Origin of the sequence: Kitasatospora sp. NPDC127121 (genome assembly GCF_042677305.1) — a bacterium.
Taxonomy (GTDB): domain Bacteria; phylum Actinomycetota; class Actinomycetes; order Streptomycetales; family Streptomycetaceae; genus Kitasatospora.
In genome coordinates, this window is record NZ_JBHXTQ010000043.1 from 1 (window position 1) to 57,671 (window position 57,671).

The 57,671-nt window shown below is 74.3% G+C and carries 43 protein-coding genes and 1 riboswitch (1 of these 44 running past the window's edge); of the genes, 18 read left to right on the top strand and 25 right to left on the bottom strand.

What is annotated here, in order from left to right:
• Window positions 1-164: 164 nt before the first annotated feature.
• Both ACFVHI_RS21510 and ACFVHI_RS21515 read right to left on the bottom strand, forming a co-directional pair.
• Window positions 165-1,694, bottom strand: coding sequence for a UDP-N-acetylglucosamine 1-carboxyvinyltransferase (locus tag ACFVHI_RS21510; protein ID WP_380341716.1), 1,530 nt, complete (start codon window positions 1,692-1,694; stop codon window positions 165-167).
• A gap of 137 nt (window positions 1,695-1,831) precedes the next feature.
• The gene (locus ACFVHI_RS21515) at window positions 1,832-3,016 is read right to left on the bottom strand and encodes a cobalt-precorrin-5B (C(1))-methyltransferase (RefSeq protein ID WP_380341800.1); all 1,185 of its coding nucleotides are present in this window, start codon (window positions 3,014-3,016) and stop codon (window positions 1,832-1,834) included.
• Window positions 3,017-3,417: 401 nt separating this feature from the next.
• Between ACFVHI_RS21515 and ACFVHI_RS21520 the strand changes: the two genes are divergently transcribed.
• The gene (locus ACFVHI_RS21520) at window positions 3,418-5,157 is read left to right on the top strand and encodes a TIGR03767 family metallophosphoesterase (RefSeq protein ID WP_079136030.1); all 1,740 of its coding nucleotides are present in this window, start codon (window positions 3,418-3,420) and stop codon (window positions 5,155-5,157) included.
• A 100-nt stretch (window positions 5,158-5,257) separates the two neighbouring features.
• Here the strand turns inward: ACFVHI_RS21520 and ACFVHI_RS21525 are convergent, their stop codons facing one another.
• The 3 genes from ACFVHI_RS21525 to ACFVHI_RS21535 are packed head-to-tail and all read right to left on the bottom strand — an operon-like array spanning window position 5,258 to window position 8,738.
• Window positions 5,258-6,778, bottom strand: coding sequence for a precorrin-2 C(20)-methyltransferase (locus ACFVHI_RS21525; protein ID WP_380341719.1), 1,521 nt, complete (start codon window positions 6,776-6,778; stop codon window positions 5,258-5,260).
• The gene (locus ACFVHI_RS21530) at window positions 6,775-7,401 is read right to left on the bottom strand and encodes a precorrin-8X methylmutase (protein ID WP_063350072.1); all 627 of its coding nucleotides are present in this window, start codon (window positions 7,399-7,401) and stop codon (window positions 6,775-6,777) included. Before ACFVHI_RS21530 ends, ACFVHI_RS21525 begins: the two co-directional genes overlap by 4 nt.
• Window positions 7,398-8,738 carry a hypothetical protein gene (locus ACFVHI_RS21535; protein WP_380341721.1) on the bottom strand — a complete coding sequence of 447 codons (1,341 nt, stop codon included), beginning with the start codon at window positions 8,736-8,738 and terminating at the stop codon, window positions 7,398-7,400. Before ACFVHI_RS21535 ends, ACFVHI_RS21530 begins: the two co-directional genes overlap by 4 nt.
• 167 nt (window positions 8,739-8,905) lie before the next feature.
• Window positions 8,906-8,991: riboswitch (cobalamin riboswitch) on the top strand.
• A gap of 301 nt (window positions 8,992-9,292) precedes the next feature.
• Here ACFVHI_RS21535 and cobN point away from each other — a divergent pair.
• The gene (cobN, locus tag ACFVHI_RS21540; protein ID WP_380341724.1) at window positions 9,293-12,943 is read left to right on the top strand and encodes a cobaltochelatase subunit CobN; all 3,651 of its coding nucleotides are present in this window, start codon (window positions 9,293-9,295) and stop codon (window positions 12,941-12,943) included.
• 89 nt (window positions 12,944-13,032) lie between these two features.
• On the top strand, window positions 13,033-14,703 hold the full coding sequence (gene lnt / locus ACFVHI_RS21545) for an apolipoprotein N-acyltransferase (RefSeq protein ID WP_380341727.1): 1,671 nt from the start codon (window positions 13,033-13,035) through the stop codon (window positions 14,701-14,703).
• Between the two features lie 87 nt (window positions 14,704-14,790).
• Here lnt and ACFVHI_RS21550 read toward each other — a convergent pair whose 3' ends face one another.
• From ACFVHI_RS21550 to gdhA, 4 genes are all read right to left on the bottom strand, one after another.
• Complete coding sequence (locus ACFVHI_RS21550; protein WP_063350068.1) at window positions 14,791-15,555, bottom strand: VOC family protein; 765 nt, start codon at window positions 15,553-15,555, stop codon at window positions 14,791-14,793.
• A 76-nt stretch (window positions 15,556-15,631) separates the two neighbouring features.
• The gene (locus ACFVHI_RS21555) at window positions 15,632-16,540 is read right to left on the bottom strand and encodes an NADP-dependent oxidoreductase (protein WP_380341730.1); all 909 of its coding nucleotides are present in this window, start codon (window positions 16,538-16,540) and stop codon (window positions 15,632-15,634) included.
• A gap of 239 nt (window positions 16,541-16,779) precedes the next feature.
• The gene (locus ACFVHI_RS21560) at window positions 16,780-17,649 is read right to left on the bottom strand and encodes an AraC family transcriptional regulator (RefSeq protein ID WP_363367245.1); all 870 of its coding nucleotides are present in this window, start codon (window positions 17,647-17,649) and stop codon (window positions 16,780-16,782) included.
• Window positions 17,650-17,829: 180 nt separating this feature from the next.
• Window positions 17,830-19,218, bottom strand: coding sequence for an NADP-specific glutamate dehydrogenase (gene gdhA / locus ACFVHI_RS21565; RefSeq protein ID WP_063350065.1), 1,389 nt, complete (start codon window positions 19,216-19,218; stop codon window positions 17,830-17,832).
• Window positions 19,219-19,566: 348 nt separating this feature from the next.
• Here gdhA and ribA point away from each other — a divergent pair, with 348 nt between their 5' ends.
• On the top strand, window positions 19,567-20,196 hold the full coding sequence (gene ribA / locus ACFVHI_RS21570; protein WP_380341735.1) for a GTP cyclohydrolase II: 630 nt from the start codon (window positions 19,567-19,569) through the stop codon (window positions 20,194-20,196).
• A gap of 131 nt (window positions 20,197-20,327) precedes the next feature.
• Here ribA and ACFVHI_RS21575 read toward each other — a convergent pair whose 3' ends face one another.
• The 3 genes from ACFVHI_RS21575 to ACFVHI_RS21585 all read right to left on the bottom strand — a co-directional run bounded on the left by ACFVHI_RS21575 (window position 20,328) and on the right by ACFVHI_RS21585 (window position 27,081).
• Window positions 20,328-23,759, bottom strand: coding sequence for a hypothetical protein (locus ACFVHI_RS21575; RefSeq protein WP_380341738.1), 3,432 nt, complete (start codon window positions 23,757-23,759; stop codon window positions 20,328-20,330).
• A 219-nt stretch (window positions 23,760-23,978) separates the two neighbouring features.
• Window positions 23,979-26,093, bottom strand: a complete 2,115-nt coding sequence (locus ACFVHI_RS21580) for a bifunctional diguanylate cyclase/phosphodiesterase (RefSeq protein ID WP_079136028.1) — start codon at window positions 26,091-26,093, stop codon at window positions 23,979-23,981.
• Window positions 26,094-26,274: 181 nt separating this feature from the next.
• On the bottom strand, window positions 26,275-27,081 hold the full coding sequence (locus ACFVHI_RS21585) for an SAM-dependent methyltransferase (protein ID WP_063350062.1): 807 nt from the start codon (window positions 27,079-27,081) through the stop codon (window positions 26,275-26,277).
• Window positions 27,082-27,357: 276 nt separating this feature from the next.
• On the opposite strand from ACFVHI_RS21585, the gene ACFVHI_RS21590 reads away from it, so the two are divergent.
• The 8 genes from ACFVHI_RS21590 (at window position 27,358) to ACFVHI_RS21625 (ending at window position 36,664) form a co-directional block, all read left to right on the top strand.
• Window positions 27,358-27,822: an SRPBCC family protein gene (locus ACFVHI_RS21590; RefSeq protein WP_063351550.1), complete on the top strand. Its 465-nt coding sequence runs from the start codon at window positions 27,358-27,360 to the stop codon at window positions 27,820-27,822.
• A 73-nt stretch (window positions 27,823-27,895) separates the two neighbouring features.
• The gene (locus tag ACFVHI_RS21595) at window positions 27,896-29,041 is read left to right on the top strand and encodes an aminotransferase class I/II-fold pyridoxal phosphate-dependent enzyme (protein WP_380341743.1); all 1,146 of its coding nucleotides are present in this window, start codon (window positions 27,896-27,898) and stop codon (window positions 29,039-29,041) included.
• A 312-nt stretch (window positions 29,042-29,353) separates the two neighbouring features.
• Entirely contained in the window at window positions 29,354-30,643 is a 1,290-nt protein-coding gene (gene egtA, locus ACFVHI_RS21600; RefSeq protein ID WP_063350060.1) for an ergothioneine biosynthesis glutamate--cysteine ligase EgtA, read from the top strand.
• Complete coding sequence (egtB, locus tag ACFVHI_RS21605) at window positions 30,640-31,983, top strand: ergothioneine biosynthesis protein EgtB (RefSeq protein WP_380341746.1); 1,344 nt, start codon at window positions 30,640-30,642, stop codon at window positions 31,981-31,983. Before egtA ends, egtB begins: the two co-directional genes overlap by 4 nt.
• Entirely contained in the window at window positions 31,983-32,732 is a 750-nt protein-coding gene (egtC, locus tag ACFVHI_RS21610) for an ergothioneine biosynthesis protein EgtC (RefSeq protein ID WP_380341749.1), read from the top strand. The genes egtB and egtC overlap by 1 nt, the downstream gene beginning before the upstream one ends.
• 45 nt (window positions 32,733-32,777) lie before the next feature.
• Complete coding sequence (gene egtD, locus ACFVHI_RS21615; protein ID WP_380341752.1) at window positions 32,778-33,749, top strand: L-histidine N(alpha)-methyltransferase; 972 nt, start codon at window positions 32,778-32,780, stop codon at window positions 33,747-33,749.
• A gap of 143 nt (window positions 33,750-33,892) precedes the next feature.
• A complete protein-coding gene (locus tag ACFVHI_RS21620; protein WP_244293502.1) occupies window positions 33,893-35,317 on the top strand; it encodes a sugar porter family MFS transporter in 1,425 nt (474 codons plus the stop codon).
• A 129-nt stretch (window positions 35,318-35,446) separates the two neighbouring features.
• Window positions 35,447-36,664, top strand: coding sequence for a nitric oxide synthase oxygenase (locus tag ACFVHI_RS21625; protein WP_380341803.1), 1,218 nt, complete (start codon window positions 35,447-35,449; stop codon window positions 36,662-36,664).
• A gap of 87 nt (window positions 36,665-36,751) precedes the next feature.
• Here the strand turns inward: ACFVHI_RS21625 and ACFVHI_RS21630 are convergent, their stop codons facing one another.
• Window positions 36,752-37,489, bottom strand: coding sequence for a TetR/AcrR family transcriptional regulator (locus tag ACFVHI_RS21630; protein WP_380341756.1), 738 nt, complete (start codon window positions 37,487-37,489; stop codon window positions 36,752-36,754).
• Between the two features lie 138 nt (window positions 37,490-37,627).
• Between ACFVHI_RS21630 and ACFVHI_RS21635 the strand changes: the two genes are divergently transcribed.
• From ACFVHI_RS21635 to ACFVHI_RS21650, 4 genes are all read left to right on the top strand, one after another.
• On the top strand, window positions 37,628-38,791 hold the full coding sequence (locus ACFVHI_RS21635) for an acyl-CoA dehydrogenase family protein (protein ID WP_380341759.1): 1,164 nt from the start codon (window positions 37,628-37,630) through the stop codon (window positions 38,789-38,791).
• A 205-nt stretch (window positions 38,792-38,996) separates the two neighbouring features.
• Complete coding sequence (locus tag ACFVHI_RS21640; protein ID WP_063350054.1) at window positions 38,997-40,199, top strand: acetyl-CoA C-acyltransferase; 1,203 nt, start codon at window positions 38,997-38,999, stop codon at window positions 40,197-40,199.
• Window positions 40,200-40,323: 124 nt separating this feature from the next.
• The gene (fabG, locus tag ACFVHI_RS21645; RefSeq protein WP_380341806.1) at window positions 40,324-41,094 is read left to right on the top strand and encodes a 3-oxoacyl-ACP reductase FabG; all 771 of its coding nucleotides are present in this window, start codon (window positions 40,324-40,326) and stop codon (window positions 41,092-41,094) included.
• A 253-nt stretch (window positions 41,095-41,347) separates the two neighbouring features.
• The gene (locus ACFVHI_RS21650; protein WP_063350053.1) at window positions 41,348-42,718 is read left to right on the top strand and encodes a S8 family serine peptidase; all 1,371 of its coding nucleotides are present in this window, start codon (window positions 41,348-41,350) and stop codon (window positions 42,716-42,718) included.
• Between the two features lie 158 nt (window positions 42,719-42,876).
• On the opposite strand, the gene ACFVHI_RS21655 is transcribed toward ACFVHI_RS21650, so the two are convergent.
• On the bottom strand, window positions 42,877-44,835 hold the full coding sequence (locus ACFVHI_RS21655) for a hypothetical protein (RefSeq protein ID WP_380341762.1): 1,959 nt from the start codon (window positions 44,833-44,835) through the stop codon (window positions 42,877-42,879).
• Between the two features lie 404 nt (window positions 44,836-45,239).
• Between ACFVHI_RS21655 and ACFVHI_RS21660 the strand changes: the two genes are divergently transcribed.
• Both ACFVHI_RS21660 and ACFVHI_RS21665 read left to right on the top strand, forming a co-directional pair.
• Window positions 45,240-45,764, top strand: coding sequence for an HAD domain-containing protein (locus ACFVHI_RS21660; RefSeq protein WP_380341765.1), 525 nt, complete (start codon window positions 45,240-45,242; stop codon window positions 45,762-45,764).
• 28 nt (window positions 45,765-45,792) lie between these two features.
• Window positions 45,793-46,080 carry a hypothetical protein gene (locus ACFVHI_RS21665; RefSeq protein ID WP_380341768.1) on the top strand — a complete coding sequence of 96 codons (288 nt, stop codon included), beginning with the start codon at window positions 45,793-45,795 and terminating at the stop codon, window positions 46,078-46,080.
• A 217-nt stretch (window positions 46,081-46,297) separates the two neighbouring features.
• Here the strand turns inward: ACFVHI_RS21665 and ACFVHI_RS21670 are convergent, their stop codons facing one another.
• The 11 genes from ACFVHI_RS21670 to ACFVHI_RS21720 all read right to left on the bottom strand — a co-directional run.
• On the bottom strand, window positions 46,298-46,618 hold the full coding sequence (locus ACFVHI_RS21670) for a GntR family transcriptional regulator (protein WP_363367217.1): 321 nt from the start codon (window positions 46,616-46,618) through the stop codon (window positions 46,298-46,300).
• A 184-nt stretch (window positions 46,619-46,802) separates the two neighbouring features.
• A complete protein-coding gene (locus ACFVHI_RS21675) occupies window positions 46,803-50,861 on the bottom strand; it encodes a BTAD domain-containing putative transcriptional regulator (protein WP_380341771.1) in 4,059 nt (1,352 codons plus the stop codon).
• Window positions 50,861-51,307 carry a hypothetical protein gene (locus ACFVHI_RS21680; RefSeq protein WP_063350047.1) on the bottom strand — a complete coding sequence of 149 codons (447 nt, stop codon included), beginning with the start codon at window positions 51,305-51,307 and terminating at the stop codon, window positions 50,861-50,863. Before ACFVHI_RS21680 ends, ACFVHI_RS21675 begins: the two co-directional genes overlap by 1 nt.
• 164 nt (window positions 51,308-51,471) lie before the next feature.
• Window positions 51,472-52,014 (bottom strand): TadE/TadG family type IV pilus assembly protein, encoded by a 543-nt coding sequence (locus ACFVHI_RS21685; protein WP_380341775.1) that lies wholly within the window; start codon window positions 52,012-52,014, stop codon window positions 51,472-51,474.
• Window positions 52,011-52,427 (bottom strand): TadE/TadG family type IV pilus assembly protein, encoded by a 417-nt coding sequence (locus ACFVHI_RS21690; protein WP_380341778.1) that lies wholly within the window; start codon window positions 52,425-52,427, stop codon window positions 52,011-52,013. Before ACFVHI_RS21690 ends, ACFVHI_RS21685 begins: the two co-directional genes overlap by 4 nt.
• Window positions 52,424-52,711 carry a hypothetical protein gene (locus ACFVHI_RS21695; RefSeq protein ID WP_063350045.1) on the bottom strand — a complete coding sequence of 96 codons (288 nt, stop codon included), beginning with the start codon at window positions 52,709-52,711 and terminating at the stop codon, window positions 52,424-52,426. Before ACFVHI_RS21695 ends, ACFVHI_RS21690 begins: the two co-directional genes overlap by 4 nt.
• Before the next feature lie 53 nt (window positions 52,712-52,764).
• Window positions 52,765-53,643 carry a hypothetical protein gene (locus tag ACFVHI_RS21700; protein WP_063350044.1) on the bottom strand — a complete coding sequence of 293 codons (879 nt, stop codon included), beginning with the start codon at window positions 53,641-53,643 and terminating at the stop codon, window positions 52,765-52,767.
• Window positions 53,640-54,602 (bottom strand): type II secretion system F family protein, encoded by a 963-nt coding sequence (locus tag ACFVHI_RS21705; RefSeq protein WP_380341782.1) that lies wholly within the window; start codon window positions 54,600-54,602, stop codon window positions 53,640-53,642. Before ACFVHI_RS21705 ends, ACFVHI_RS21700 begins: the two co-directional genes overlap by 4 nt.
• Complete coding sequence (locus ACFVHI_RS21710; RefSeq protein ID WP_380341784.1) at window positions 54,599-56,239, bottom strand: CpaF family protein; 1,641 nt, start codon at window positions 56,237-56,239, stop codon at window positions 54,599-54,601. The genes ACFVHI_RS21705 and ACFVHI_RS21710 overlap by 4 nt, the downstream gene beginning before the upstream one ends.
• Entirely contained in the window at window positions 56,229-57,560 is a 1,332-nt protein-coding gene (locus tag ACFVHI_RS21715) for a hypothetical protein (protein ID WP_380341787.1), read from the bottom strand. The genes ACFVHI_RS21710 and ACFVHI_RS21715 overlap by 11 nt, the downstream gene beginning before the upstream one ends.
• Window positions 57,560-57,671, bottom strand: partial view of an SAF domain-containing protein gene (locus ACFVHI_RS21720; RefSeq protein WP_380341790.1) — the 3' end only. Its footprint extends 704 nt past the window's final position; the window shows 112 of its 816 coding nt (coding positions 705-816); its start codon lies off the right edge, out of view — the gene reads right to left on this strand; its stop codon occupies window positions 57,560-57,562. The genes ACFVHI_RS21715 and ACFVHI_RS21720 overlap by 1 nt, the downstream gene beginning before the upstream one ends.

Here is a 57,671-nt window from a genome sequence, read left to right on the forward strand (position 1 = left end):
AGTCCATGCGGAGTATCGGCGACCGACGACAACGCGGCGAGGTGCGTGCTCCGGCGTCGCGCGCCCGGCGTGATCCGAAAGAGAGCCCCTAGCCCGCAATGGCCGACCGGCCGCAACGCGTGCGGCCAGTCGGCCATCTGATCGTGCTTCAGATCCGGATCGGATCAGATGTCGCGGAAGGTCTCGATCTGCGCGCCGATGGAGTTGAGGCGCTCGGCGAGGTCCTCGTAGCCGCGGTTGATGACGTAGACGTTGCGCAGGACGGAGGTGCCCTGGGCGGCGAGCATCGCGAGGAGGATGACGACCGCGGGGCGCAGGGCCGGCGGGCACACCATCTCGGCGGCGCGCCAGCGGGTGGGGCCCTGGACCAGGACGCGGTGCGGGTCGAGGAGCTTGACGTCGGCGCCGAGGCGGGTCAGCTCGGTGAGGTAGATCGCACGGTTGTCGTAGACCCAGTCGTGGATCATCGTGGTGCCGTGGGCGGCCGCGGCGATGGCCGCGAAGAACGGCACGTTGTCGATGTTGATGCCGGGGAACGGCATCGGGTGGATGGTGTCGATCGGCGCGGTCAGCTTGGACGGGCGCACGGTGAGGTCGACCAGGCGGGTGTGGCCGTTGTGGGCCCGGTACTCGGGGGTCCGGTCGTAGTCGAGGCCCATCCCCTCCAGCACCGCGAGTTCGATCTCCAGGAACTCGATCGGCACCCGGCGGATCGTCAGCTCGGAGGAGGTGACGACGGCGGCGGCGAGCAGGCTCATCGCCTCCACCGGGTCCTCGGCCGGGGTGTAGTCGACGTCGCAGGTGATCTCCGGGACGCCGTGGACGGTGAGGGTGGTGGTGCCGACGCCCTCGATCCGCACGCCCAGCTTCTCCAGGAAGAAGCACAGGTCCTGGACCATGTAGTTGGGCGAGGCGTTGCGGATGACGCTGACGCCGTCGTGCCGGGCGGCGGCCAGCAGGGCGTTCTCGGTGACGGTGTCCCCGCGCTCGGTCAGCACGATCGGACGGTCCAGCGGGGTGCCCGGCTCGACCGAGGCGTGGTAGGCGCCGCCGGTGGTGGCGACCTCCAGCCCGAAGCGGCGCAGCGCGGTCAGGTGCGGCTCGACGGTGCGGGTGCCGAGGTCGCAGCCACCCGCGTACGGGATGGCGAAGCGGCTGGCGCGGTGCATCAGCGGGCCGAGGAACATCAGCACGCTGCGGGTGCGGCGGGCCGCCTCGACGTCCATCGCCGCGAGGTCGAGCTCGGCGGGCGGGGTGAGTTCGAGGTCGCGGCCGTCGTTGGTCCAGCGGCTCTTGACGCCGATGCTGGTGAGCACCTCGAGGATGCGGTAGACCTCTTCGATCCGGGCGACGCTGCGCAGCGTGGTGCGTCCGGTGGTCAGCAGCGAGGCGCAGAGGATCGCGACGCAGGCGTTCTTGCTGCTGCGGACGTCGATGGCGCCGGAGAGTCGGGTGCCGCCGGCGACCCTCAGGTGCATCGGGCCGGAGTAGCCGAGGGAGACGATCTCGCTGTCGAGGGCTTCGCCGATGCGCGCGATCATCTCAAGGCTGACGTTCTGCTTGCCCTGCTCGATGCGGTTGACCGCGCTCTGGCTGGTGCCGAGGGCCTCGCCGAGCTGTGCCTGGGACCAGCCGCGGTGCTGGCGGGCGGTACGGATGAGGGTGCCGATACGGGTGAGGTAGTCGCCTGTCACTCGCCAGACCATATCTCATGGTTGAGATGGCGACAGAACCAGGGGCGGGCGTGACACTCCTTTTGTCCGTTTCTCGCCCCGTATGAACGTCAGATCTTCACATCACCAGGCGGTATTGCCGCGATTCTGTGAGAGTGTCACGGCCCGAGCGGCTCCACCCGGCCGACGACAGTGCCCGCGCGGTCGATGCAGATGACGTCCACCGCCACCGGCGAGCCGACCAGCACGCCGAGCGCCGTCGCCCGCGCCGCCTCGGCGACCAGATCGCCCAGCGGCACCCCGGCCGCCCGGCACAACTGCACCGCCTCCAACCCGGTGTTGGCGGCGGCCACCGCCTCGGCCAGCGCCCCGTCGGCCCCGCCCCGCCGCGCCAGTTCGGCCAGGTACCCCTTGTCCACCTGGGAGCGCGCCGAATGCAGGTCGAGGTGGCCGGCGGCGAGCTTGGACAGCTTGGCGAAGCCGCCCGCGATCGTCAGCCGGGGCACCGGGTGGCGCTTGAGGTACTTGAGGACGGCGCCCGCGAAGTCGCCCATGTCGAGCAGTGCGTCCTCAGGCAGTCCGTGCACGGCGACGGCGACCTTCTCGGAGGTCGAACCGGTACAGCCGGCCACGTGGGTGCGGCCCGCCGCCCGGGCCACGTCCACGCCGCGGCGGATGGAGTCGATCCAGGCGGAGCAGGAGTAGGGGACGACGATGCCGGTGGTCCCGAGGATGGACAGGCCCCCGAGGATGCCCAGCCGTGGATTCCAGGTGGAACGGGCGATCTCCTCGCCGTGGTCCACGGAGATCTCGACCACCACGTCCCCGCTGCCGCCGTGCGCGGCGGCCACCTCCGCCACGGCGTCGCGGATCATCTGCCGGGGCACCGGGTTGATCGCGGGCTCGCCGACGGGCAGCGGCAGGCCCGCCTTGGTGACCGTCCCCACCCCCGGGCCGGCCCGGAAGACCACGCCGGCGCCGGGCTCGCCGGCCCGCACCGTCGAGCGGATCAGCGCGCCGTGGGTGACGTCGGGATCGTCGCCGGCGTCCTTGACCACGGCGGCCATGGCGCTCGCCGGCATGGGCGGGACGGCGGCTCGGCCCCCGGCGGCCCGCTCCCCGGTGGCCAGTTCGCCGGTGGCCAGTCCCCCGGCCCTGGGGGCAAGTTCCGCGGCGACGAGTTCCTCGGCGGCGAGGGCGAAGGCCGGCTGCTGGCCCTTGGGGAGGGTGATGGCCACCGGGTCCGGGAACTCACCGGTGAGCAGCGCGGTGTACGCGGCCTTGGTGGCGGCGGTGGCGCAGGCGCCCGTGGTCCAGCCGTGCCGCAGGCCGCTGCTCTTCAGCTGGCCGGCCCGGCCCCCGGCTTCGACTCCAGCCTTGGCCGCCGCTTCGGCCCCAGCTTCGGCCCCCGCCTCGGCTCCCGCTTCGGCTCCCGCTTTGGCCACCTGCGTCTCGCTTCCGGCTCCGTTGAGGTGCGGCCGCACCGGCCGTCGGTACCGATTTTCCCCCATTCGCCTGGCCGCGCCCCGACCGGGGGCGGTGGAGCGGGGCCCCGCGGGCCCGGTGTCCGAGTCGGGGAGCGGCCGCTGCCCCGCGTTCCCGAAGAGTTCTCCGCACGGGCCTCGCACCCCGCTCCTACCAGTGAGTAATCTGGCGGTCCGCCAGAGGGCGGGTTCATGACACGGGGTCCGGCGGCCGGGTTGTCCGGCCGGGCCATCAGCATGTGGGGGTTTTTGTGGCAGGGATGAGTCGGCGTACGTTCCTCACCGGTACGTCGGTGGCCGCCGCCTGGTCGGCCTTGTCGCTGGGCGGCGGGCAGTTCGCCTCGGCGGCGGAGCGCGAGCGCGCACTGACGGCCACCGCCGCGCGGGCGGTCAAGACGACGGGCACCACGCTCGACCAGGTGGCCACGCCCGTCGGCACCGGCGGGTACAAGCGGCTGACGGCCGGGCCGGGCTGGCCGCTGGTGGTGCGCGGCGACCTGGCGGCGCCGGGCACCGGGCGGGACGACCGACGGACCGGGCTGGCCAGCTTCGTCCAGTTCAGCGACCTGCACCTGGTGGACACCGAGTCCCCGGTGCGATTCGAGTACCTGGCCCGGTTCACCGGCAGCGCGTACCGGCCGCAGGAGGCCCTGAACGCCCGCGGCGTCTCGGCCCTCGTCGAGCGGGTCAACGCGCTCGACGGCGGCCCCTACACCGGGATGCCGTTCAGCATGGTGATGGCCACCGGCGACAACACCGACAACCACGAGCAGGCCGAACTCGACTGGTACCTCACCGTCATGGGCGGCGGCCGGCTCGCCCAGAACACCGGTGACCCGAACCGCTACGAAGGCGTGCAGAACTCGGGCAACGCCGCCTACTGGAACCCCGAACTCGCCTACAACGACGGCTACAAGGCGAAGGGCTTCCCGCAGATACCGGGCTTCCTCGACGCCGCCGGCCGGCCGTTCGACGCGCCGGGCCTGCGTACGCCCTGGTACACGACGGTCGGCAACCACGATGACAGCCTTGAGGGTTCGCTGCCGGACCTCGGGCTGCTGAACGACCTCTACACCGGCCAGTACAAGCTGGAGGGCTGCAACGACGCGGACGCGGCCCGGCTGATGGACTCGCTGCGCCGCGACCCGGCCGGCGCCGCGCTCCTGCTCGCGAAGCTGCTCGCGAGCGGCGACGCGGTGCGCCGGATCACCCCGGACGAGCGCCGACGGCCGTTCACGCTCAAGGAGTTCGCCAAGGCCCACCTGAACCCGGCGCACACCGGCGCCGGCCCGTACGGGCACGGTTTCACCTCGGACATGGTGGGCAGCGGCAAGCTCTACTACACCTTCCGCATCTCGGAGAAGGTGCTCGGCATCAGCCTGGACACCACCAACCAGGCCGGGTTCGCGGACGGTTCACTGGGCACCGCGCAACTGCGCTGGCTGGAGCAGCAGTTGAAGGCGCACAGCGGGCACTGGTACGACACCGACGGACGCAAGGTGACGGGCGGCAGCACGGACGAGGTGATCCTCCTGTTCAGCCACCACACGAGCACCACCATGGGCAACCTGCTGCCCGACCCGCGCAACATCTTCGAGAAGCGGCACGACGGCAACGAGCTGGTGGCGCTGCTCCAGCGCTACCCGAACGTGATCGCGTGGGTGAACGGCCACACCCACATGAACAAGGTCACGGCGCACGGCCACGCGGTGCCGGAGCGGGCGTTCTGGGAGATCAACACCGCCTCGCACATCGACTACCCGCAGCACGGGCGCATCATCGAGATCGCGGACAACGGGGACGGCACGCTCTCCCTGTTCACGACGCTGATCGAGTCCTCCGCACCGTACGGCACGGACTTCGGCAGCACCTCGGACGCCAACCTCGCCGCGCTGTACCGCGAGCTGTCGTACAACGACCCGAACGGCCGGCCGGCGGCGCTGCTGGGCGCGGGCGAGGACCACAACACGGAGCTGGTGATCGCCAAGCCAACCCGGTGACGGGGAGGCGGGGACGCCGGGCGGCGAACAAGTAACAGAAAACAGATGACAGCTAACAGATGATGAAATCTGTTAGCTGTCATCTGTCAGTCTTCGCCCGTTACTCCTCCGGGTACCGCCGCGGCGTCCAGACGACCTTCACGCCGCCGCCCCGCTCGACCGCCTGGGTCTGCGAGGAGCCGATCAGCAGGATCGTCCGCATGTCGACCAGCGCCGGATCCAGCTCGCCCAACCGGACGATCCGCACGCGCTCGGTCGGCCCGCCGACGTCACGCGCCATCACCACCGGCGTCTCGGGCGCGCGGTACTCCAGCAGCAGGTCCCGGGCGAGGGCGACCTGCGTGGTGCGCGACTTCGAGCCCGGGTTGTAGAGCGCGAGCACCAGGTCCGCCTCGGCCGCCGCGCGCAGCCTGCGGGCCACCACGTCCCAGGGCTTGAGCCGGTCCGACAGCGACACCACCGCGTAGTCGTGCCCGAGCGGGGCGCCGGCCCGGGAGGCGGCCGCGTGCGCCGCGGTCATCCCCGGGACGATCCGCACCGGGACGTCCCGGTAGGCCTCCTCGCAGGCGACCTCCAGGACGGCGGTGGCCATCGCGAAGACGCCCGGGTCACCCGAGGACACCACCGCGACCTTGTGCCCGCGGCGGGCCAGTTCGAGGGCGTACTCGGCGCGCTCCGACTCGACCTTGTTGTCCGAGCCGTGCCGCCGCTGCCCCGGCCGCTCGGGCACCCGGTCCAGGTAGGTGGTGTAGCCGACCAGGTCGGTCGCCTCGGCGAGGACGCCGCGCGCCTCGGGGGTGAGCCAGAGCGGCCCGGCCGGACCGGTGCCGATGACGGCCACCGCGCCCGCGCCGTCCGTCCGCCGCTCCACCGGCTCCAGCGGCGCGACCTTGCTCGGCAGCACCGCGACCGAGAAGTACGGGACGGTCTCGCCCTCGACCTCCGCGAGCGGCAGGATGCGCTCCCCGTCCATGAACGCGCGCTCGACGTACTGCGCGTCGTCGAGCCGGCCGGCCCGCTCCAGCGCCCGCCGGACGGCCGGGAAGGTGCGCCCCAGCTTCATGATCACGGCGGAGTCGGCGGCGGCGATCCGCGCCGTCAGCTCCTCCTCGGGCAGCGTGCCCGGGATGACGGTGAGCGTCTCCTCGGCCTCGGTCAGCGGCTGGCCGAGCCGGGCGGCCGCGGCGCTGACAGAGGTCACGCCCGGCACCACCTCGGTCGGGTAGCGGTGCGCGAGCCGCTTGTGCATGTGCTGGTACGAGCCGTAGAACAGCGGGTCGCCCTCGGCGAGGACCACGACGTCGCGGCCGGCGTCCAGGTGGGCGGCCAGCCGGGCGGCGGCCTCCTCGTAGAAGTCGTCCAACGCACCCCGGTAGCCGCCCGGGTGGTCGGTGGTCTCGACCGTGATCGGGTAGACCAGCTTCTCCTCGATCTGACCATCCGCCAGATAGCGTTCGGCGATCGAGCGCGCGATGGACCGGCCGTGCCGGGCGCTGTGGTAGGCCACCACGTCGGCCTTGCCGATGAGTTCGGCCGCCCGGACGGTCACCAGCGACGGGTCGCCGGGGCCGAGCCCGACCCCGTAGAGCCGGCCGACACCAGAGGTCTGACGATCCGTCACTCTTCTTCGCTCGCAATCGCGTTGACGGCGGCGGCGGCGATCGCGCTGCCACCGCGCCGGCCCCGCACCACCAGGTGCTCCAGGCCGGACGGGTGCTCGGCCAGGGCCTGCTTGGACTCGGCGGCGCCGATGAAGCCGACCGGGACGCCGATCACCGCGGCCGGGCGCGGCGCGCCGGCCTCGATCATCTCCAGCAGCCGGAACAGCGAGGTCGGCGCATTGCCGACGGCCACCACCGCGCCTTCCAGCCGGGGCAGCCACAGCTCCATGGCGGCGGCGCTGCGGGTGTTGCCCATCTTCCGGGCGAGCTCCGGCACGGACGGGTCGGTGAGGGTGCACACGACCTCGTTGTCGGCGGGCAGCCGCTTGCGGGTGACGCCGCTCGCCACCATGTTCACGTCGCACAGGATCGGCGCCCCGGCCCGCAGCGCCGCGCGCGCGGAGGCGACCACGCCCGGCGAGTACACCAGGTCCTCGACCAGGTCGACCATCCCGCAGGCATGGATCATCCGCACCGCGACCTGGGAGACGTCCGCCGGGAGGGCGGCCAGGTCGGCCTCCGCACGGATGGTGGCAAAGGACTGGCGGTAGATGGACGCGCCGTCCTTCTCGTACTCGATCACTTCGTGGTCCTCCTGGCCTCGGCGACCGCCTCGGCCATCTCCTCGTTCGTCACGTCCACGGCCGCCCCGGCGGCCGCCGGACCGTTCACCGTCACCCGGTAGCCCTGCCCGGTGGCGAGCACGTCCACCCACCGCCCGGCCGGATGACCGCAGCGTCGTTCACACCCCGACCAGTGCACCGGGAGACCGGCGGTCGGAAGGCCGGCCATCGGAAGGCCCGCGGCCGGAAAGCCGGTAACCGGAAAGCCGGTAGCCGGAAGGCCGCCGACCGGCGGGCTCCCGGTGGCGGCCGCCGCATCGAGCGCCCGCGCCGCGTCGGCCCGGACGTCGGCCCGCGACTTGGCGCACCCCGGCAGTCCGGTGCAGGCGGTGGCCCGCTCCCAGGGCGAGCCGGGCACGGTCCGGAACCCGGCCGCCGCCAGCGCGGGCAGCCGGTCGGCCGGCGCCCCCGGCAGCACCGCGCCGCGCCAGGGCGTCAGCCGGATCTCCCCGGCGCAGGCGCCCGCGAGTTCCCGCCACTGCGCGGCGCCGGCCCGGCCGAAGCGCATGCCCACCGACAGGCCGCCCGCCACCTCGGGGAACGAGCCGGCCGTGCGGACCACGCCGACCGCGGGCGCGGCCCCGGCGAGGGCGGGCACCGGCACGGGCCCGGCCGGCAGCAGTTCGGGGACCTCGCGCAGGTGCCAGGCCTTGCGCCCGCTCTCGCGCAGCACGTCCAGGAAGGTCCGGGCCGCGTCGAGCACGGCCGTCACCTCCTGCCCCGCCGGCACCGGCCGCCCGTGGGAGGCCCGTCCGAGGCGCAGCAGCGCCGACCCGTCCGGGCCTGCGATCAATGTCACATCGGCGTCGAACGCGGCGACGTCGCCCCGCCCGTCGTCCAGCGCGAACAGGAACTTGCCGGAGAGCCCGGCCGCCCAGTCGCTCGCGCACAGCCGCGCGTCCAGCTCCCGCACCCAGGCCTGCACGTCGGCGGAGCCGTGTCCGTCGAGCCCGGCGAGCGGGGAGGCCACGATGTTGCGGACCCGTTCGTGCGTGTCCGAGGGCAGTAGGCCGACGGCGCGCAGCCGTTCGGCGAGTTCGGCCCCGCAGTGCGAAGCCAGGCCGCGGAGTTGGACGTTGCCGCGGGAGGTGGTCTCCAGTTCGCCGTCGCCGAGCGCCTCGGCGGCGTCGGCCAGCGCCAGTGCCTGACGGACCGTCAGCAGACCGCCGGGCAGCCGGACCCGGGCCAGGGCGCCGTCGTCGGCCGGATGTAGACGAAGGGCCCCTGGGCAGGCGTCCGCGCGCCCCCGGTCGGGCACCGCGGCGCCCGGCGCGGTGGCGTCGGGTGTCGGTGGCATGGCCGCGAGCATACAGATGATCCGATCGGTTGCCTTTGTCCGTCGCCTCACACCCCGGGCGCTCCGGGCGGCCTCCCCGGGATCGCCCTCCCCCAGGTCAGCCGCACCCCGTACGATGCTGGCGGACGGTCCCCGCGGACCGTCCGCACGCCAGCGACGGCGCAGGGGAGGAAACCGGTGCAAGCCCGGTGCGGTCCCGCCACTGTGACCGCGGTTCACCGGGAGACCGGACGGCCGCGGGAGCCAGGAACTCCTGCCGTCCTCCACCGGCCCGGGGCGCGGACCCCGAGGAAGGCTCGAAGAGCAATGCGCTGCCGCATGCCCGCGCCCGGGTCCCCGGGCACCTCACGCCCGCCCGACTCCGGGCGCTTCGCCGACGCCTCGGCGCTCCTTCGGTCGCCGGTCACGCGCCGTCGCTCGCTTTCGTCCGCCGCATGCCACGCGCCTTCGTCCGTCGCATGCCACGCGCTTTCGTCCGTCGCTCGTCACTCGTCACTTTCCACGCCGGCGCGCCCTTCGGCTCGGGGCGGCTCCGAGGCCGGGAGGGCCTTCGCATGATCCTGCTGCTGTCGACGTCCGACACCGACCTGCTCAGTGCCCGCGCCGCCGAGGGCCCGGTCCGCTACCGGCTCGGCAACCCGGCCCGGCTCACCCCCGAGGACCTGCCCGCGCTGCTGGAGGGCACCGACCTCGTCGTGGTCCGCCTGCTCGGTGGTCGCCGCGCCTGGCAGGAGGGCCTGGACACGCTGTTGGCCGGCCCCCGCCCGGTGATCGTGCTGACCGGTGAACAGGCCCCCGACGCCCAGCTGATGGAGCTGTCCACCGTCCCGGCCGGCATCGCCGCAGAGGCGCACGCCTACCTCGCGCACGGCGGCGCCGCCAACCTCGCCGAGCTGGCCGCCTTCCTCTCCGACACCGTGCTGCTGACCGGCCACGGCTTCGCCCCGCCCGCCTCCGCCCCGGCCTGGGGGCCGCTGGAGCGCGAAGCCCGTACGCAGGACGGCCCGACGGTCGCGGTGCTCTACTACCGCGCCCACCACATGAGCGGCAACACCGCCTTCGTCGAGACGCTCTGCCAGGCGATCGAGGACCAGGGTGCGCAGGCCAGGGCCTACTACTGCGCCTCGCTGCGCGGCGCCGAGCCCGAGCTGCTGGCCGCGCTCGGCGAGGCCGACACGCTCGTCACCACCGTGCTCGCCGCCGGCGGCACCCGCCCGGCCGACGCGCAGGCCGGCGGCGACGAGGAGGCCTGGGACGCGGGCGCGCTCGCCGCCCTGGACCGGCCGATCCTCCAGGCGCTCTGCCTCACCTGGTCGCGCGCCCAGTGGGAGGCCAGCGACGACGGCCTGTCCCCGCTGGACACCGCCACCCAGATCGCGGTGCCGGAGTTCGACGGCCGGCTGATCAGCGTCCCGTTCTCCTTCAAGGAGCTGGACGAGGACGGCCTCACCGTCTACGCCGCCGACCCGGAGCGCGCCGCCCGGGTGGCCGGCACCGCCGTCAAGCACGCCCGGCTGCGGCACATCCCGGCCGCCGAGCGCCGCCTGGCGCTCGTGCTGTCCGCCTACCCGACCAAGCACGCCCGGGTCGGCAACGCCGTCGGCCTGGACACCCCGGCCAGCGCGATCCGCCTGCTGAACCGGCTGCGCGCGGAGGGCATGGACCTGGGTTCGGACCTCCCCGGGCTGGACGGAACGAACGACGGCTCCTCCGATGCGTCCCAGGACTCCTCCCTCGACGCCTCCCACGAGGGCGACGCCCTGATCCACGCCCTGATCGCGGCCGGCGGCTACGACCAGGACTGGCTCACCGAGGACCAGCTGGCCCGCAACCCGGTGCGCATCCCCGCCGCCGGCTACCGCCGCTGGTACGCCACGCTCCCCCAGGGGCTGCGCGAGCACGTCGAGGAGCACTGGGGCCCGGCCCCCGGCGAGCTGTACGTCGACCGCTCGCAGAACCCGGACGGCGACATCGTGCTGGCCGCGATCCGCTCCGGGAACCTGCTCGTCCTGATCCAGCCGCCGCGCGGCTTCGGCGAGAACCCCGTCGCCATCTACCACGACCCCGACCTGCCGCCGAGCCACCACTACCTGGCCGCCTACCGCTGGATCGAGGCCGCGCAGGCCGACGGCGGCTTCGGCGCGCACGCCGTCATCCACCTCGGCAAGCACGGCAACCTGGAGTGGCTGCCCGGCAAGACCGCCGCGCTGTCCGCCGAGTGCGGCCCCGACGCCGTCCTGGGCGACCTGCCGCTGATCTACCCGTTCCTGGTCAACGACCCGGGCGAGGGCACCCAGGCCAAGCGCCGCGCCCACGCCACCCTGGTCGACCACCTCGTCCCGCCGATGGCCCGCGCCGACTCCTACGGCGACATCGCCCGCCTGGAGCAGCTGCTGGACGAGCACTCCAACATCGCCGCGATGGACCCGGCCAAGCTGCCCGCGATCCGCGCGCAGATCTGGACCCTCATCCAGGCCGCCAAGCTGGACCACGACCTCGGTCTGGACGAGCGTCCCGAGGACGACGGCTTCGACGACTTCCTGCTGCACGTCGACGGCTGGCTGTGCGAGATCAAGGACGCCCAGATCCGCGACGGCCTGCACGTCCTCGGACAGGCGCCGGCCGGCACCGACCGGGTCAACATCGTGCTCGCCATCCTGCGCGCCCGCCAGATCTGGGGCGGCGTCAGCGCGCTGCCGGGCCTGCGCGAGGCGCTCGGGCTGGACGAGGCCGCGCTCACCCTCGGGGCCACCGACGCCGCCGAGGCCCAGGCCCGCGCCCTGGTCGAGGCCATGGAGGCGCAGGACTGGGCGGTCGAGGCGGTGGGGAAGGTCGCCGCCGGGCTGCCGGAGGCCGTCCACGAGGTGCTGACCTTCGCCGCCACCCAGGTGGTGCCGCGGCTGGCCGCCACCACCGACGAGCTGGACGCCGTGCTGCACGCGCTGCGCGGCGGCTTCGTCCCGGCCGGGCCGTCCGGCTCGCCGCTGCGCGGCCTGGTCAACGTGCTGCCGACCGGCCGCAACTTCTACTCCGTCGACCCGAAGGCCGTCCCGAGCAAGCTCGCCTGGGAGACCGGCCAGGCGCTCGCCGCCTCGCTGGTCGAGCGGTACACCGCCGACAACGACGGCGCCTACCCGCCCTCGGTCGGGCTGTCGCTGTGGGGCACCAGCGCGATGCGCACCGCCGGCGACGACATCGCCGAGGCCTTCGCCCTGCTCGGCGTCCGCCCGGTCTGGGACGACGCCTCGCGCCGGGTCACCGGCCTGGAGCCGATCGCCCTCGCCGAGCTGGGCCGCCCGCGCATCGACGTGACGCTGCGCATCTCCGGCTTCTTCCGCGACGCCTTCCCGCACGTGGTCGCCCTGCTGGACGACGCGGTGCGCCTGGCCGCCGCCCAGGAGGAGCCCGCGGAGCAGAACTTCGTGCGCGCCCACGTCCAGGCCGACCTCGCGGTGCACGGCGACGAGCGCAAGGCCACCGTCCGCGTCTTCGGCTCCCGCCCGGGCACCTACGGCGCGGGCCTGCTCCAGCTGATCGACAGCCGGGACTGGCGCACCGACGCCGACCTGGCCGAGGTGTACACGGTCTGGGGCGGCTACGCCTACGGGCGCGGACTGGACGGGCGGCCGGCCCGCGAGGAGATGGAGACCGCGTACAAGCGGATCACCGTCGCCGCGAAGAACACCGACACCCGCGAGCACGACATCGCCGACTCGGACGACTACTTCCAGTACCACGGCGGCATGGTGGCCACCGTCCGGGCGCTCACCGGCAAGGCGCCGACCGCCTACATCGGCGACTCGACCCGCCCGGAGACGGTCCGCACCCGGACGCTGACCGAGGAGGCCGCCCGCGTCTTCCGCGCCCGGGTGGTCAACCCGCGCTGGATCGAGGCGATGCGCCGGCACGGGTACAAGGGCGCGTTCGAGATGGCCGCGACGGTGGACTACCTGTTCGGCTACGACGCCACGACGGGCGTGGTCGCGGACTGGATGTACGAGAAGCTCACCCAGGAGTACGTGCTCGACCCGGTCAACCGGGAGTTCCTGACCGGCGCCAACCCGTGGGCGCTGCACGGGATCAGCGAGCGGCTGCTGGAGGCGGCCAGCCGCGGGCTCTGGGAGCAGCCCGACCCGGAGCTGATCGCGCAGTTGCAGGCCGCGTTCCTGGAGACCGAGGGGGACCTGGAGGGCGACGAGGGCTGAGCCACGGGGGTGGCCACCAGTGTTCCCGTAGTCCATTCGGGTGACAGGAACACTGGTGGCGCAGTCCGTCCGAGCGGACAATACGGGGCATGCCCCGCCGCCTCGCCCTCACCAGCCCCGCCCGGCGCACGCCGCACCGGGAGCACTCCGAGCACCGCGAGCACCCTGAGTACTCCCCGCATCCCGGGCACCCCCGGCGCCCTGAACCTCCCGGGCACTCCGAACACGGCGGGCAGTCCGGACACGGCGGCCACCCGCAGGCGCGCCCGCACCGCTACCGCGCGCGGTTCGGCGCCCTGGCGGCCGGGGCGGTACCGGTGCTCGCCTTCCCGGCGCCGGGGCAGGCCTGGCTGGCGTGGGTCGCGCTCGTCCCCGGGATGCTGCTGATGCAGCGCGCGCCCGGCGGGCGGGAGGCGGCGGTGCGCGGGTGGTGGTTCGGGGCGGGCTTCATCCTGACCGCGATGTACTGGCTGGTCCCGTCCATCGGGCCGGGGCTACCGGTGCTCGCCGTGCTGTTCGGGGCGCTCCAGGGCGGCTTCGGGTACGCCGTCCACCGGCTGCTGCACCCGCCGCTGACCGACCGTCGGGCGCTGCTCGCGCTGCTCGTCGTCCCGGCGGTCTGGGTGGCCACCGAGTACGCGCGCTCCTGGGACGCCCTCGGCGGGCCGTGGGCACTGCTCGGCGCCACCCAGTGGCAGCACCCGACGATCCTCGGGCTCGCCTCGACCGGCGGGATCTGGCTGGTCAGCGCGGCCGTCGCGGCCGCCAACACCGGGGTGCTGATCGTCCTGACCGCCGCGCACCGGCGGCCGCGCGCCCTCGCGGCGCTGACCACCGTCCTGGTCCTGGCCGCCGGACCGCTGCTGTTCGCCCTGCGCGACGCCCCCGCCCCGGCCGGGGCGGTCACCGTCGCGCTGGTCCAGCCCGGCATCGTGGACGACCCGCAGGCCCGGTTCGAGGCCAGCGCCCAGGCCACCGCCGCGCTCGGCGGGCAGCCGGTGGACCTGGTCGTCTGGGGCGAGAGCAGCACCACCGCCGACCTCGACCGCGACCCGGCCGCGCTCGACCGGCTGCGCCAACTCTCCACCGCCACCGGGGCGCAGATCATCGCCGGGGAGGACGCCCGCAAGGCGGACGGGCGGATCTCCAAGGACGCGGTACTGGTCTCCCCCGCGGGCGTGCTGGACCGCTACCGCAAGATCCGGCTGGTGCCCTTCGGCGAGTACATCCCGCTGCGGCCGGTGCTCGGCTGGATCGCCGGCGTCAGCCGGGCGGCCGGCGAGAACCGGGCGCCCGGCACCGCCTTCCACGTCCTGCCGGCCACCGACCGGGCGGGCGGACCGCTGCCGGTCGGCGCGCTGATCTGCTTCGAGTCGGCCTTCCCCGACCTGGCCCGCACCGCCGCGCGGGACGGCGCCCGGGTGCTGGTCTACCAGTCCTCCACCTCGACCTTCCAGCACACCTGGGCACCCGAGCAGCACGTCTCGCTGGCGGCGATCCGGGCCGCCGAGACCGGCCGGCCGGCCGTGCAGGCCTCGCTGACCGGGGTGTCGGCGGCCTTCGACGCGCAGGGCCGCGAGCTCGCCCGGCTCGGTACCGACGGCACCGGCGCACTGACCGTCCGGCTGCCGCTCACCGAGCCCGGGGCGCTGACCTGGTACGACCGGATCGGCGACGTGGTGCCGATCGGCGCGCTGCTCGTCACGGCGGGCGCGACGGCGGCGGCGTGGCGTTCCAGCCGCAGTCGGCGCCCGGTGTGAGGGCGGAGACTGCGCCCGACGGGAGGACGGCGGGTCCTCGGCAGGGGCGTCGACAGGGGCGCGGGCAGGGGCGTGGCCTCCGGGGGGTCAGCCCTCGGTGCCGGCCAAGTAGACGCCGAACGACGCGCCCTGCGGGTCGCGCAGCACGGCGATCCGGGGGCCGTCCGGCACGTCGGTGGCCCCCATCAGCACGTCCGCGCCGAGGCCGCTCGCCCGGGCGACGGTGTTGTCGACGTCCGCGACCGAGAAGTACGGCAGCCAGTGCGGCGGCACCTGCGGCGGGAAGCGGTCGTCCATCACCAGCATGCCGCCGAAGTCGGCGCCGTCCAGGCCCCACTGGGTGTACTGCTCGGACGGGCTGACGGACCAGCCGAAGACCGCCGGGTAGAAGGCGGTCGCACCGGCCGGGTCGCGGGTGAGCAGTTCCACCCAGCCGAGCGAGCCCGGCTCGTTGAACACCTCGGCGCCCGCGAACGCGCGGGCCTGCCAGAGCAGGAACACCGCGCCGGAACTATCCCCGACCACCGCGAAGCGGCCGAGGTCGGACACGTCGGTGGGCTCCTTCAGGACCTTGCCGCCGGCGTTCTCGACCTTCGCGACGGTGGCGTCGGTGTCGGTGACCGCGAAGCAGGTCGACCAGGCGATGGGCTGCTGCGGCGCGAACCGCGGGCTGACGGCGGCCGCCGTGGCGTCGCCGAGGAACATCTGGGTGTAGCCGCTGGCCTCGGGGCGCACATCGGCCTCGGCCCGCCAGCCGAACAACTCGCCGTAGAAGGTGCTGGCGGCGGCCGGGTCGGAGGTGCCCAGCTCGACCCAGCAGGGGCCGCCGATGGTCACGGAGTTCTGCTTCATGGCTTCTTCTCTCGACTTCTTCTCTCGGTTCTCGATCTCTCGGTCCTTGTTGACTGATCGTCACTCTTGCTTTGTGTCACGCGACTTCGAGCACCACCTTGCCGCGGGCATGGCCGGATTCGACGAAGGCGAGCGCCTCGGCGGCCCGGGCCAGCGGGTAGCGGCCGGTGATGTTCGGGTCCAGCTCACCGGCGGCGACCAGGGCCGCCAGCGCGGACAGGGTCTCGGACGTCGTCGAGCGGGTGATGTAGCGGCCGCCGAGTTCGGCCACGGTGGCCGGGTCGGCGGTGCTGACCAGCTCCGTACGGTCCTTGCGCACGGGGACGGCGGCCCGCAGGGCGTCGCCTCCGACCAGGTCGAGGATGCCGTCGACGCCGTCGGGCGCCGCGGCCGCGATCCGTTCGGCGACGCCGTCGCCGTAGCGGACCGGCACCGCGCCGAGGGACTCGACGTACGCACGGTTGGCGTCGCTCGCGGTGCCGAGGACGATCAGGCCACGACTGCGGGCGATCTGGGCGGCCGCGCTGCCGACACCGCCGGCGATGCCGAGGATCAGCAGCGTCCGGCCGGCGCCGAGGCCGAGGTCACGGACGGCGTCGTCCGCGGTGGCCGCCGACACGGGCAGGACGGCCGCCTGGTCGAAGCCGACGCCCTCGGGCTTGAGCGCGCTCAACTCGGCGCGCATCAGCGTCTGTTCGGCGTAGGCACCGGCGGCCGCGAGGCCGAACACCTCATCGCCCGGGGTGAATCCGGTGACCCCGGGGCCGACTTGCAGGACCACGCCCGAGGCCTCCTGGCCCATGACGGCGGGGAGTTCGCGCTCCCGGCCGAGCATGCCCGTGCGGATCTTCCAGTCCACCGGGTTCACCCCGGCCGCGCCGACCGCGATCGCCAGCTGCCCGGGGCCGGGCTCCAGCACCGGGCGGTCCAGGAACTCCTGTGTCTCCGGCCCGCCGTAGTCGACGAAGCCGAATGCCTTGGCCATCGGTGATCCCACTCCTCGGGTAGCGGTTGCGATCCCCCGTTCTCCCCCGCCCCAGCATGCGGGCGGGGGAGAACGGGTGCGGGCGCTGCTGGGCCGAACGGGGGCGGGCGGGGCGGCGGGCGGCGGCAGTGGGCGCTGTGGGCGAACAAAAAACAGATGACAGATAACAGATTTCGAAATCTGTTATCTGTCATCTGTTACTTGTCGGCTGTCACCTGTCAGCTGTCAGCGGCCGTCCGTCAGCGCAGCGCCCGCGCCACCGGAATCCACAGCTGGGCCTCCGCCTGGCCGTCCGACAGGAACCGGGTGCGCAGGATCTCCGGCCCCGGCCGGAACTCGTACGGGTTGGACGGGAACCACTGCGTGAAGACGTCCCGCCACATCTCCTGGAGGGCCTTCGGGAAAGTCCCGGTGTTGGAGAAGGCCGCCCAGGTGCCCGCCGGCACCTCCCGAACGTCCAGGCCGTCCGGGACGACGGTGCCCGCGTCCGCCACCACCGCGTGGTAGTAGTCGAGTTCGACACCCTCTTCACGGCTCTCCGAGAAGAACTCGGTGACCGAGAGGATGCCTTCCGGCTCGCGGCCCGAGAGCGCCGAGATCCGGTCGACGGTCTCCTGGCCGAGCCCCTTGATGAACGAGGCGATGGCCGGGTTCACGCCCTCGTGCACCAGCGGGACCCGCGCCCGCCGACCGATGATCCGGAAGTCCGGCTGCTCGATGATCCGGTATTCCATACTGCTGCTTCCCTCCACGACGAGTCGGAAGGACATCCGGGGCTGGGACTTGAGCACCGCGCCCTCGCGCCGGGCCTCACCGGGCCCGACCCCGTGCATCGCCCGGAACGCCCGGGCGAACGCCTCCCCCGAGGTGTAGCCGTACCGGATCGCGACCTCCAGCAACGTCCGCTCCCCGCCGAGGACTTCGGCCCCGGCGACGGTCAACCGCCGGCGACGGACGTAGTCCGACAGCGGCATCCCGGAGAGCATCGAGAACAACCGTCGGAAGTGGTACTCCGACGTCATCGCGATCCGGGCCAGCTCGGCGACCTCGACCTCCTGGTCCAGGTTCCGTTCGATGTGCTCCATCGCCCGGTTCAGGTGTTCCAGCACTCCGACCCCGTCCTTCCCTTGCTGATCACCACCGTAGGAAGGACCCACCCTGCCGCACCCGACAATCGGTGCCCGCTCCGGTCGGGTACCGATCGCCGGGTGCCGGCGAGTGGCGCCGTCGGCGCCAAGCGAAGGGCCGCGGGCGCCGGGCGGAGGGGCGTCGGCGCCGGGCGGCAGGGCTCAGATCAGGCCCTGGGCCAGCATCGCGTCCCCGACCAGCTCGAAGCCGGCGATGTTCGCGCCCACCACGTAGTCGCCCGGGTGTCCGTAGCGCTCGGCGGTGGTGAAGCAGGAGTCGTGGATGTGCTTCATGATCCCGGCCAGCCGCTCCTCGGTGCGGGCGAAGGTCCAGGAGTCGCGCGAGGCGTTCTGCTGCATCTCCAGGGCGCTGGTGGCCACGCCACCCGCGTTCGCCGCCTTGCCCGGGCCGAAGGCCACCCCGGCTTCCTGGAACACCCGGACCGCCTCCGGGGTGGTGGGCATGTTGGCCCCCTCGGCGACCGCCAGCACCCCGCCCCGCACCAGGGCCAGCGCGTCCGTCTCGGTCAGCTCGTTCTGGGTGGCGCAGGGCAGCGCGACATCGCAGGGCACGCTCCACACGCCAGGGCCCTCGACGAACCGGACGTGGCTGCCGCGCAGTTCGGCGTAGTCGGCGACCCGGCCGCGCCGGACCTCCTTGACCTCCTTGAGGAGCGCGAGGTCGATGCCCTTCTCGTCCACCACGTAGCCGGTGGAGTCGGAGCAGGTGAGCACGGTCGCGCCGAGCTGCTGCGCCTTCTCGATCGCGTAGATGGCGACGTTGCCGGATCCGGAGACGACGACCCGGCGCCCGTCCAGGCTCTCGCCGCGGCTGTGCAGCATCTCGGCGGTGAACAGCACGCAGCCGTAGCCGGTCGCCTCCGTCCTGGCCTGCGCGCCGCCCCAGCCGAGGCCCTTGCCGGTGAGCACGCCGCTCTCGTAGCGGTTGGTGATCCGCTTGTACTGGCCGAACAGGTAGCCGATCTCCCGGCCGCCGACGCCGATGTCCCCGGCGGGGACATCGGTGTGCTCGCCGAGGTGGCGGTACAGCTCGGTCATGAAGGACTGGCAGAAGCGCATGACCTCGGCGTCCGAGCGGCCCTTGGGGTCGAAGTCGGAGCCGCCCTTGCCGCCGCCGATCGACAGCCCGGTGAGCGCGTTCTTGAAGATCTGCTCGAAGCCGAGGAACTTGACGATGCCGAGGTTCACCGAGGGGTGGAAGCGCAGCCCGCCCTTGTACGGGCCGAGGACGCTGCTGAACTCCACCCGGAAGCCGCGGTTCACGTGGATGTCGCCGGAGTCGTCCGTCCACGGCACCCGGAACATGAGCTGCCGCTCGGGCTCGCAGATCCGCTCGATGATCCGGGCGTCGACGAACTCGGGGCGGCGGGCGAGCACCGGCCCGAGGGTCTCCAGGACCTCGCGGACCGCCTGGTGGAACTCCGTCTCACCCCTGTTCCGGCGGACCACGTCCGCGTAGAGCGCCTCGATCACGCGCTGCTCGGCGTCGAAGGAGGTCGGGGAGGTGGCGGCGGGAGGGGTTGTGGGCATCTGATCAGGACCTTCCGTGGTCGTCGGTGCTCGTACGCGAGGCATTCCCGTGCCCAGGAAACGGGGAAATCCTCGCAGTGTCCACGGTCCGGCTCCCGACGCATCCACATGCTGAAACCCCCACGCCTCGCGGACCGTACGATCCACCAGCGCCCTCGCGTCCGCACGGAGCCCGACTGAACCACAGTCCGTAGTCGAATCGGGCACGGACAGTATTTAGTTGTTCAAATTGGAACTACCGAGTACGGTCATCGACATCCGATCCACCCCGGGCCGGCCGGCCCGCCCCTCTCGACCCATCGGTTCGTCGGTTCGCCGACCCATCTCCTCATCGACGGAGGCCCACCCATGCCGCAGCCCGGCCCCGCCACGGTGCGCTCGCGTGTGCGCATCCCGCTGACCTTCCACGACGGCTACCGCGCCGAGGCGGAGGCCTTCACCTTCCACGACCTCGCCGACGGCGCGGAGCACCTGGCGCTCGCGTTCGGCGAGGTGCCGGAGGGCGGGACGCCGCTGGTGCGCCTGCACTCGGAGTGCCTGACCGGCGACGTCTTCGGCTCGGACCGCTGCGACTGCGGCCCGCAGCTGCGCGAGTCGGTCGAGCGGATCACCGAGGCCGGCGGCTACCTGCTGTACCTGCGACAGGAGGGCCGGGGCATCGGGCTCTACAACAAGCTGGAGGCCTACTCCTTGCAGGACTCCGGATTGGACACGTACGACGCCAACACGGCGCTCGGCCTGCCCGAGGACGGCCGGGACTACACCGCCGCCGCCCAGATGCTCGCCACCCTCGGCGCCACCGGCATCGACCTGCTGAGCAACAACCCGGACAAGGCGCAGCAGTTGGCCGACCTCGGGATCACCGTGCGGCGGCGGGTGCCGACCGGCGTGCACCTGTCCGCGAGCAACGTGCGCTACCTGCGGGCGAAGGTGGAACGGACCGGGCACTCGATCGAACTGTCCCGGCTGGTCGGCTGAGCCGGATGGCGGCTGGATCGCCGGCGGCGGGCGGCTGACAACTAACAGCTGACAGATAACAGCCGACAGATAACAGATAACAGATAACAGATTTCAAAATCTGAAAGCTGAACTCTGTCATCTGTTATCTGTCAGCCGCCCGCCCCCGTACCCGCCCCCCGCGCCCGGGCCGTGCGCAGCACCCCGTACGCCGCGAGCGGGAGCGCGACCAGCAACGAGGCCCAGAACGCGCCGTGCCCCCAGAACTCCGCGACGGCCGTGAACTGCCCCTGGAGCACCGGGATCCGCAGCGCCTCGACCGGGCCGAGCGGTCCGGGCCAGGCGCCGAGCACCAGCGTGACGGGGATCCAGCAGCCGAGGAGCGCCCGGGCGGTGACCGGCGTCCCCAGGGTGCTCGCGAGGGAGACGACGGCCAGCAGGACGACGAACCCGGACTGGTAGGCCGCACCGGTCTGGCCGGTCCCCCAGGAGGCCGGCGTCGGGTGGTGCCCGGTGGCCGCCAGCCGCACCTCGACCGCCGCCCACAGCAGCAGGGCGAGCACACAGGTGCTCCCGAGCGCGAACAGCGCGCGGTCGCGGGCGCCCACGGGGCCCGTCCGCCACTGCTTGCCGTCCCACCGTGCCGCAGCGCCCCGCCCGGCGAGCCGCCGCCAGGCCTCCCGCACCTGCCGCCGGGCCTCGTGCGCGGGCTTCAGCAGCCGGTTCGCCGCGCGCTCGATCAGCACGAACGACGCCACGATCGCCGCCACCGCCGCGAGGCCGGCCCAACTGCCCATCCCGCCCTCGAACAGCACCACCCGCTCGGCCACCGGTTTCGGCATCTCCAGGCCCGTCATCGGCGGTCCGAGCCGCAGGTAGCCGATGGCGAAGGCCCCGACGCCGGTCAGGGCCGCCGTGCCGAGGCCGACCCGGGCGGGGAAGAAGGCGAGGACGGCGGCGGCGACCAGCGCCGCCCCCAGTTGGCCGACCACCTGCTGGGCCGCGTGCTCGCCGGCCTTCTTCAACGGCCCGCCGAAGGCACCGTCGGGCGAGATCTTGAGCTGGACCCCGGCCTCGACGGGGTAGCGGAACACCGCCCCCGCCCACAGCAGCAACCCGAGGGCGAGGAACAGCAGCAGCACGGCGCCCGCCCGACGCGGCAGACCGGTCCGGGCGTGCGGCCACCACTCCCGCAGCCGGGCCGGCCAATCGACCGGCGTCCGTTCACGCCCGCCCTGCCACAGCCGCCCCAGCCACCGGTCCCGGCCGGCCCGGTTCTCCCGGCCTTCCCCGCCCTCCCGGCCCTCCGCGCCGTCGGGCCGCTCGCCCCGGCCCCGGCCGCGCGGGCGCAGCGTCTCGGCGGCGACCAGGGCCGCGCGCCCGGCGTCGTCCCCCGGGTCGGCGCCCACCGCCCGCCGCCGCAGCGCCGACCAGCGGCGCCGGACCGCCTCCGGCGCGGCGGTCGGGTCCGGCGCGGGCCGGCGCACTGTGGCGCGTACGGCCGTGCGGAGCCCGGAGCCGGCGGCCAGGGCCGCGTCCACCACCACCGCCGCGACCAGGGCGGCGAGCTCCGCCGCCCGTTCGGGCAGCGGCAGCCGGTGCAGGGCGGTGGGCAGCGGCGAGAGCCGGCCGAGCAGCCGGTCGCGTTCCTCGGGGCGCACGCTCAGCCACACCACCAGCCGGTGTGCCTCCTCGCGCTCCTGCGGGCTGAGCCCGTCGCCGCCCCGCCGGCCGCCGCCGACGGTGCGGGCGGCACGGTCCACTTCGGCCAGGACGTCCGGGAGTTGGGCGAGGGCGAGCAGTCGGGAGCAGTGTTCGCCGGAGCACTCGGGGTGGAAGCAGTCGTAGCGGGCGGCGACGGCCGGGGCGCCGACCCGGACCAGTGCGTCGATGAACGCGGCGCCGTCCGGTTCGGTGGCGATGCGTTCCAGCCCGGGGGTGTCGATCGGGCGGTCGAGGTAGTAGGGGGTGGCGGAGGGGGCGAAGGCGGCGCCGAAGGCGAGCACCGCGAGGGCGGCCACGGCGTCGCGGCGGGAGCCGGGAGCCCGGGCGACGTCGGTCAGGTGGTGCAGGTCGAAGACGTTGTCCTGGACGTCGTCGCGCAACCAGTCGCGCAGCCGCTCCGCTCCCCCGGCGGAGAGCCAGCGGGCCGCGTCGCCGGAGCGCCGGAGCAGGACCTCGGCGAGCTTGGCCGGGTCGGTGAAGGGGGAGCCGAAGAAGGTGATCGGCCGGTGGGTGCGGCCGGTGTCGGCCCGGGTCTGTCGCCGGACCACCGCGGGGCTGCCGCCGGCCAGCCAGCTGCGGACCTGCGGGGCGGTCCAGCGGTCCTCCGGGTTCTTGGTGAACAGCCCTTGAAGGAGCAGCAGTTGGCGGGGGTCGGCGAGGGCCGAGAGGTCGACCTCGTCCCCCAGGACCAGTTCCAGTTGCAGCACCTCGTCGCTGATCAGCAGGCCGTCCGCGCCGAGGAAGCGGGGGCGGCCGGTGAACAGCTCGTACAGGACGTTGCCGAGCGCCCACCAGGGCCCGGCCTCGTGGTTGCGGCCGGCCAGGAGTTCGGGGGCCATGTACGGGATGGTGACGATCGTCTCGGGCGTGAAGCGGCGGCTGGCGGTGAGCCGGGCGACGCCACCGAAGTCGGCTATCACGAACTCCCCGGGCTCGCGGCCGGGGCGGACCAGGACGTTGGCCGGCTTGAAGTCCAGCGGGTTGCGCTCGATCCGCCGTTGCCAGAAGTCGAGCAGGGCGACGAGCTCGTAGACGATCCGCTCGGCCTCCCGCCGGTCGGTGTGCCGGCCGCGCTTGCGAAGTTCGGCGAAGTGGTCGGCGAGGGTGACCGGCAGGTACTCCATGGCCACCCAGTCGAGTTCGGCGCCGTGGTGGCCGACCCGGCCGAAGTCGACGATGTGCGGGACGTGGCGGCGGTAGTCGTCGTTGCGCAGGTAGCCGAGCAGGTCGGCGTCCATGGCGTGGCCGGCGGCCGTCACCTTCACCGCGGCCTCGCCGCCGCCGTCGGTGCGCCGGACGTGCCAGACGGTGCCCTCGGTGCCGGAGCCGGCCACTCCGAGCGGGGCGAAGCGGCCGCGCAGGGCGTCGGGGAAGGCGCCCGCGAACCGTCCGCCGGTGGGCCCCGCACTCTCCGACGCCCCGCCCCCCGGTATCCCACCCTCCGACACCCCGCCCTTCGACACCCCGCCCACGGGGCCCTCGCCGCTCCGGCTGGGCCCGGGGCCGACGTTGTCGGCCCAGCCGGGGGCGGCGGCGCGCCCGGTGCCCGCGCGCCGCTGGACCTTGGTCGGGGCCTCCGGGTCGACCCGCTCCGGCGCGGCCCGCTGGACCCTGGTCGGGGCCTCCGGGTCGAAGCGGGCCCCGCCGTCCGGCTCCCGCCCGGTCGCGGCATCGGGGTCCGTCCGGGTGCGCGGGACGGCGCCGAGCCGGGACGGCCGGTCCGGTACGACACCGAGGCGCCGCCCCCACGGCCGCCGGTCCACCCTGGTCGAGGGCTCGGGCCGGGGCCCGGGGCCGCTCTCCGGCCAGGGGCCTCGTCGGTCGTCGTCGGCCGGGCCGGCATCCTCCGGTGTGGCCATGGCGGCGCTCTCCTCCCCGCTTCCCGGGGCCGACGCGGGGCCGTAGCCACGCACCACACGGCCCCGGGTGGTGATTTTGACGCGCCATCATCCCGCATGGTGGGCCGTGGTGTTGGCCGATTTTCCGGAACGCGACCGAGCGGTTGCACGACCGCCGCCGAACGCCACCGCGGGCCTTCCCCACCTGCTCGGCCCCTACCCCCTGACGGCCCCGACGCGTCAGCCCCCGACCGGGCGCCCCCGGGGCTCCTCGGCGATCCGGCGGGCGATCTCGGCCGGCCGCACCGGGCGGCCGAAGTGCCAGCCCTGCGCCCAGTCGCAGCCGATGGTCCGCAGCCGTTCGGCGTCCTTGCGGGTCTCCACACCCTCAGCGGTGACGGTCAGCCCGAGCGCGTGCGCCATCGACACCAGGCCGCTGACGATCCGCCACCCGGTGGACTCGTCCTTCTCCGGATCGTGCAGGTCGCCGACGAAGGAACCGGCGATCTTCAGCCCGGAGACCGGCAGGTCGCGCAGGTACGCGAGGTTGGACCAGCCGGTGCCGAAGTCGTCCACGGCCAGCGACACGCCGAGGTCCACCAGCCCGTGCAGGGTGCGCAGCGCCTCGTCCTCGGGCCCGACCACGGTCGACTCGGTGATCTCCAGCTGCAGCCGGGCCGGATCGAGTCCGGTCGCATCCAGGATCCGGCCGAGGTCGGTGACGAGCGCCGCACTGCGCGCCTGGCGGACCGCCAGGTTGACGTTCAGCTGCGGCGCGGCGTCGCCGAACCGCTTGACCCAGTCCGCGGCCTGGCCACAGGCCTGCTCCAGCACCCAGCGGCCGAGCGGCATGATCAGCCCGGTCTCCTCGGCGGTGGTCACGAACTCGTCCGGGCCGAGCACGCCGAGCTGCGGGTGGCGCCAGCGCACCAGCGCCTCCACCGCGGCCAGCCGGCCGTCCGCCAGCGCGTACAGCGGCTGGTAGTCGATGAAGAACTCGCCCCGGTCGAGGGCGGCCGGCATCCGCACCGACACCGCGTAACGGCTGACCGCGCGGGCGTTCTCCTTGGGGTCGAACAGTGTCCAGCGGCCGCGGCCGGCCTCCTTGGCCCGGTACAGCGTCAGGTCGGCGGCCCGGACGGCCGCGCCCGGGGTGGTGGTGGACACCCGCCGCTCCAGCACGCCGACGCTCGCGCCCACGGCCAGCTTGTGGTCGCCGATCAGCACCGGCCCGGCCAGCGCCTTGAGCACCGTCTTCGCCGCCGCGACGGCCTCCTGCTCGCCCCGGCAGTTCTCCAGCAGCACCACGAACTCGTCGCCGCCGAGCCGGGCCACCAGGTGGCCGAGCGGGTTGAGCGCGGCCTTCAGCCGGGCCGCCACGGCGGACAGCAGCTCGTCCCCGGTGTCGTGGCCGAGGCTGTCGTTGACCACCTTGAAGCCGTCGAGGTCGACGTAGCAGAGGCCGAACCTGGCGCCCGGATCCGGATCCTCGAACAGCTTCTCCAGCCGCTCGAAGAAGGCCGCCCGGTTCGGCAGGCCGGTCAGCGGGTCGTGGGTGGCCTGGTGGCGCAGCCGCTCCTGGAGCCGGTAGCGGTCGGTGACGTCCTCCAGCATCGCGACCTGGTACTGCGGGACGCCGTCGTCGTCGCGGATCAGCGAGACGGTCAGATGGGTCCAGACCACCTCGCCGTCCTGGCGGTAGTACGGCTTGTCGAACTGGAAGTAGTCCCGCTTGCCGCTGATCAGCTCCTCGTACGCCTCCCACACGCCCGGGGTGTCCTCGGGGTGGACGAGGTCGCCGACCCGGCGGCCGGTCATGTCCTCCGGGCTCGCGCCGAACAGCTCCTGGAGCGCCTTGTTGACCGCCAGGATGTTGCCGTCGGTGTCGCCGATGCCGATCCCGATGGCCGCGCTCTCGAACAGCGCCCGGAACCGGGCCTCGGAGTCGCGCAGCGCCCGCTCGGCCTCCTTGCGGGCGGTGTCGGCGGCGGTGCGGATCGCCTCCTGCTCCCGCAGCGTGCGCTCGCGCAGGGCGGCGGCCCAGCCGGCCGCGAAGGCGCCGGTCAGGGCCGGGCCGCGGTCGTCGCCGAGCGGCTGCACCTGGAGCAGTTCCACCGCCCGGGCCAGCACCACCGGGTCGGTGAAGTGCGCGTCGACCAGTTCCGCGCCGGCCTGCTCGGCCAGCCGGGGCTCGAACGGCTCGCCCAGCTGCGCGCGGTGGAGCAGGGCGGCGGTGCGGGCGGTGAGGCGGCCGAGCAGCCCGGGGTCGACGGCCGTGCCGTGGTCGGCGGAGAGCAGTCGCGCCCAGGCCTCGTGGAACCGCTCGGCGCTGGCGGCGACCGGGGCGGCGCTCATGCGTCCGCCCGGGTGCGTGCGGTTACCGCTGCGGGGTGGCCGCCGCAGACGGCGGCGGGCCGGGCGGGGGGCGCAGTGGTCCGGGCAGGGGGCGCAGTGGTCCACGCGGCGGGCACGGCGGGGTGACCGGCGGCCGCTTCGCGGAGCCCGCGGCCGTCGGTCACTCGCCCGATCCGTCCGCTCAAGGGCGGAACCCCACGCCCGCCACCCCGGTCATCCGCTCGGGGTGCTCGCCGACCGTCTCCGGCTGGTCCGGGCGCCACTGCGGCAGGTAGACCACGCCCGGTTCGACCAGCTCGAAGCCGGCGAACATCCCGCTGATCTGCTCGTGGGTGCGCATGGTCAGCGGGGTCGGCGTCCTGCGGTAGAGCTCCTGGTGCTCCTCCGCCTGGTCCGGTCGGCCCTCCAGGGAGGCGTGCGAGAGGACCAGCGCGCTGCCGGGCGGGAGCGCGTCACGGAGCGTGCCGATCAGCTTCCACGGGTCCTCGTCGTCGGTGACGAAGTGCGCGACGGCGACCAGCAGGACGGCCACCGGCTCGCCCTGCGCCAGCAGGGCGGCCACCTCGGGGCGGGCCAGCAGGTCGTGGATGTCGCGCAGATCGGCCTGGACGACCTCGCTGCCGGGGTCGTCCTCCAGCAGCAGGCGGCTGTGTGCGACGGCGACCGGGTCCCGGTCCACGTAGAGGACCGTCGCCTCGGGGCGGATCGCGCGGGCGATCTCGTGCACCGCGCCGAAGGTCGGGATGCCGGAGCCGATGTCCAGGAAGCGGGTGACGCCGCGCTCGGCCAGGAAGGACACGGCCCGCCGCAGGAAGGCCCGGTTGGAGCGCATGATCTGCGGCAGCTCCGGCCACAGGGCCATCGCCTTGCGCGCCATCTCCCGGTCGACCTCGAAGTTGTGCGAGCCCCCCAGGTAGTAGTCGTAGACCCGCGCGGCGTTCGGTTTGTCCAGGTCCGTGCCCTCCGGTACCCAGCTCGGTCGCCGCATGCCTGTGACTCCTTCACTCCGTTTTCCGGGGATGCAGTGCCTCGCGACAGCTGCTGTGACAGACGAGACTACAAGCACACAAGATCCTCCCCTGCACCCCGAACGGCCGCAAGCGGAACACCTCCCTCCTGGCATGCGACGTTTACGGAGCGTTCGCCGCCCGTCTCACCGGCACCGGTCGCGTCGACAGCCGGGCCACCGTAGGGCCCGGGTGTCGGCGAGGGAACCCGACCGAAACGGGCCGGCTCCGGACCAGGGCGCCCTAGGGTGGGGCCCGTGGACCCCAACCACTACCGTTTCCGGGGCACGTGGCGACTCGCGGCGCCGGCGCCCGACGTGTACGCGGCACTGGAGGACGTACGGAGTTACCCGCTGTGGTGGCCCGAGGTCCTCGAAGTCCGGCAGACCGGCGAGGAGTCCGGGGACCTCGTGGTGCGCGCGCTGCTGCCGTACCGGCTGGTGATCCGCTTGGAGACCCGACGGCGCGACCCGGCCGCCGGAGTGCTGGAGGCAGCCATGCGGGGCGATCTCACCGGGTGGTCACGGTTCACCGTCACCTCGGACGGGCCGGGCAGCCGCGTGCTCTTCGAGGAGGACACCCGCCCCGGCAAACCCCTGCTGCGCCGCCTCGCGCTGCCCCTGCACCCGCTGTTCCGGGCCAACCACGCGGTGATGATGCGCCGGGGGCGGCGGGGGCTGGCGGCCCACCTGGGCAGCGGGGGCGGGCCGGCGAAGAGGTGACCACACGGCCGGTGGCGGCCAGGACCCGTCCGGCTCTAGCGTGGCGGCGCACCCCCGACCACCGGAGGCCGTCATGCCCACCACCGCACCGGACGCGTTCGGCTTCGCGGCGCCCTTCGACCGGACCGGGACGGGCAGCAGCAAGTGGGGCCGCGCGGGGGCGCCCGGGGTGATCGCGATGGGCCTGGCGGACATGGACCTGCCCGGGCCCCCGGCCGTGGCCGCCGCGCTGGAGCGCCGGGCCCGCCACCGCGCGTACGGGTACACGGTGTGCGACCCGGCCGGGCGGGCGCTGGTGGCCCGCTGGTACCGCTCGCGGCACGGCGTCGAGGTGGATCCGGACTGGGTGCTGCTGCTGCCCTGCGGCCCGCGCACCGCCCTGCGCCTGCTGCTGGAGACCGTGCGCCCGCAGGCGCCGGTGCTGTTCCCGACGCCGGAGTGGGGCGGCTTCGCCCAACTGTGCCGGGCGGCCGGCCTCCCGTACCGGGAACTGCCCCTGGCCGTCGGCCCGGACGGCTACCGGCTCCCGGACGGCCTGCTCCCCCACCCGGCCGGAGCCGTCCTGCTGAGCAGCCCGCACAACCCCTCCGCCCGGGTCTGGCCGGCCGCCGAACTGCGGGCCCTCGCCGAGCGGGCGGCGGAGGCCGGCGCGCTGCTGGTCTCGGACGAGGTGCACGGCGACCTCACCCACCCCGGGTACGTCCACCCGGTGGCGGTGGCCACCGTCGACGCGGCGCTCCGGCCCCGGGTGGTCACCCTGAACTCGGTCGGCAAGACCTTCAACTGCTCCGGCCTGCCGAGCAGTTTCGCGCTCGTCCCCGATCCGGGCCTGCGCGCCCGGTTCACCGAGGTGCTGGCCGGCTTCGGCCTCTGGGAGGGCGGCCTGCTGGAGCAGACCGTCCAGCGGGCGGCGCTGGCCGAGGGCGGGCCGTGGCTGGACGCGCTGCTCGCCCACCTCGCCGCCGCCCGCGCCCCGCTCACCGGCCGGCTGGGGCCCGCCGTCCGCTCCGCGCCGCAGTCCTCGTACCTGCTCTGGCTGGACGCCGCCGCCCTGGGGCTGCCGCCGGACGGGGCCCGCCGGGCGCTGCTGGAGCGCTGCGGCCTGGAGGCCTCGGACGGCGCCGAGTTCGGCCCCGGCGGCCGGGGCGGGCTGCGGCTGAACTACGCCCTGCCGGGCCCGGTGCTGGACGCCGTCCTGGAGCGCCTCGACCGACGGTGACCGAACCGCCGGGGCACCCCGCCCGACGCCCGCGCGCCATCTGCTCACCGACGTCCCTCGACGCTCCCGCCCGGCACCCCGCGCACGCCCGGAAAGCCGCCCCGGATCCCCGGATTCACCCGATCGCGCCACCCCTGACCTGCAGAAACGAACGTTCACACGATATTTGCGAAGCGCCCCCGCATGCTCCGTAGCAGACTGGGCAGGGTAGTTCGGGCCGCAATCCTGACCCCGAGGATGGTAAGTCCGGTGATACCGACATCCCGCACCACTCCGCCCGACCGGCAGAGCCCCCCAGCGCCCCCGCCGGGGGTGACCCCGCTGACCGAGTCGGGGGCGCTCAGCCACGTGTCGGGCGTCTGCTTCAAGATCGGACCGCCCCGGCTGGTGGGCGTCGAGGTCGAGTGGTTCGTCCACGACGACCGATGTCCCGGTAAGCCCGTCCGACCGGAACTGGTCCACGCCGCACTGGAGTCGCTGCCACTCGGCGGCCCGGACGGGGCCTCGCTCCCCTCCGGCTCGCGGCTCACGCTCGAACCCGGCGGGCAGGTCGAGCTCAGCTCCCCGCCCGCCACCGGCCTCCTGGCCTGCGTCGAGGACACCCGACGCGATCTGACCGCCCTGCGGGCCGCCTTCGCGGCGCAGGGCCTGCGCCTCACCGGCACCGGGACGGACCCGCTGGCCCGCCCCCGCCTGATGGTCCTGGACCACCCCCGCTACCTCGCGATGGAGCGGTTCTTCGACTCCGCCGGCCCCTGGGGCCGGATCATGATGACCGGCACGGCCTCGGTGCAGGTGTGCCTGGACGCCGGCGACGCGGGCGGCCCGCACGCGGTGGAGCGCCGCTGGCGGCTGACCCACCTGCTCGGCCCGGTCCTGGTCGCCGCCTTCGCCAACTCCCCGCTGCTGGACGGCAGGCCGACCGGTCACCGGTCCACCCGGCAGACCGTCTGGTCCCGGATGGACCCGACCCGCACGCTCGCCCCGGAGCCGGACCACGGCGACCCGCGCGAGGCCTGGGCGCAGTACGTGCTGGACGCCGAGGTGCTGTGCGTGCGCCGCCCGGAGGGGCTGCCATGGACGGCCCCGCCCGGCCTGACCTTCCGCGACTGGGTCCGCGGCGGCGGTGAACGCCCGCCCACGCTGGCCGACTTGGACTACCACCGGACCACCCTGTTCCCGCCGGTGCGCCCGCGCGGCCACCTGGAGCTGCGCATGATCGACGCCCAGCCCGGGGACGGCTGGGTGGTGCCCACCGCCCTGGTCACCGCGCTGCTGGACGACCCGCTGGCCGCCGAGGCCGCGCTCGCCGCGCTGGAGCCGCTGGACCGCCCGGACGGTCCGCGCCCGCCGCGCAGCGACGTCTGGCGCCGGGCCGCGACGCTGGCCGTCGCCGATCCCGAGCTGCGCCGCGCCGCCCTGACCTGCTTCGCCGCCGCCGACGCCGCGCTGGGCCGCCTACCCGGCGCCGGACGGCTGCGCGCCGCCGTCGCCGAGTTCGCCGAGCGCTACCCCGCGCGCGGCCGCTGCCCGGCCGACGACCAGCTGGACGCCCTGCGCTCCGGCACCCGACGCACTCCTCCGGAGGAGGCCGCACCATGACCGACGTCCGCCCCCCTGCCGCCCCGGCGGCGGGCACCGAGGAGTTGCGCGAGACCATCGCGGCCGAGCTGCTGGCCGCCCGCGCCCGCACCGCCGCGCTCACCGACTGCGTCGAGGACGGCGACCTCACCGCCCAGCACTCGCCGTTGATGTCCCCGCTGGTCTGGGACCTGGCGCACATCGGCAACCAGGAGGAACTCTGGCTGCTGCGCAACGTCGGCGGCCGCGACCCGATGCACCCGGAGATCGACCCGCTGTACGACGCCTTCCAGCACCCCCGGGCCGAGCGGCCTAGCCTGCCGCTGCTGGCGCCCGCCGAGGCCCGGGCGTACGCGCACGAGGTACGCGGCCGAGTGCTGGACCTGCTGGCGGCCAGTCCGCTGGAGGGGGCGCCGCTGCTGGACGCGGGGTTCGCGTTCGGGATGATCGCCCAGCACGAGCAGCAGCACGACGAGACGATGCTGATCACCCACCAGCTCCGCACGGGGGAGCCGGCGCTGGCCGCTCCCCCGCCGCCGCCCGCCCCGGCGGACGCGGCCGCGCTGCCCGCCGAAGTGCTCGTCCCCGCAGGGCCGTTCACCATGGGCACCGACACCGAGCCGTGGGCGCTGGACAACGAGCGCCCCGCGCACGTGGTCGAGCTGCCCGCCTTCCTGCTGGACACCACGCCCGTCACCAACGCCGCGTACCAGCGGTTCATCGCGGACGGCGGCTACGACGAGCCGCGCTGGTGGACGCCCGAGGGCTGGGAGCACCGGCGGCGGGCCGACCTGACCGCCCCGCTGTTCTGGCGCCTGGACGGCGGCCAGTGGCTGCGGCGCCGGTTCGGCGCGGTGGAGCCCGTCCCGGCGGACGAGCCCGTCCTGCACGTCAGCTGGTACGAGGCGGACGCCTACGCCCGGTGGGCCGGACGGCGGCTGCCGACCGAGGCGGAGTGGGAGAAGGCGGCCCGGCACGACCCGGCGAGCGGCCGCTCCCGCCGCTACCCGTGGGGCGACCAGGCCCCCGGAGCCGAGCACGCCAACCTCGGGCAGCGGCACCTGCGCCCGGCCCCGGCCGGCGGCTACCCGGCGGGCGAGTCCCCGTACGGCGTACGGCAGTTGATCGGCGACGTGTGGGAGTGGACGGCCAGCGACTTCCGCCCCTACCCGGGGTTCCGGGCCTGGCCGTACCAGGAGTACTCGGAGGTCTTCTTCGGGCCGGAGTACAAGGTGCTGCGCGGCGGCTGCTTCGCGGTGGCACCGGTCGCCTGCCGGGGCACCTTCCGCAACTGGGACTACCCCGTCCGGCGGCAGATCTTCGCCGGGTTCCGCACCGCCCGCGACCTGGAGGTGGCCTGATGTGCCGCCACCTCGCCTACCTGGGTGAGCCGGTGGCGCCGCAGGAGCTGCTGGTGCACCCGCCGCACGGCCTGTACCGGCAGTCCTGGGCGCCCCGGGCGCAGCAGTACGGCACGGTCAACGCGGACGGCTTCGGCCTCGGCTGGTACGCGGACGGCGACGAGGTGCCGGCCCGCTACCGCCGGGACGGGCCGATCTGGGCGGACGCCGCGTTCGCCGACCTCGCCCGGGTGATCCGCACCCGGGCGCTGCTGGCGGCGGTGCGCTCCGCCACCGAGGGCTGCGCGGCGGGCGAGAGCGCGGCGGCGCCGTTCGCGGCCGGGCACTGGCTGTTCAGCCACAACGGCGCGGTGGCGGGCTGGCCGGGCAAGCTGGACGCGCTGGCCGCCCTGCTCCCGCCGGCCGAGCTGCTGGAGCTGGAGGCGCGCTCCGACTCGGCGCTGCTGTGGGCCCTGGTCCTGCACCGGCTGCGGGCGGGGGCCGGGCTCGGCGAGGCGCTGGCAGGCACCGTCGCGGACGTCACCGCGCACACCGCCGGCCGGCTCAACCTGCTGCTCACCGACGGCCGCACGCTCGCCGCGACCGCCTGGGGCGACACCCTGCACCACCGCGACCTGCCCGGGCTCGGCACGGTGGTGGCCTCCGAGCCGTACGACGACGCCCCCGGCTGGACGGCCGTTCCGGACGGCTCGCTGGTGGTGGTCGACGAGCGCGGCGTCACCGTCCGTCAGCTCCTCGGCCGCTACTGATCCTCCATCGCCCCTTCATCTTCTGAACAGAGGACCCACCCTGTCATGGACACATTTGATCTCACCCGGCTGCTGCCCGCCGACCACTTCAGCACCGCGCTGCGCCACGACGTGCAGCACGGGCTGACCTCCGAACCCAAGTGGCTGCCGCCGAAGTGGTTCTACGACGCGCGGGGCAGCGAGCTGTTCGAGGAGATCACCCGGCTGCCGGAGTACTACCCGACCCGCGCCGAGCGGGCCATCCTGACCGCCCGGGCCGGCGAGATCGCCGCCGCCACCGGGGCCCGCACGCTGGTCGAGCTGGGCTCCGGATCCTCCGAGAAGACCCGGCTGCTGCTGGACGCGCTGCGCGCGCTCGGCACCCTGGAGACGTACGTCCCGGTGGACGTCAGCGAGAGCGCGCTGACCGCCGCCGGCGTCGCGCTCGCCGCCGAGTACCCCGGGCTCGCCGTGCACGGCGTGCTGGCCGACTTCACCGCCCGGCTCGGCCTGCCCCCGGAGGGCGGCCCCCGGCTGGTCGCCTTCCTCGGCGGCACCCTGGGCAACCTGCTGCCCGAGGAGCGGGCGGCCTTCCTGCGCGGGCTGCGCGCGGCCCTCGACCCGGGCGACTTCCTGCTGCTCGGCACCGACCTGGTCAAGGACCCGTCGATGCTGGTCGCCGCCTACGACGACGCGGCCGGGGTGACCGCCGAGTTCAACCTCAACGTGCTCAACGTGCTCAACCGCGAGCTGGGCGCCGACTTCGACCCGACCGCGTTCGCGCACGTCGCGCGGTGGGACCCGGACCAGGAGTGGATCGAGATGCGGCTGCGCTCGCTGCGCGCGCAGACCGTGAAGATCCCGGCGCTGAACCTGCCGGTGCACTTCGACCGGGGCGAGGAGCTGCGCACCGAGGTGTCCGCCAAGTTCCGCCGGGAGCGGGTGTCCGCCGAGCTGGCGGCGGCCGGGCTGCGGCTGAGCCACTGGTGGACGGACGAGGAGGGCCGGTTCGGGCTGTCCCTGTCCGCCCCGGCGTAGGGAGGTTCGGCGCAGCCTAATTTGCTTGTTCACCTTACGAATCCTCAGAGCAAAAATTGAGGTTTCTGGTGTACAAGACTTAAACGAATAGGGGTTACGATCTCGGCTACCGAGCTCAGCGTTGAGTACCAGGAGTCAAGATCGTGAGCGTCACCAAGCAGCCCTCCGGGGCGGTCGAGGCCTCCGCGCCCGGCCGCCTCGGCTTCGTCGTCTTCATCACCGCCGCCGCAGCCCTCGGCGGGTTCCTGTTCGGCTACGACAGTTCCGTGATCAACGGCGCCGTCTCCGGAATCCAGGAGAAGTTCGGCGTCGGCGACGGCGTGACCGGTCTGATCGTCTCCTCCGCCCTGCTGGGCTCGGCGATCGGCGCCGCACTGGCCGGCCGGTTCGCCGACCGCTACGGCCGCATCAAGGTCATGAAGGCGGGCGCGCTGCTGTTCGCGGTCAGCGCGATCGGCTCGATGCTCCCCTTCGCCGCCTGGGACCTCGCCTTCTGGCGCGTGCTCGGCGGCGCGGCCATCGGCATCGCCTCGGTGATCGCCCCGACCTACATCGCCGAGGTCGCGCCCACCAAGTACCGGGGCCGCCTGGCCTCCTTCCAGCAGGCCGCGATCGTGCTCGGCATCGCGATCTCCCAGCTGGTCAACTGGCTGCTGGCGAACGCGGCCGGCGGCGACACCCGCGGCCAGCTGCTCGGCCTGGAGGCCTGGCAGTGGATGCTCGGCATCTGCGTCGTCCCGGCCGCGGTCTACTTCACCCTCGCCTCGGTGATCCCCGAGTCCCCGCGCTACCTGATCCAGGCCGGCCGGCTGGACGACGCCCGCGCCGTGCTCGCCCAGGTCGAGGGCCAGGACATCGACACCGACGCCCGGATCGCCGAGGTCCAGGGGCTGATCGCCTCCGACCACCGCCCGCGCTTCGGGGACCTGCTCGGCGGGCGCTTCGGCCTGCTGCCGATCGTCTGGGTCGGCATCGGACTGTCGGTCTTCCAGCAGCTGGTCGGCATCAACGTGATCTTCTACTACTCGTCGATCCTGTGGCAGTCGGTCGGCATCGACCAGAGCAACTCGCTGCTGATCAGCTTCGTCGGCTCGGTCATCAACATCCTCGGCACCGTCGTCGCGATCCTGCTGGTGGACCGGATCGGCCGCAAGCCGCTCGCCCTGATCGGCTCGGCCGGCATGGCCGTCGCGCTCGGCGCGGCCGGCTGGGCGTTCTCCTCCGCCACCGGCAGCGGCGACAACGTCACGCTGCCCGACCTCCAGGGCACCGTCGCACTGGTCGCCGCCAACGCCTTCGTGCTGTTCTTCGCGATGTCCTGGGGCGTCGTCGTCTGGGTGATGCTCGGCGAGATGTTCCCGAACCGCATCCGGGCCGCCGCGCTGTCCGTCGCCGCCTCCGCGCAGTGGATCGCCAACTGGGCGATCACCGTGTCGTTCCCGTCGATGTCGCGTTGGAACCTGTCGGCGACCTACCTGGTGTATGCGGCGTTCGCGGCGCTGTCGATCGTCTTCGTGGCGAAGTTCATGAAGGAGACCAAGGGCGTCCGACTGGAGGACATGGGCTGATCCGACAGTCCGACCATCGGCCCCCGCACCCTAGCGCGATCAGCGCGGGTGCGGGGGCCGAATCGTTCACTCCCTGCGGCGGCCCGGACACCTCCGGTACTCCTGTTCGCCAGGAGGGATGTGTCCTTGATCTTCAACCGGCTCCGCGCCCGCAGACCGGCCGCCGCCCCCGCCGGCGGCTGCCCGTACGCCCATGCCCACACCCACGCCCCGGCCGCGGCCCGGCCGTCGCCCCCGCCATCGTCTACGCCGCCGTCGCCGTCGCCGTTCACCGACCCGGAGCAGGCCGCCGAGTTCATCCGCCGCTTCCATCGCGAGCAGCCCGCCACCGGGGCCCCGGACCCCCGGATACGGGCCGTCCTCGACGAGATCGAACGCACCGGCAGCTACGAGCACACCCCCGCCGAACTCGCCTACGGCGCCAAGCTCGCCTGGCGCAACGCCGCCCGCTGCATCGGCCGGCTGTACTGGCGCAGTCTGGTGGTGCGCGACCTGCGCCACCTCGACTCGGCCGACGACATCGCCGCCGAGTGCTTCGAGCACCTGCGGCTGGCCGGCAACGGCGGACGGATCCGCCCGGTGGTCTCGGTGTTCGCCCCCGACCGCCCGGGCCACCCGGCCGCCCGCATCGTCAACCAGCAACTGGTCCGCTACGCCGGCCACCGGGTCGGCGACGCCGTCGTCGGCGACCCGGCCGGCACCGCACTCGCCGCCCGCGCCCGCGACCTCGGCTGGAAGTGCGCCGAGGACCGCTTCGAGGTGCTGCCGCTGCTCGTCCAGGAACGCCCCGACGAGCGCCCGCGCTGGTACGAGCTGCCGGACGACACCACCCTGGAGGTGCCGCTCACCCACCCCGCGTACGACTGGTTCGCCGACCTGGGCCTGCGCTGGTACGCGGTGCCCGCGATCAGCGACATGACGCTGGAGATCGGCGGCGTCCGCTACCCGGCCGCGCCCTTCAACGGCTGGTACATGGGCACCGAGATCGGCGCCCGCAACCTCGCCGACGCCGACCGCTACGACCTGCTCGGCACCGTCGCCGAGCGCCTGGGCCTGGACACCTCCAGCGAGCGCACGCTCTGGCGCGACCGCGCGCTGATCGAGCTCAACATCGCGGTGCTGCACTCCTTCCAGGAGACCGGAGTGACGATCGCCGACCACCACACCGAGTCCGAGCGCTTCCTCCGGCACGTCGCCCAGGAGAAGCGGCTCGGCCGGCCGACCCCGGCGGACTGGAGCTGGATCGTGCCCCCGGTCTCCGGCGGACTCACGCCCGTCTACCACCGGTACTACGACCCGGTGGACCCGTCGCTGCGGCCGGCCTTCCTGGCCCGCGAGCCCTGGTGAGGCGGCGGGGGCGGCGGGGGAGGCGGGGGCGGAAGCAGCGGAAACAGCGGGACGGTGGGACAGGGGGAAGGTCGGCGGCGGCGGGGTCTAGGAGCGTTCGGTGAGGCGCTCGAAGCGCAGGACGAGCCCGTCGAGCAGCGCTTCCAGGCCGGTCTCGAAGGCGCCCTCGTCCACCGTCCCGCGATGCCCGGCCAGCCGGTGCGCCTCGCCGAGGTGCGGGTAGTCGGCCGCGTCGTACACCTCGGCGTCCGCGGGGAAGCCGGCCGCGAAGGAGGCCAGCGCCGAGCCGGTGACGAAGTAGCGCATCAGCGCGCCGATCCGGGTGGCCTGGCCGCGCGGCCAGCCGGCCTCGACCAGGTGGCCGAAGACCGCGTCGGCCAGGCGCAGCGCGTTCGGCCGGCGGCCCGGGCCCTGGGCGAGCACCGGCACGATGTTGGGGTGGGCGGCGAGGGCGGCGCGGTAGGAGCGGGCCCAGGCGCGCAGCGCGTCCGGCCAGGGCGTCGGCCGGCCGTGGGGCGGGCCGTCGGGCGTAGCGGTGGGTGCGTCGTCGGGCGTGCCGTCGGGCTTGGCGGTGGGCGTAGCGGTGGGCGGGCCGTCGGGCGTGCCGAACATCGACAAGTCGACCTCGCCGATCACGCTGTCCACCACCGCGTCCAGCAGTTCGTCCTTGGTCGCGACGTGGTTGTAGAGCGAGGGACCGCTGACCGACAGTTCGGTGGCGAGGCGGCGGGTGGAGAGGGCCGCCAGGCCCTCGGCGTCGATCAGCCGCAGAGCAGCGGCGACGATGCGCTCGCGGCTGAGCAGCGGGGTGCGCGGGCGGGCCATCGGGGTGCTGCCTCCGGTTCCTCCGGTCGGGTGGGGCGGGGACCGATTCTGGCAGGTGCCCCTTCCCAGCGCGGGCCGGCCGGGGCTACAGTCCCTCCATAAAACTTGCAGCGCTAGTTTAATGGATCTGGAGCCGCCGTGAACCTGGAGCTGTCCGAGGAGCAGAGCGCCGTCCGGGACCTCGCCGCCTCCTTCACCGACCGCGAGATCGCTCCGCACGCCGCCGCCTGGGATCGTGCTGAGTCCGTCGACCGCGCGATCATCGGCAAACTGGCCGGGCTCGGCTTCCTCGGCCTCACCATCCCCGAGGATTACGGCGGCAGCGGCGGCGACCACCTCGCGTACTGCCTGGTCCTGGAGGAGCTCGGCCGCGGCGACTCGGCCGTCCGCGGCATCGTCTCGGTCACACTCGGCCTGGTCGCCAAGTCCGTCTACGGCTACGGGACCGAGGAGCAGAAGCAGCACTGGCTCCCCCGGCTCACCTCGGGCGAGTCGCTCGGCTGCTTCGCGCTCACCGAACCCGGCACCGGCTCCGACGCGGCCAACCTCAGCACCCGCGCCGTCCGGGACGGCGACGACTGGCTGATCAGCGGCGCCAAGATGTTCATCACCAACGGCACCTGGGCCGACGTCGCCCTGGTCTTCGCCCGCACCGGCGGCGACGACCCCGACCGGCAGGGCCACAAGGGCATCACCGCTTTCCTGGTGCCCACCGACCTGCCCGGCTTCACCCGCACCGAGATCCACGGCAAGCTCGGCCTGCGCGGCCAGGCCACCGCCGAGCTCGCCCTCGACCGGGTCCGGGTGCCCGACAGCGCGCGGCTCGGCGAGGTCGACAAGGGGTTCCGGGTGGCGATGTCCGCGCTCGCCAAGGGCCGGATGTCCGTCGCGGCGGGCTGCGTCGGCATCGCCCGCGCCTGCCTGGAGGCCGCCGTCCGCTACGCCGGCGAGCGCGAGCAGTTCGGCCGCCCGATCGCCTCGCACCAACTCGTCCAGGAACTGCTGGCCGGCATCGCCGTCGACGTCGAGGCCGCCCGGCTGCTCACCTGGAAGGTCGCCGACCACATCGAACGCGGCCTGCCGTTCGCCACCGAGTCCTCCGTCGCCAAGCTCTACGCGAGCGAGGCCGCCGTCCGGGCCGCCAACAGCGCGCTCCAGGTGTTCGGCGGCTACGGCTTCATCGACGAGTACCCGGTCGGCAAGTACCTGCGCGACGCGCGGGTCATGACCCTCTACGAGGGCACCAGCCAGATCCACCAGTTGCTCATCGGCCGTGCCCTCACCGGGGTCAACGCCTTCTGACCAGCCCGTTCATCCCATCCGATCAGCCAGGACAGGTCAATCGGACCACCCGGACCACCCGGACCACCCGGATCACCCGGATCACCCGGATCACCCGGATCACCCGGATCACCCGGACCGTCCTGACCGTCCTGACTGCTCGGATCACCCTGACTGCTCGGATCACTCGGATCACTCGGATTCAACCGGATAGGAGCCCGACGACGTGCGTCCCGTCTACTTCGCCGCAGCCCGCCGCACACCCATCGGCCGGCTGCGCGGAGCGCTCGCCACGGTCCGCCCGGACGACCTCTCGGCCACCGTGCTGCGCGCCCTGCTCGCCGACGTCCCCGCCCTCGACCCCGCCCGCATCGACGACGTCTACTGGGGCGCCGCCAACCAGGCCGGCGAGGACAACCGCAACGCCGCCCGGATGGCCGTCCTGCTGGCCGGCCTGCCGGAGACCGTCCCCGGCGCCACCGTCAACCGGCTCTGCGCCTCCGGGCTGGAGGCCGTCACCCTCGCCGCCCGGGCCATCGGCTCCGGCGAGGCCGACGTCGTCCTGGCCGGCGGCTGCGAGTCGATGACCCGCGCCCCCTTCGTCCTCCCCCGCCCCGACGAGGCCCTCCCGCACCGGATCGAGACCTACGACACCCGGCTCGGCTGGCGGCTCACCAACCCCCGGATGGCCGAACTGCACGGCGTGCTCAGCATGGGCGAGACCGCCGAGGAGGTGGCCGGCCGGTACGGCATCGGGCGGGAACGCCAGGACGCCTTCGCGCTGCGCAGCCACCAACGGGCCGCCGCCGCCCGCAAGGACGGCCACTTCGACGCCGAGCTGATCCCGGTCGAACGGCCCGACGGCGTGACGGTCGGCCAGGACGAGGGCATCCGCGAGGACACCAGCCTGGAGAAGCTCGCCCGCCTCAAGCCCGCCTTCCGCCCCGGCGGCACCGTCACGGCCGGCAACGCCTCGCCGATGAACGACGGCGCGGCCGGGCTGCTCCTGGTCGGCGAGGAGGCGCTGCGCGACCTCGGGCTGCGACCGCTCGGCCGGTACGTGGCCGGCGCCTCCGTCGGGGTGCACCCCGACGTGATGGGCATCGGCCCGGTGCCGGCCACCCGCAAGGTGCTCGGCCGGGCCGGCTGGTCGCTGGCCGACCTCGACACCGCCGAACTCAACGAGGCCTTCGCCGCCCAGGCCCTGGCCTCCGCCGACGGCATCGGATTCACCCCCGAACAGGCCGACGAACTGGTCAACCCGAGCGGCGGGGCGATCGCGCTCGGCCACCCGCTGGGCGGCTCCGGCGCGCGCATCCTCACCACCCTGCTGCACCGGATGCGCCGCACCGACGCCCGGCGCGGGCTCGCCACCATGTGTGTGGGGGTCGGTCAGGGCACTGCCGTCCTCGTCGAGAACGTTGACTGAGTGCGGGCCCGCGTTCGCGGCCGAGTTCACGGTCGAGTCCGCGTCCGAGTTCACGTCCGAATTCGAGTTCACGTCCGAGTCCAAGGGAGCACCGGGAATGACTGAAGTAGCCGCAGTGGCTGAAGTGACGGGCCTGGCGGGCAGGTTCGCGGGGCGGGTCGCCGTCGTGACCGGCGCCGCGCAGGGCATCGGCGCGGCCACCGCCCGCCGGCTCGCCGAGGAGGGCGCGACCGTCGCCGTCGTCGACCTCACCGCCGAACGGGCCGCCGGGACGGTCGCGGAGATCACCGCCAAGGGCGGCACCGCTCGGGCGTACGGCTGCGACGTGGCCGACTACGACGCCGTCGAGGCGGTGTTCGCGCAGGTCGCGGCGGACCTCGGCGGGGTGCACATCCTGGTGAACAACGCCGGGATCACCCGGGACAACCTGTTCTTCAAGATGCCGAAGGCCGACTGGGACGCGGTCCTGACCGTCAATCTGACCAGCGCGTACAACTGCAGCCACGTCGCGCAGAAGTACATGGTGGCGCAGAAGTACGGGAAGATCGTCTCGCTCAGCTCCCGCTCCGCCCTCGGCAACCGGGGGCAGGCCAACTACGCGGCCGCCAAGGCCGGCATCCAGGGGCTCACCGCGACCCTCGCGATCGAGCTGGGGCCGTTCAACATCAACGTCAACGCCGTCGCCCCCGGGTACGTCGCCACCGCGATGACCGCGGCCACCGCCGAGCGGGTCGGCAGCACGGCCGAGGACCAGCACGCAGAGGTCTCCGCCCGGACCCCGCTGCGCCGGGTGGGACAGCCGGAGGAGATCGCGTCCGTGGTCGCCTTCCTGGCCAGCGAGGACGCCTCGTACGTCAGCGGGCAGACGCTGTACGTCAACGGCGGGGCGCGGTAGGGCTGGCCCGGGCGGGGACCGTCAAGAACCCCTCAGCATTAGTACGATAATACTGACGTGTCGTCATATGACCGTCCTGGGCGTGGGGTTACCTTCACCTGGGACGGTCTTTACCTTTTCGCGTGGCCGAGCATGACCATGCCTCTGATCAGCCGACCCCACCAAATGACTATGGCATGATCATGCGGCAGTCGATGGGATGGCCGGACCGACCCGACCGGACCAGGTCGGGCCCTGCGCCCCAAGGAGTCCCATGGGCAGCCCCGCCCCCCTTCGCCGTGCCCTGGCTCTGCTCGCCGTCGGGGCCACCGCCCTCACGGCCGGCACCATCGCCGTCCCGGCGGTCGGCGCCGCGACCGCCGCCCCCGCGCACGACCTCACGGGCGTCCACGTCCGCCCCGCCTCCTTCGGGCACCACAACGCCCAGGGCCGCACCGCCCCGCTGACCACCACCCAGTGCGTCAGTCAGATCGGCATCCACTGCTACTCGCCGCTGCAGTACCGGAACGCCTACAACCTGAACCCGCTGTACCAGGAGGGCATCACCGGCAAGGGCCGCACGATCGTCATCGTCGACTCCTTCGGCTCGCCGACCATCCAGCACGACCTGGAGGTCTTCGACAAGCAGTGGGGCATCCAGGACACCAACGTCGAGGTGGTCAAGTGGGGCAACGTCCCCGCCTTCGACCCCAAGAACCCCGACCACACCGGCTGGGCCGGCGAGACCACGCTGGACGTCGAGTACGCCCACGCCATCGCCCCCGACGCGCACATCGTCCTGGTCGAGACCGGTGTCGCCGAGACCGAGGGCACCACCGGTCTGCCCGAGATGATGGACGCCGAGAAGGCCCTCATCAAGGCCGGCCGCGGCGACGTCATCTCGCAGAGCTTCGGCGCCACCGAGAACACCTTCCCGGGGTACGACAAGGGCGACTTCAAGTCGCTCACCGACCTGCGCTACGCCTTCCAGGCCGCCGCCGACCACAACGTCACCGTGCTCGCCGCCTCCGGCGACAACGGCGCCACCGACGCGCAGACCAACGGCACCGACCTGTACCCGTACAAGGTCAACTCCTGGCCGTCCTCCGACCCGCTGGTCACCTCCATCGGCGGCACCCAGCTCACCCTGGACGACAACGGCGCGCGCACCGCGCCCGACAAGGTGTGGCACGACAAGTCCGGCGCCGGCGGCGGTGGCGTCTCCGGCATCTTCGAGCGCCCGTGGTACCAGGCCGGCGTCGCCAACGTCACCGGCAACCACCGCGGCACGCCCGACATCAGCATGAGCGCGGCCGTCGACGGCGGCGCCTGGACCTACGAGTCCTACGACCCGACCTCCGTCGGCTGGCACCTCACCGGCGGCACCAGCGAGGCCACCCCGCTGTTCTCCGGCGTCGTCGCCCTCGCCGACCAGCTCGCCGGTCACCGCCTCGGCCAGCTCAACTGGCGTCTGTACGGGCTCAACCTGCTCCCGAGCGCGTGGAGCGGCATCACGGACGTGAAGGAGGGCGACAACTCCTGGGGCGGCGTCACCGGCTACACCGCCACCGAGGGCTACGACCTCTCCAGCGGCCTCGGCACCATCGACGGCGCGAAGTTCGTCCACGCCATCGCCGGTCGCTGACGGGCAGTGGTGGGTAGCAAGTAACAACTAACAGCGAACAGATAACAGATTTCGAAATCTGTTATCTGTTCGCTGTTTTCTGTTCTTTGTTTTCTGTTCGGTGTTAGTTGCTCGCAGCCAGGTGCCGGTCGTCCGGCCCGGCCGCGCGGCGCGAAGGGTCAGACGCGGTCCGCCGGGGCGGAAGCGGGCTCCGGGGCGGGCGGCGTTGCGGGCTCCGGGGCGGCGGCCAGTTGGGCGAGGTAGCGCTCGGCGGCGCGGAGCTTACGGCCGTCGGGGCCCGGGAGGTAGGCGCGGAGCTCGATGATCTCCGGGGCGATCCGAAGGGCCGCCGCGCGGTCGGGGACCGAGCGCCAGCAGGCCTCGGCATTGGTGGCCGCCTGCTGGGTCTCCGGGTGGTCCGGCCCCTGCGAACGGAGCAGCGCCAGGGCCACCTCGCGGTAGATGTCCGCGGCCTCGGCCGGCCGGCCCGCGAGACGGCACACGTGTGCCCGGACCTGGCGCACCTGGAGGACCGGTTCGGAGGCGGCGCCGTGCTCGGCGATCGCCTCCAGTTCGAGGGCGAAGGCGAGTTCGGTGGCGGCACCGTGCTCCCCGGCATCCGCGCTGCGGACGATCCGGCCGATGGCCTCCCGGTAGTCGGCACGCGGCTGACCGGACACCGGAGCGTCGACGGGCACCGCATCGGCAGGCACCTCGTCCGCCGGCACCGCGTCTGCTGGCACCTCGTCCGCTGGGGCCTCCGCCACCGGGACCGCGTCCACGGGGGTCTCGTCGACGGCAGGGGCCTGCGTCGAGGCGGCGTCCTGCGGTTCCGCCGTCGGCGTGGCGACGTCCGCCGGCGCCTGCTCCGGCTCCCGCTCCCGCTCCCGCTCGGACTCCAACTCGGACTCCAACTCCGGCTCCGGCCCCGGCTGCTGGGGCTTGGCCAGCGTCACGCCTGCGGGCGACTCGACGACCTCGGGCGTCGCGTCCGCCGGAGCGGGCTTGTGCAGGGTCACGCCAGCCGAGCCGGCCGGCTGCCCCTTCAGCAGGCTGACCGGGTGGGCCGGCCTGGGCGGGGTGGGCGGAACGCCGGGCTTGACCAGGCTCACCGGACCGGCCTCGGTCGCGGGAGCCGGGGAGGCCGACGACGGCAAGGCCGAGGGCGCCACGGGCGGTTCGACGACGGCGTCCTGCGACTCCGCCCGACCCGGCACCGGCGGCACCGACAGCACGGCCGACCCGGACGACACCACATCGGCCCGCACGGCATCGACCGGCGGCACCGCGTGAACCGGCACCACATCGGCCCGCACGGCATCAACCGGCGGCACCGCGTCGACCGGCGCCGACACGTCGGCCGGCGGACCGTCGCCACGGCGGGCGGTGTTGCGGAAGACCGGCCGGTCCGGGGCGTGCGTGGCCAGGATGACGACGTCCGGCCGCAGCACCGAGTACACCTGTTGCCGCAGTTGCTCGGGCGCGAGCACGTCGCCCGCGCCGGGGCGGCCGCCGTGCAGCGCCTCGATCAGGGCCCTGGTGAAGGTGCCGATCTGCTCCGGGTCCGGGCTGACGACCGCCCAGAGCGGGATGCCCTCGCTGAGCGGCGAGGCGGCACCCTGGAGGTACGGCCAGGCGTTCTGGTCGGCGCTGAGGTCGGCGACGACGAGGGTCTGCCACTCGGCCGGGCGGTGGCTCAGCTCGGCGGCGACGGCCTGCCAGGGCAGGCCGTCCTGCTTGGAGTCGCGCAGGGTGAGCTGGAGCTGTCCGCCGCGCTTGTCGGCGACCACGTGACCGCCCAAGTGGACGAGCAGCGGCCCCGGATGGCGGGACGCGGCGCGCAGGTGGGCGAGGACGGTGTGCGGGTCGCTGGCGCCGGGGAGGTGGACGGCGTCCACCGCGTCCGCGGCGAGCAGTACCTGCGGTGAGACGGCCGCGAGCATCGCGGACAGCACCGACGCCTGGGCGGGACCGCCCCGACCCCAGGTGCGGCGCCCGGAGTTGCCGTAACCGCCCTCGACGACCAGGATCCGTCCGCGCGGCGCCGCCCCCAGTCCGCCCGCACCGGGGGCGCTCACGCCCGGGGCCGGGAAGGGCGGCGGCGTGGCCGCGGACGGCGGCGCGCCCACGGCGGGCATGCCGGTGACGGTCCATCCGGTGGGCGCGGTCGGCGATGGGCCCGGCACCGTGGCCGGAGCCGTCGGAGCCGACGGCGGGGCTGCCGGAGCGGACGGCGGGAGCGGGGGCACGGGCGGCGGCTCGTAGAGCGCGGCGGGCCCGGGCGGGTGCTCCTCGGCCGGGGTGCGCGGCGGCGGTACGGCGTCCCAGGGGCCCGAGTCCGCTGCCGGTTCGGGGCCTCCGGGGACAGCTGTCGTCTCCGCCATCTTCTGGTCACCGCCCACCCCGCCGCTTCGCGGCGTCTGATGCCCTTGCTGGGTGGTGCCTGCCACCACTCCCGTCGCGCCACCCTACGAGATCCCGGCACACCCGATCCAGGCCGGGTCTCCGATCGGCGTGCCACGCGGCCCGCTATCGTGCCGTCATGGCAGGCCCCGGTACACCTCTCCTGTTCCTCGACATCGACGGACCGCTCATCCCCTTCGGCGCGCCGCCCCCGGGCGGCTACCCCGTCTTCCGCGGCGTCTCCGCCGCCGCACCCGGCCCGGGTGTCAACCCCCTGCTGGCCCGCGTCGATCCGGCGCTCGGCGGGCTCCTGCTGAGCCTGCCGTGCGAACTGGTGTGGGCGACGACGTGGATGTCCGATGCGAACGACTGCCTCTCCCCCTGGCTCGGGCTGCCGCAACTACCCGTCGTGAGCTGGCCGGTGGAGGACGGCGACGAACCGGCCGGCCTGCACGGGAAGACCCGCGCGCTGGTCGCCCGGGCCGCCGGCCGCCCGTTCGTCTGGGTGGACGACGAGATCGCCGCCACCGACCGCCGCTGGGTCGCGGCCCACTCACCCGCCCCCGCGCTCCTTCACCGGGTCGACCACCAACGCGGCCTCACCGCAGCCGACTTCACCACCCTGGACGCCTGGTTGCGCACACACCGACACGACACGCCTTAGACTCCCCGACCATCTAAACTCCCCGACCATGGACTTCGCCGCCGGACCGCCCCTGCCCTGGCACCTGACGCTGGACGGCGGGGCGGTGGTCGAGCTGTGGGCGGACGGGTACGGCGTCGAGGGCGGGGCGTACGTCTTCAGCGTGCTCGCCCGGGCCACCGTGGCGGAGCAGGGGCAGCTCGACGTCGTCGCCCGGACGCCGGCGGACCGGACCCGGGTGGGTGTGGCGGTGGCCCGGGTCCCGCTCGCCGCCGTCCGGGACGTCCACACCGCCACCGAGCGCACCGTCGACGGCCGGTGCGTCTGCCCGACCTGACCGACCTGATCGGCCTGATCTACCCAGCCCCGCATGCCGCTGCCCGGTCACTCCGAGGGGCGGCCGGGCAGCGGCGTTGTAGGGTCCACGATTCCGTGAGCAATCTCGGCGTTGTGACCTGCGGGTATCTGCCCGGTGAGCACTCGCCGACGGTCGCCGTGTCGAGCGATCATGAGCAATCCGAGAGCAGGCCCTCGGGCAGCACCAATCCGTCGGCCTACGGGTGGTCGTGTGGGGGATACCGGTCCGGCTGGGCAACAGCGGCGAAACGGTCAAAGTCGCCGCCGTACATCCAGTGCGTATCGAGACCAGGCGTGTACAACCTCCCGGCCGGACCTGGCTTCACGTACCCCTCCCCCCGCAGCAGTTGGAGGGCCTTTCGGATGACCGCACCCTTGGCTTCGAAGCGGACCGAAAGCTCACGCACCGTCGGGAGCGCCTCGCTGGCGCCGATCCGGCCATCGAGGATCTCACCGCGCAGTGTCTCCGCGATCCGGCGGGCTGCCGAGGGCTCTTTGATCGCGGCACGCTCGGCCATTCGTCAACTCCCGCCCGAAGACCTGTGGGTGACCGCCGCCAGCCTGACACGAACCCACCGCATCGGATGAATCCATTCGAACAGCTCGGCCCCCTGATCATGATCACCCGGATTTGCTCGGACAGTGCTCATGATCGGCCTACAGTGCTCACGGATTCGCGGATTCTACAACATGCAGGGGACGTCAGGAACCGGCCAGCAGGTCGCGGAGCAGGGCGACGGTGTCGGCGTCGAGGTCACGGCCGGTGCGGCGGCTGAGCGCGTCGAGACGGTTGACGGCGCGCAGGAGTTGGTCGCGGGCGCCGGCCGAGGCGTAGGCGTAGAAGAGGTCCCGGTGCAGGAGTTCGACGTCCGGGGCGACGGCGAGGCCGCGGAAGACGGCGGCCTCGGCGCTGCGGTGGTCGCCGTACTGCAGGCGGCGGGCGGCCAGTTCGTGGGCGGTGTCGACGATCGCCGCGATCATGTCCTGGCGTTCGGCCTCGGCCCAGCCGTAGGAGGCGGGCGGGGCCTCGGCGAACGGGGCGCCGCGCACCAGGGCCAGGGCGTGGGCGAGGGCGGCGTCGGCGGTGGCGCTGGTGCTGCGCATGCCGCGCCGGTAGAGGCTGCGGAACTCGTCCCAGTCGCAGGTGACGACCGGGGTGAAGGAGTAGCCGTCGGTGGTGTCGGTGGGCAGGAAGGCGCGGCCCTCGGGCGAGGTGCCGAACCAGGCGGCCAGGTCGGCGAGTTTGCCGGGGAGCGGGCTCTTGGCGTCGGCCGCGGTGGGGTGCGGGTCGAGGTGGGCGGCGCCGGGGTGGAGGTCGTGGTCGAGGGCGTGGTGGTCGGCGCCGGGCCGCAGCGAGAGGTAGACGGCGAGTTCGGTGAGCCGGGACAGCGCGCCGGGTTCGACGGTACCGAGGGCTCCGGCGACGTCGACCGGGCCGAGCAGGCGGATCCGGGGGGCGTTGCGGGCGGCGTGCGCCTCCGGGGAGCGCAGGATGGCGAGCAGGTCGTCGCTGTCGCTGCGCCCGGGGGTGGTCTGGGCGACCGGGGCGACGGCGGCGGGGCCGGGCTCGGCTCCGGGTTCGACTCCGGACTCGGCGTGGGAATCAGCGTGGGAATCGGCTTCGGCCGGGGCCTCGGCTTCGGTGCCGGGCAGGAGGTCGGGCGAGGGCTCCGGCCGGGACGGGACGCGCGGGTCGACGCCGGAGGACGCGGGCGCGGGCTGGTGGACCGGGGCCGGCTCGACGGGCGACTGCGGCACGACCGGCTGGACGGACTGGACGGCAGGCACGGACGGCACGGGCTGGACAGCGAGGACGGCCGCGGGGGCTTGCTGCGGTGCCTCCGCCGCGTCCCCCGCCACCGCATCCGGGCGGCGCAGGTCCCGGGTGGCCTCGTCCGCTGCCTCGTCCGTGGCCTCGTCAACGACCTGCCCGACCACGAGCTCTTCGTCGGTCCCGATCCCGCTCCCGGTACCGACTCCGGTACCGACTCCGGTACCGCTCCCGGTCTCGGTCTCGGCGGAGGCGGCCTGCCGCCCCTGCCCGTTGACCGCGTACCGCCCCGGCCCGGCCGGAGGGGCCGGTACCGGCGTCGCCGGGTCGGTGCCCGCGAACGGGCTGGCGCCGGTGCCGATGACCCGGGCGAGCAGCCGGGGCCCGGCGGCCGTGTCCGTACCGCCCTGCGCGCCGGTCGCGGCGGCGCCGACGGCGGCCAGCACGGGTACGGCGGCGGGCAGTTCGGCCGTGTCGGTGTCGTCGTCGTCCGCGTCGGGGTCGAGGCCGGGACCGTCCAGGGTCCAGGCGGGGGCCGGGTGCTGGGTGAGGTCGTCTGCGGCGCGGAGCAGTTCGGTGACCTGGTCGTACTGCTGGTCGCTGAGCCGCTGGAGTTCGACGGTGAGGTGCAGGCCGGGGATGGCCGCCTGGCCGGTGGCCGGGAGGGTCCAGCGGGCGACGGGGCCGGTGCCGCGTTCGGGGGCGCGGGTGATGACGGCGACGCAGGTGCGCGGCCGGGCGTCGAGCAGGCGGCCGAGTTCGGCGGGGACCTCGCCGCCGGGCTGCTGGGCGCAGAGCACGATCTCGGGGGTCCAGGACTCGTCGGCCTGGCCCCGGCTGCGGGCGTCGCGCGGGCTGGCGGCCTCGGCGGCGACCAGGGTGGCGCGGGCCTTGGCGGTGCGCGGGCCGAGGGCGGCGAGCGCGGCCTCCAGGGTGGGGTGGCGGTGGATGCGTTCGGCGGCCGGGCCGCTGATCGGCATCTCCTCGGCGAGGTCGACCAGGTGCAGGTGGAGCCGGTCGGCGAGCGGGCTGTGCGCGAGTTCGACGGCGAGGGTGCGCAGGATGTCGCGGGCGTCGTCGGGGTGGCCGGAGAGGTGGAGCAGCCGGACGGCCTCCAGGTCGGCGAGGACGACCGAGCCGTCGGGCGAGGTGCCGAGGGTGACCAGGGCGGGGTAGGGCGCGGCGGTCTTGCGGGCCTGGGCGGCGCTGAGCAGGTCACCGGAGTCGAGGCTGCACCACCAGACGTTGGCGGCGTGCGCGGCGCGGAACGGCGCGATCGGGGTGGCCGGGCCGGAGAGGTGCAGTTCGATGGTGTGGCCGGGGGTGATCCGGGCGGCGACGATGGCGGGCAGGCGCTTGCCGCCGCGCACGGTGTTGCGGGCCATGGTGCGCAGGGCGCGGTCGAGCAGGTCGAGGCCGGCGTCGTCCTGACGGGCCCTGAGCTCGTTCTCGAAGGCGGCGGCCTCGGCGTCGGGCATGGTGATGCGGTGCCGGGGGCGGCGGGCGCGCAACTGGGTGCCGCGCTTGTGGGCGACGGTGCCGACCATGACGGCGGCGAGCAGGACACCGACGGTGGAGGCGGTGAGGGCGATGGAGTAGTCGTCACCGGCGGCCGGTTCGGCGTGCGCGGCGGGGGCGGGCGCATGGGCGGGCGCGTGGGTGGGCGCCGGGGTGACGGGCTGGGACGCGGCCGGGGTCGGCGCGGGGGCGGGAGTGGCGGGCGCCTGGTCGGCCGGCGGCTGGCCGGTCGACGGAGCCGGCTGCGGCGCCGGAGCGGGCGCGGGCTCGGACGGAGGAGCAGGCGAAGGAGCGGGCGCGGGAGCGGCCGCCCCCGGCACCGTGAGCACCATCCCGGGCACCAGCACGTCCGGATCGGTCAGCCGTTCTCCGTCCGGCGCCTGGGCGCCCTTGTTCGCCTCGAAGAGCTTCGGCCACGCCTCGGCGTCCCCCAACTCCCTCTGGGCGATGACGGACAGGCTGTCCCCGCCCTGGACGGTCACCGTCGCATGCCCACCCGCACCCGGCTCCGTCCCGGCCTGCGGCACCTGGGCCGACCCGGCACCGGAAGCAGGGGCGGGCGCGGGCTCGGACGAAGGAGCAGGCGTCGGAGCAGGCGAAGGCGCCGACCCGTCCGCCTTCGCGTCCCCCGGCATCAGCAGCGCCCACCCCGGCTGGATCGGCCGGTCGGCGTCGAAGCGGATGCCTGAATCGTCCATCACCCGGCCGTCGTTGAGCTTGGCGATCTCCACCCACCGTTCACCGGAGCCCAGTTGGCGTTCGGCGATGGACCACAGGCTGTCGGCGGGCCGGCTGTCCCGCACGGTGTACGTGGGGTTCTGCTCGGCGGCGGGCGCCAGCGCGGGCGCGGCCTGGGCGGCGGGCAGGGCGGCGCGCTGCACTCCGGCCGCCAACTCCGCCGGGGCGGTGGCGGTGTGGGCCGGGGTGGCGGCGAAGGCCGAGCCGGCCACCGGCATCAGCGCGAACACCGAGCCGACCAGACCGGCCGCCATCCGCTGGCTCCAGCCGAAGGCGGGGATGCGGCGGGCGATCCGGCCGCGCAGCTGCGCGGGGATCTCCAGCAGGACGGCGAACGCGAAGCAGCCCCAGGCGAGCCAGCCGACCACGACCAGCAGCCAGAGGAACAGCCGTCCGTCGTCCGGGCCGGTGAGCGCCTGGCCGACGCCGTCCGGCGCGACGTCGCCCATCGCGGCGACCGCACGGGTGCCGTAGAGCAGCAGCGCGGGGACGCCGAGCAGCAGGGCGAGCAGGGTGACCAGCGCGGCGAGCGCGGTGATCAGGGCTGCGCCGCGGCCGCGCCCGCGCGGTGGGCGGGGCGCCGGGGCGGCGGGGCGGCCGGCGGCCCGGTGTCCGGTGTGGGCCCGGCCGTTGGCGCTCCGGGCCTGGTCCTTGGCGCCCGGGCTCCGGCCCTTGGCGGTTCGAGCCCGGCCCGGGGCGGTTCGGGCCTGGTCCTTGGCACGTGGCGCGGCCATCAGTCGGTCTCCGCTTTCTCGACTCCGTGGACGAGGGTCGCACTGCCCTTGCCCGTTACCTTCCGCTCCCCGAGCGCGCCCAGCAGGACGGGCCGGTAGTCGGCCCGCACGGTGACGGTGACGACCTTGCCGTCGCCGGAGAACTCGACCTCGCCCGCCTGGAGGCCGTACAGGGCCAGGTAGGCGTCGGCGGCCTGCCGGACGTAGTCCTGCTGGATTTTGAAGCCCTTCCCCTGGAGGACGGCGGCCTGGTCGAGCTGCTGTCCGCCGACCCGCGCGGCCTCCTGGGCGTAGGCGTCGGTGCGTTCGGCGACCCGCAACCGGCCGCCGGCGTCGATCACCAGGGCGATGACGAGCACGACGTAGGCCGCGCAGATCGCCACGAAGAGGGCGACCGCGCCCCGGTCGGAGCGGCGTCGGCGCCGCGCCCTGACAGGCACTCCCATCCCCCCTGCCCCTCCCGCACCTCGTCCGCCCCACCGGCCCCCACCGGGCGCCGGCCGGTCCCGTCGCGTCATCCCCCGTGCGCTCTCCGCTTGCGTCTCCCCCGCGCGGGCCGTCCCCAATCCCCCGTCGTGGCCCGTGTCCCGCCGGGTGCCGCCCCGGGCCGTCATGTGCCCCGGTAGCGGTCCACCACGGAGGTGAACTCGCCGACGAGGTGCTTCGTCACGGGTACGCCGGACGGTCCGCCGAGCAGGTCCGCCAGTTCGACGTCGCACACCACGGTGACCTTGACGGTCGTGACGGCGCCGCCGGGCAGGTCCAGTCGGCCGGGCACGACCTGGACGTCCCCGTTGCGGCAGGAAACGCCCTGCTGGCGCAGCGTCGCGAGGGCCGAGTCCCGGCCCGGCTGCGTCATCCCGTCGACGCTGCGCTGCAGCGAGGCGGTGCGGGCGCCGGCCCGGGCGGCGGCCTCGACCGTACCGGCCGTGGTCTGCACCCGCCCGGCGGCGATGGCCACCAGGACCAGCCCGACCACCGGGGGCACGACGATCGCCGCCTCGATGGCGACGGCGCCGCCGTCGCTCCGCCGGACCGGCCACCACCGGGGCCGGCGCGCGGAACGGCGCTCGGCCCGGGGCGCGCAACGGCGCTCGGAACCACGCTCGGCGCACGGCGCCGGCCACCAGTCGGCCCTGGTCCGCCGTCTCACGGCGCCACCGCCACCGGCGGGACGAAGTGCTCCCGCGGCGCCTCGGCGAACTGCGTGAGGGCGGGCGCCGACAGCCCGGGTATCAGCAGCGGCGGGCGCACCGCCACCGTGACCCGGACCACTTCGGGCGTGCTGCCGTCGGTCGTCACCGTGTACGAGTGCACGCCCTGCCGGTCGAGGAAGTCCCTGGCCTGTCGGCGCGCCGCCTCGTTCTTCACCTCGTCCGTCGCGTTGCCCTGGATCCGGCCGGCGTCCACGCCCTCGCGGGCGGCGGTGAGCGCGAGCTGGCGGTCGTACCACAGCAGCGCGGCCTGGACGACGAGCATCAGGAGCACCAGGACGACCGGGAAGACGATGGCGAGGCTCACGCTCATCGACCCCCGGTCGCCGCGGCGGCGAGGTCGGTGCGTCACTTGGTGGCGCCTCCCGCGCCCGCACCCGGCATGTTCGGGTCCTGCTGCACCTTCTGCACGACCTTGTCCTTCAGCAGGTACAACGCGGTCGCGACGGCGCCCGCGACGAAGACCAACGCGATGATGGCGAGGGCGAGTTCGATGCTGATCGCGCCGCGGTCGCCGCGCGCGCGGGCGGCCCGCAGCCGGCCGAGCCGCAGGGTGAACAGCAGCAGGGCGAACTGCACGGGCAGCAGGACGGGCCGGATCAGCCGGCCTGCCAGGTGGACGAGTCGGACGGTCATTCGGGTCTCCCGGGGTGGAGTGCGGTGTGGTGCCAGATGCCCTGTGAGGAGGGTCAGTTGAGCATCTGGTGGAGTGCGGGGAAGACGATCAGGACGGTCATCAGCAGGGTGAGGGCAGCTCCGGGTGCGACCATCCGCTCGCTGTCGGCGTTGGCGCGGGCGAGGTCCTCGGCGAGCAGCTCGCCGCGCAGGCCCTTGGCGCGCGCCCGCAGGGTGTCGTACACGGCGGCGCCGTCGGTGCCGGACAGCCGCATGATGTCCGCCACGTCCTGCAGCGGACTGAGCCCCAACTCCTCGGCCAGCGCGTCGAGTCCGGCCCAGGGCGGGAGCCGGTCGGTGGCGGCGCGGTCGAGGGCGTCGCGGATGCGCCGGAACACGGTGCCGCGCCCGACCGCGGCGGCGCGGCGCAGCGCCTCGGCGGGCCCGCAGTCGGCAGCCCGTTCCAAGGCGACGAGTTCGAGGTAGGCGGCGATGCCGTGCAGGTACTCGCTGCGCGCCTCCTTGGCCTCGCCGCGCACGATGCCGTCGGGGACGAACCAGAGCAGGCCGGCCAGCAGCGGCCCGGCCAGCAGCGGCAGGGCGAAGGGCAGGCCGATGTCCATCAGCACGGCCATCGCGCCCAGGTAGGCGGGCAGCAGCAGGCCGATCGCGGCGAACAGCAGCTTGTGCACCATGAACCGGGCCGGGGCGCGGCCGATCAGGGCGAGTTCGCGGTGCGGCAGGGACACTCCGCGCAGGCCGATCGAGCGCTCGCCGATCCGGTCGTACCAGCGCGGCCGCTCGTCCGGGTCCGCGGCCCGTTCGGCGGGGGTGCGGTGCAGCCGGTCCAGGGCCTGGCGCAGGTCGGGCGGCGCGGGCCGCAGTTCGGCGATCAGCAGGGCGACGCCGCCGGCGGCGACGGCCCCGGCCAGCACGGACCAGGGGGAGATCACCGGACCTCCCCGAGCTGCTGGAGCGCCTCGTCCTCGCGCGCCGGGGCGCGGCGCCCGGCCTTGCCGCGCCGGTCGGGCGCCAGCAGCCGGGGCACCGGCGGGTGCGAGGCGAGGGCGCGCATCCAGGCGATGATCGCGACGAACAGGGCGGCGACGACGGCGAGCACGATCTGGCCGAGCAGCGTGCCGTACGGCCGGGTGTACTCGGTGTTGAAGGAGCCGACCGTGACGACCAGCACGATGATGCCGACCAGCCAGCGGATGGTGGTGCGGTGCTTGGCCCGGTCGGCCTCGATGGCGCGGCGCTGGCGGACCTCCTCGCGCACCGAGTCGGCCATGTCGGCCAGTGCCCGGGCCAGGCCGGGGCCACTGTCACCGGAGCGCAGCACGAGCGCGGCGAGCACCTTGTCGGCGGTGGCGTCGGCGACGCTGTCGGCGAAGGCCTGGAGCGCCTCCTCGGGCCGCCAGCGGGCCTGGAGCCGAGCGGCCAGTTCGCCGATCTCCTCCTCCAGGGCGGCGGGGGCGGTGCGGCGGCTGGTGACGATGGCCTGGTTGAGGCCGACGCCGAGCAGCAGCACGTCGGCGATGCGCTGGGTCCACTCGGACAGCGCCTCCAGGCGTTCGATCCGGCGGTTGTCCGGGCGGGTGGTGTCGAACAACCAGGGCAGGCCGAACACGGCCAGCGGCACCAGCAGGGCGGCCAGCGGGATGCCGGTGAACAGCCAGGCGAGCGGGGCGCCGGCGAGCGCGAGCGGCAGCTGGATCCGGCGCAGCCGGGCGACCCGGGCCGAGGCGGCGCCGGGGGCGCCGTACCAGAAGACGTGGGCGCGGCCGGCCAGCGGGGTGCTCCGCTCCGGGGTCTCGTCCTCGTCCGCCGGGTCGCTGCCGCGGGCCCAGGCCACCAGGGCGACCAGGCCGCCCGCGACGGCCAGCCCGCACAGGGCGAACAGCAGCATCATCGCGCGCCACCGCCGATCCGCAGCTGCAGCGGGGCGGCCCAGCCGCCGTAGCGGGAGCCGAGCAGGGCGGCGTCGAAGCCGGCCCGGCGCAGGTCGTCCAGGCACTGCGGCGGGGTGTGCGGGACGGCCCGCGGCTCGCCGAGGTCCACCCGGGGGCCGAACACGGTGTTCAGCGCGGGCCGGCCGCTCTCGCCGAGGCCGGCGACCTCCAGGACGTGGGAGACGAAGCGGTGCCGGCGGCCGCCGACGGCGGTCTCGTCGACCATGGCGACATGCACGATGAGGTCCAGGGCGTTGGCGGTGAGCCGGTAGGCGAGCGAGTCGGTCATGTGCGAGCCGTACTCCAGGCAGAGTTCGGCGATGCGGTCGACAACCATGTGCGGGCCGCGGGCGTGCAGGGTGCACATCGAGCCGCCCTCGCCGTTGGTCATGACCCGCAGCATCGGGACGACCTCGCCGGATCGGACCTCGCCGACGATGATCCGGGACAGCGTCATCCGCAGCGCCGCCGGGATGAGGTCGCCGATCGTCAACTCGCCTGCCAGGCGGCCCTCGACGCGTTCGCCGTTGCCCTCGCGGGCCTCCATCGGGACGACCTGGCGCAGGTGGCCGAGAGTGTGCAGCCACAGCTCGAACTCCGACTCCAGGGTGCCGATCCGCTCGTCCGGCGGGATCTCGGCGGCCATCGCGCGCAGCAGGCTGGTCTTGCCGACGCCCTGGGTGCCGGTGATCATCACGTTCTTCCGGGCCCGGATCGCGGCGGCCAGGAACGCGGCCAAGGTGCTGTCCAGGGTGCCGAGTTCGACCATCTCGGGCAGCGTCGCCGAGGCCACCCGGTGGCGCCGGATCGCCACGTACGGGCGGGGCGTCACCTCGGTGAGCGCCTGGAGGCGCATGCCGCCCTCCAGGCGCAGCGCGAGGGTCGGGCTGGCGGTGGACAGGCTGCGCTCGCCGCCGCCGTGCTGGCGGGCCAGGTCCTGGAGCAGTTCGACGAGTTCGGCGTCGCTCTCGGCCACCGGCGGTACCTGGCGCAGGGGTTGGTGCACCCGGGAGACCCAGACGTCGTCGCAGCCGTTGATCAGGATGTTCTCGATCTCCGGGTCGTCCAGGTAGGGCTGGAGCCGCCCGGCCCGGAACAGCAGGTCGAAGACGGCCTCGGCGAGCGCGCGGTCCTGCTCCCGGGTGGGCGGGATGCCGTGGGTCTGCGCGTAGGCGTCGGACCAGCGGGCGACCGCCTCCTCGATCAGCGCGCGGCCGCGCTGGCGGCGGGTGGCGCGGTCCGGTTCGGCGCCCGAGGTGGCGGTCAACCGGGTGATCTGCTGGTGCAGTTCGGCCGCGACCTGGCGCTTCAGCTCGCGGGCGACCTGCGGGTCGACGGCCGGCCGGGTGGCGGCGCCGCGCAGGTCGAGCGAGGGCAGCTGGGAGGGCACGGCGGTGGGCGTGGCCGCGCCGCCCGGCTGGACGTACGGCGGCGGCGCGGGCTGCGGGGCGACGGGGCCCGGCCGGTAGGCCTGGGGCGGGGCGGCCGCCTGCGTCTGGGCCTGTGTCGGGGCCTGGGCCTGGGCCTGGGCCGGGGTGGCCCAGGGCAGCGCGGCCGGGTCGGCCGCGGGGTGCTGGTGCAGGGGGCTACCGCGCACGGAGCACCTCCCCGGGGTTGTACGGCTGCGGACCGTTCGGGTGTGCCTGATCGGGTGTCACGGCGGGCTGCTGGAGCGGGTAGCGGCCGTCGTCCTCGGGCTCCGGACGGACGTACGCGCCCTGCTGGTCGTACGGGGCCCCACCCTGCTGGTCGTACGGGCCGAACCCGCCCTGCTGGTCGTACGGGCTGAACCCGGTCTGCTGGTCGTACGCGACGTAGCCGCCCTGCGGCCCGTACGGCGACTGCGGCTGCGACTGCTGCGGCTGCTGGACGTGCCCCGGGAACGGCGCCGGAGCGGCCGGCTGGGGGGCCAGCCCGGCCAGCGGCGCCACCGGGCCGGTGGTGATCACCGGCCCGACCGGCTGCGGCGGGGAGTACGAGGGCTGCTCCCCCTCCACCGGCCGGTACGCCGTCGGCGCGGCCGCCTGCGGGGTCGGCACCGGGGGCTGGGCGTGCACCGCGGTCGGGGGCTGGGGCTGGGGCTCGGTCCGGGCCGCGGCGGTGAGCTGGGCCGGGACGGGCGCGGCGGTCGGCGCGAGCCGCTGGCGACGGCGGCGGACCAGCAGTTGCACCTCGTCCGCCGCCGAACGCGCCGTCCGCATCAGCTCCGAGCGGATGAACCGCCGGTCGGTGATGTCACCGCCGTCGGAGAGCACCCGGGCCGTGCGGGTGGCGTGCGGCAGCAGCCCCAGCACCGGCAGGCCGAACTCGCGCGACACCTCCGGTCCCGAGTACGGCCCCTCGGCGACCAGCAGCAGTCCGAGCGCGTCCACCCCGGTGCCGGCCGTGGCGAGGTCCTCGGCGAGCGCGGACAGCCGGGGCCGGGCCGAGCTCAGGCCGCGCAGCGTGGTGCGGACGGTCACCGCGACCACGTCCGCCCGGCGGGCCAGCACGGCGCTCACGCCGGTGGCGCCGGAGCGGCCGAGGTCCACGATGACGTCGTAGCCCTGCGGTTCGAGGCCGTGCAGCAGGTCGACGAGCGGCTCCCAGGTGTAGGCGAGACCCGGGGCCTGGGTGGGGTCGGTCAGCCCGGGCAGCAGCAGCCGCTCGGCGGTGCCCTCGGGCGAGAGGTCGATCAGCTGCTCCCAGATGGTCGCGGCGAGCAGTCCGCGCCGGTCGGCGACGGCCAGGTTGCGCAGCCCGTACACCGCGTCGACCCGGCCCTCCAGGGCGCCCGCGAGCACCGCGCCGCCGTCCGGGTCGGCCTCCACCAGCAGGACCCGCCGTCCGGGTTCCAGCGGCCAGGCCAGCAGCAGGGCCAGGGCAGCCGTGGTCGCGCCGGGCGCGCCCGGGCCGCCAGCCACCGCGATCACCGCCATCAGGCGCCACCCGCCCCGGTCGGGGGCGCGGGGGCCGTGGCAGCGCCGGAGGCGGTTCCGGTCGCCGGGGCCGTCGGCGCGGCGCTGCCGCCGGTACCCGCACCGGCGGTC

Excerpts from the sequence above, each read along its gene's own strand:
- ACFVHI_RS21715 (WP_380341787.1), bottom strand. The coding sequence starts at position 57,560 with ATGGCGGTGATCGCGGTGGCTGGCGGCCCGGGCGCGCCCGGCGCGACC.
- ACFVHI_RS21520 (WP_079136030.1), top strand. The coding sequence starts at position 3,418 with ATGAGTCGGCGTACGTTCCTCACCGGTACGTCGGTGGCCGCCGCCTGG.
- ACFVHI_RS21585 (WP_063350062.1), bottom strand. The coding sequence starts at position 27,081 with ATGCGGCGACCGAGCTGGGTACCGGAGGGCACGGACCTGGACAAACCG.
- gdhA (WP_063350065.1), bottom strand. The coding sequence starts at position 19,218 with ATGCCCACAACCCCTCCCGCCGCCACCTCCCCGACCTCCTTCGACGCC.
- lnt (WP_380341727.1), top strand. The coding sequence starts at position 13,033 with ATGCCCCGCCGCCTCGCCCTCACCAGCCCCGCCCGGCGCACGCCGCAC.
- egtC (WP_380341749.1), top strand. The coding sequence starts at position 31,983 with ATGTGCCGCCACCTCGCCTACCTGGGTGAGCCGGTGGCGCCGCAGGAG.
- ACFVHI_RS21695 (WP_063350045.1), bottom strand. The coding sequence starts at position 52,711 with ATGACCGTCCGACTCGTCCACCTGGCAGGCCGGCTGATCCGGCCCGTC.
- ACFVHI_RS21595 (WP_380341743.1), top strand. The coding sequence starts at position 27,896 with ATGCCCACCACCGCACCGGACGCGTTCGGCTTCGCGGCGCCCTTCGAC.
- ribA (WP_380341735.1), top strand. The coding sequence starts at position 19,567 with ATGCCGCAGCCCGGCCCCGCCACGGTGCGCTCGCGTGTGCGCATCCCG.
- ACFVHI_RS21665 (WP_380341768.1), top strand. The coding sequence starts at position 45,793 with ATGGACTTCGCCGCCGGACCGCCCCTGCCCTGGCACCTGACGCTGGAC.
- ACFVHI_RS21555 (WP_380341730.1), bottom strand. The coding sequence starts at position 16,540 with ATGGCCAAGGCATTCGGCTTCGTCGACTACGGCGGGCCGGAGACACAG.
- ACFVHI_RS21670 (WP_363367217.1), bottom strand. The coding sequence starts at position 46,618 with ATGGCCGAGCGTGCCGCGATCAAAGAGCCCTCGGCAGCCCGCCGGATC.
- egtB (WP_380341746.1), top strand. The coding sequence starts at position 30,640 with ATGACCGACGTCCGCCCCCCTGCCGCCCCGGCGGCGGGCACCGAGGAG.
- ACFVHI_RS21705 (WP_380341782.1), bottom strand. The coding sequence starts at position 54,602 with ATGATGCTGCTGTTCGCCCTGTGCGGGCTGGCCGTCGCGGGCGGCCTG.
- ACFVHI_RS21550 (WP_063350068.1), bottom strand. The coding sequence starts at position 15,555 with ATGAAGCAGAACTCCGTGACCATCGGCGGCCCCTGCTGGGTCGAGCTG.
- ACFVHI_RS21655 (WP_380341762.1), bottom strand. The coding sequence starts at position 44,835 with ATGCCCGCCGTGGGCGCGCCGCCGTCCGCGGCCACGCCGCCGCCCTTC.
- ACFVHI_RS21675 (WP_380341771.1), bottom strand. The coding sequence starts at position 50,861 with ATGGCCGCGCCACGTGCCAAGGACCAGGCCCGAACCGCCCCGGGCCGG.
- cobN (WP_380341724.1), top strand. The coding sequence starts at position 9,293 with ATGATCCTGCTGCTGTCGACGTCCGACACCGACCTGCTCAGTGCCCGC.
- ACFVHI_RS21535 (WP_380341721.1), bottom strand. The coding sequence starts at position 8,738 with ATGCCACCGACACCCGACGCCACCGCGCCGGGCGCCGCGGTGCCCGAC.
- ACFVHI_RS21630 (WP_380341756.1), bottom strand. The coding sequence starts at position 37,489 with ATGGCCCGCCCGCGCACCCCGCTGCTCAGCCGCGAGCGCATCGTCGCC.
- ACFVHI_RS21680 (WP_063350047.1), bottom strand. The coding sequence starts at position 51,307 with ATGGGAGTGCCTGTCAGGGCGCGGCGCCGACGCCGCTCCGACCGGGGC.
- ACFVHI_RS21580 (WP_079136028.1), bottom strand. The coding sequence starts at position 26,093 with ATGAGCGCCGCCCCGGTCGCCGCCAGCGCCGAGCGGTTCCACGAGGCC.
- ACFVHI_RS21650 (WP_063350053.1), top strand. The coding sequence starts at position 41,348 with ATGGGCAGCCCCGCCCCCCTTCGCCGTGCCCTGGCTCTGCTCGCCGTC.
- ACFVHI_RS21575 (WP_380341738.1), bottom strand. The coding sequence starts at position 23,759 with ATGGCCACACCGGAGGATGCCGGCCCGGCCGACGACGACCGACGAGGC.
- ACFVHI_RS21660 (WP_380341765.1), top strand. The coding sequence starts at position 45,240 with ATGGCAGGCCCCGGTACACCTCTCCTGTTCCTCGACATCGACGGACCG.
- egtD (WP_380341752.1), top strand. The coding sequence starts at position 32,778 with ATGGACACATTTGATCTCACCCGGCTGCTGCCCGCCGACCACTTCAGC.